The organism is Deinococcus frigens DSM 12807 (assembly GCF_000701425.1).
GTDB classification, from domain to species: Bacteria; Deinococcota; Deinococci; order Deinococcales; family Deinococcaceae; genus Deinococcus; species Deinococcus frigens.
The window spans coordinates 1-42,083 of the sequence record NZ_JNIW01000032.1; the positions used below are offsets into that span (position 1 = coordinate 1).

Annotated in this window: 36 protein-coding genes and 3 pseudogenes; 21 read left to right on the top strand and 18 right to left on the bottom strand. The window is 65.7% G+C overall.

What is annotated here, in order from left to right:
* Both Q322_RS0111910 and obgE read right to left on the bottom strand, forming a co-directional pair.
* Nucleotides 1-259: pseudogene (locus Q322_RS0111910) on the bottom strand (transposase); the annotation flags it as partial.
* Between the two features lie 101 nt (nucleotides 260-360).
* Nucleotides 361-1,701, bottom strand: coding sequence for a GTPase ObgE (gene obgE / locus Q322_RS0111915; protein WP_029478138.1), 1,341 nt, complete (start codon nucleotides 1,699-1,701; stop codon nucleotides 361-363).
* Between the two features lie 419 nt (nucleotides 1,702-2,120).
* On the opposite strand from obgE, the gene uvrA reads away from it, so the two are divergent.
* The 5 genes from uvrA to Q322_RS0111940 all read left to right on the top strand — a co-directional run bounded on the left by uvrA (nucleotide 2,121) and on the right by Q322_RS0111940 (nucleotide 8,040).
* Complete coding sequence (uvrA, locus tag Q322_RS0111920; RefSeq protein ID WP_029478139.1) at nucleotides 2,121-5,162, top strand: excinuclease ABC subunit UvrA; 3,042 nt, start codon at nucleotides 2,121-2,123, stop codon at nucleotides 5,160-5,162.
* Nucleotides 5,159-5,941 (top strand): hypothetical protein, encoded by a 783-nt coding sequence (locus tag Q322_RS0111925; protein WP_156953025.1) that lies wholly within the window; start codon nucleotides 5,159-5,161, stop codon nucleotides 5,939-5,941. Before uvrA ends, Q322_RS0111925 begins: the two co-directional genes overlap by 4 nt.
* Nucleotides 5,942-6,007: 66 nt before the next feature.
* Complete coding sequence (locus tag Q322_RS0111930) at nucleotides 6,008-6,721, top strand: DsbA family protein (RefSeq protein WP_029478141.1); 714 nt, start codon at nucleotides 6,008-6,010, stop codon at nucleotides 6,719-6,721.
* Nucleotides 6,722-6,731: 10 nt separating this feature from the next.
* Nucleotides 6,732-7,169 carry a disulfide bond formation protein B gene (locus Q322_RS0111935; RefSeq protein WP_029478142.1) on the top strand — a complete coding sequence of 146 codons (438 nt, stop codon included), beginning with the start codon at nucleotides 6,732-6,734 and terminating at the stop codon, nucleotides 7,167-7,169.
* A 67-nt stretch (nucleotides 7,170-7,236) separates the two neighbouring features.
* Nucleotides 7,237-8,040 carry a GNAT family N-acetyltransferase gene (locus Q322_RS0111940; RefSeq protein WP_029478143.1) on the top strand — a complete coding sequence of 268 codons (804 nt, stop codon included), beginning with the start codon at nucleotides 7,237-7,239 and terminating at the stop codon, nucleotides 8,038-8,040.
* Between the two features lie 66 nt (nucleotides 8,041-8,106).
* On the opposite strand, the gene Q322_RS0111945 is transcribed toward Q322_RS0111940, so the two are convergent.
* Nucleotides 8,107-9,978 (bottom strand): HRDC domain-containing protein, encoded by a 1,872-nt coding sequence (locus tag Q322_RS0111945; RefSeq protein WP_029478144.1) that lies wholly within the window; start codon nucleotides 9,976-9,978, stop codon nucleotides 8,107-8,109.
* A gap of 88 nt (nucleotides 9,979-10,066) precedes the next feature.
* On the opposite strand from Q322_RS0111945, the gene Q322_RS0111950 reads away from it, so the two are divergent.
* The 3 genes from Q322_RS0111950 to metG all read left to right on the top strand — a co-directional run bounded on the left by Q322_RS0111950 (nucleotide 10,067) and on the right by metG (nucleotide 14,875).
* On the top strand, nucleotides 10,067-11,029 hold the full coding sequence (locus Q322_RS0111950; protein WP_029478145.1) for a hypothetical protein: 963 nt from the start codon (nucleotides 10,067-10,069) through the stop codon (nucleotides 11,027-11,029).
* 89 nt (nucleotides 11,030-11,118) lie between these two features.
* Nucleotides 11,119-12,330, top strand: coding sequence for a vWA domain-containing protein (locus Q322_RS0111955; RefSeq protein ID WP_029478146.1), 1,212 nt, complete (start codon nucleotides 11,119-11,121; stop codon nucleotides 12,328-12,330).
* A gap of 544 nt (nucleotides 12,331-12,874) precedes the next feature.
* A complete protein-coding gene (metG, locus tag Q322_RS0111960) occupies nucleotides 12,875-14,875 on the top strand; it encodes a methionine--tRNA ligase (RefSeq protein ID WP_029478147.1) in 2,001 nt (666 codons plus the stop codon).
* A 70-nt stretch (nucleotides 14,876-14,945) separates the two neighbouring features.
* Here the strand turns inward: metG and Q322_RS0111965 are convergent, their stop codons facing one another.
* The gene (locus Q322_RS0111965; protein ID WP_029478148.1) at nucleotides 14,946-15,437 is read right to left on the bottom strand and encodes a hypothetical protein; all 492 of its coding nucleotides are present in this window, start codon (nucleotides 15,435-15,437) and stop codon (nucleotides 14,946-14,948) included.
* A gap of 358 nt (nucleotides 15,438-15,795) precedes the next feature.
* Here Q322_RS0111965 and rapZ point away from each other — a divergent pair, with 358 nt between their 5' ends.
* From rapZ to Q322_RS0111980, 3 genes are all read left to right on the top strand, one after another.
* On the top strand, nucleotides 15,796-16,635 hold the full coding sequence (gene rapZ / locus Q322_RS0111970; RefSeq protein WP_029478149.1) for an RNase adapter RapZ: 840 nt from the start codon (nucleotides 15,796-15,798) through the stop codon (nucleotides 16,633-16,635).
* A 45-nt stretch (nucleotides 16,636-16,680) separates the two neighbouring features.
* Nucleotides 16,681-18,063, top strand: coding sequence for a gluconeogenesis factor YvcK family protein (locus tag Q322_RS0111975; RefSeq protein WP_245593238.1), 1,383 nt, complete (start codon nucleotides 16,681-16,683; stop codon nucleotides 18,061-18,063).
* 79 nt (nucleotides 18,064-18,142) lie between these two features.
* Entirely contained in the window at nucleotides 18,143-19,432 is a 1,290-nt protein-coding gene (locus Q322_RS0111980; RefSeq protein WP_029478151.1) for a glutamate-5-semialdehyde dehydrogenase, read from the top strand.
* On the opposite strand, the gene Q322_RS23380 is transcribed toward Q322_RS0111980, so the two are convergent.
* The 6 genes from Q322_RS23380 to lipB form a co-directional block, all read right to left on the bottom strand.
* Nucleotides 19,422-19,835: a hypothetical protein gene (locus Q322_RS23380; RefSeq protein ID WP_156953026.1), complete on the bottom strand. Its 414-nt coding sequence runs from the start codon at nucleotides 19,833-19,835 to the stop codon at nucleotides 19,422-19,424. The genes Q322_RS0111980 and Q322_RS23380 overlap by 11 nt on opposite strands.
* Before the next feature lie 42 nt (nucleotides 19,836-19,877).
* The gene (gene dxs, locus Q322_RS0111985; protein ID WP_211248898.1) at nucleotides 19,878-21,761 is read right to left on the bottom strand and encodes a 1-deoxy-D-xylulose-5-phosphate synthase; all 1,884 of its coding nucleotides are present in this window, start codon (nucleotides 21,759-21,761) and stop codon (nucleotides 19,878-19,880) included.
* Between the two features lie 29 nt (nucleotides 21,762-21,790).
* Nucleotides 21,791-22,492: a hypothetical protein gene (locus tag Q322_RS0111990; RefSeq protein WP_245593240.1), complete on the bottom strand. Its 702-nt coding sequence runs from the start codon at nucleotides 22,490-22,492 to the stop codon at nucleotides 21,791-21,793.
* A gap of 144 nt (nucleotides 22,493-22,636) precedes the next feature.
* A complete protein-coding gene (locus Q322_RS0111995) occupies nucleotides 22,637-23,323 on the bottom strand; it encodes a hypothetical protein (RefSeq protein WP_029478154.1) in 687 nt (228 codons plus the stop codon).
* Between the two features lie 66 nt (nucleotides 23,324-23,389).
* Complete coding sequence (lipA, locus tag Q322_RS0112000; RefSeq protein WP_029478155.1) at nucleotides 23,390-24,379, bottom strand: lipoyl synthase; 990 nt, start codon at nucleotides 24,377-24,379, stop codon at nucleotides 23,390-23,392.
* A 4-nt stretch (nucleotides 24,380-24,383) separates the two neighbouring features.
* Complete coding sequence (lipB, locus tag Q322_RS0112005) at nucleotides 24,384-25,100, bottom strand: lipoyl(octanoyl) transferase LipB (RefSeq protein WP_029478156.1); 717 nt, start codon at nucleotides 25,098-25,100, stop codon at nucleotides 24,384-24,386.
* A 408-nt stretch (nucleotides 25,101-25,508) separates the two neighbouring features.
* Between lipB and Q322_RS0112010 the strand changes: the two genes are divergently transcribed.
* From Q322_RS0112010 to Q322_RS0112025, 4 genes and pseudogenes are all read left to right on the top strand, one after another.
* Nucleotides 25,509-25,877: a phage holin family protein gene (locus tag Q322_RS0112010; protein ID WP_029478157.1), complete on the top strand. Its 369-nt coding sequence runs from the start codon at nucleotides 25,509-25,511 to the stop codon at nucleotides 25,875-25,877.
* Between the two features lie 61 nt (nucleotides 25,878-25,938).
* Nucleotides 25,939-26,772, top strand: a complete 834-nt coding sequence (gene panC / locus Q322_RS0112015; RefSeq protein ID WP_281173648.1) for a pantoate--beta-alanine ligase — start codon at nucleotides 25,939-25,941, stop codon at nucleotides 26,770-26,772.
* Nucleotides 26,769-27,845: pseudogene (locus Q322_RS20960) on the top strand (type IV pilus twitching motility protein PilT). The gene panC and the pseudogene Q322_RS20960 overlap by 4 nt, the downstream one beginning before the upstream one ends.
* A 232-nt stretch (nucleotides 27,846-28,077) precedes the next feature.
* A complete protein-coding gene (locus Q322_RS0112025) occupies nucleotides 28,078-29,334 on the top strand; it encodes an ABC transporter ATP-binding protein (protein WP_084147963.1) in 1,257 nt (418 codons plus the stop codon).
* 82 nt (nucleotides 29,335-29,416) lie between these two features.
* Here Q322_RS0112025 and Q322_RS0112030 read toward each other — a convergent pair whose 3' ends face one another.
* The 3 genes from Q322_RS0112030 to Q322_RS0112040 are packed head-to-tail and all read right to left on the bottom strand — an operon-like array spanning nucleotide 29,417 to nucleotide 31,597.
* Nucleotides 29,417-30,205, bottom strand: a complete 789-nt coding sequence (locus tag Q322_RS0112030) for an ABC transporter permease subunit (RefSeq protein WP_029478160.1) — start codon at nucleotides 30,203-30,205, stop codon at nucleotides 29,417-29,419.
* Entirely contained in the window at nucleotides 30,195-31,106 is a 912-nt protein-coding gene (locus tag Q322_RS0112035; RefSeq protein WP_029478161.1) for an ABC transporter ATP-binding protein, read from the bottom strand. The genes Q322_RS0112030 and Q322_RS0112035 overlap by 11 nt, the downstream gene beginning before the upstream one ends.
* The gene (locus Q322_RS0112040; RefSeq protein WP_162176612.1) at nucleotides 31,103-31,597 is read right to left on the bottom strand and encodes a GbsR/MarR family transcriptional regulator; all 495 of its coding nucleotides are present in this window, start codon (nucleotides 31,595-31,597) and stop codon (nucleotides 31,103-31,105) included. The genes Q322_RS0112035 and Q322_RS0112040 overlap by 4 nt, the downstream gene beginning before the upstream one ends.
* 337 nt (nucleotides 31,598-31,934) lie before the next feature.
* Between Q322_RS0112040 and typA the strand changes: the two genes are divergently transcribed.
* A complete protein-coding gene (gene typA, locus Q322_RS0112045) occupies nucleotides 31,935-33,716 on the top strand; it encodes a translational GTPase TypA (RefSeq protein ID WP_029478163.1) in 1,782 nt (593 codons plus the stop codon).
* Nucleotides 33,717-33,808: 92 nt separating this feature from the next.
* Here the strand turns inward: typA and Q322_RS20965 are convergent, their stop codons facing one another.
* From Q322_RS20965 to Q322_RS0112065, 4 genes are all read right to left on the bottom strand, one after another.
* Complete coding sequence (locus tag Q322_RS20965) at nucleotides 33,809-34,369, bottom strand: hypothetical protein (protein WP_034418480.1); 561 nt, start codon at nucleotides 34,367-34,369, stop codon at nucleotides 33,809-33,811.
* 108 nt (nucleotides 34,370-34,477) lie between these two features.
* On the bottom strand, nucleotides 34,478-35,527 hold the full coding sequence (locus Q322_RS0112055) for a prohibitin family protein (RefSeq protein ID WP_245593242.1): 1,050 nt from the start codon (nucleotides 35,525-35,527) through the stop codon (nucleotides 34,478-34,480).
* Nucleotides 35,528-35,691: 164 nt separating this feature from the next.
* On the bottom strand, nucleotides 35,692-36,366 hold the full coding sequence (locus Q322_RS0112060; protein WP_029478166.1) for an outer membrane lipoprotein carrier protein LolA: 675 nt from the start codon (nucleotides 36,364-36,366) through the stop codon (nucleotides 35,692-35,694).
* 74 nt (nucleotides 36,367-36,440) lie between these two features.
* Entirely contained in the window at nucleotides 36,441-37,433 is a 993-nt protein-coding gene (locus tag Q322_RS0112065) for a hypothetical protein (protein ID WP_051668491.1), read from the bottom strand.
* A gap of 55 nt (nucleotides 37,434-37,488) precedes the next feature.
* Here Q322_RS0112065 and Q322_RS0112070 point away from each other — a divergent pair, with 55 nt between their 5' ends.
* The 5 genes from Q322_RS0112070 (at nucleotide 37,489) to aroA (ending at nucleotide 41,886) form a co-directional block, all read left to right on the top strand.
* Complete coding sequence (locus tag Q322_RS0112070) at nucleotides 37,489-37,983, top strand: LEA/WHy family protein (protein ID WP_029478168.1); 495 nt, start codon at nucleotides 37,489-37,491, stop codon at nucleotides 37,981-37,983.
* Between the two features lie 213 nt (nucleotides 37,984-38,196).
* Nucleotides 38,197-39,372 carry an amidase gene (locus Q322_RS0112075; protein ID WP_029478169.1) on the top strand — a complete coding sequence of 392 codons (1,176 nt, stop codon included), beginning with the start codon at nucleotides 38,197-38,199 and terminating at the stop codon, nucleotides 39,370-39,372.
* Nucleotides 39,369-39,791 (top strand): hypothetical protein, encoded by a 423-nt coding sequence (locus tag Q322_RS0112080; RefSeq protein WP_029478170.1) that lies wholly within the window; start codon nucleotides 39,369-39,371, stop codon nucleotides 39,789-39,791. The genes Q322_RS0112075 and Q322_RS0112080 overlap by 4 nt, the downstream gene beginning before the upstream one ends.
* The gene (locus Q322_RS0112085) at nucleotides 39,788-40,354 is read left to right on the top strand and encodes a DUF1572 family protein (RefSeq protein WP_029478171.1); all 567 of its coding nucleotides are present in this window, start codon (nucleotides 39,788-39,790) and stop codon (nucleotides 40,352-40,354) included. Before Q322_RS0112080 ends, Q322_RS0112085 begins: the two co-directional genes overlap by 4 nt.
* A 206-nt stretch (nucleotides 40,355-40,560) precedes the next feature.
* Nucleotides 40,561-41,886 (top strand): 3-phosphoshikimate 1-carboxyvinyltransferase, encoded by a 1,326-nt coding sequence (aroA, locus tag Q322_RS0112090; RefSeq protein WP_029478172.1) that lies wholly within the window; start codon nucleotides 40,561-40,563, stop codon nucleotides 41,884-41,886.
* A gap of 13 nt (nucleotides 41,887-41,899) precedes the next feature.
* Here the strand turns inward: aroA and Q322_RS24130 are convergent.
* Nucleotides 41,900-42,083: pseudogene (locus Q322_RS24130) on the bottom strand (IS701-like element ISPlag1 family transposase); the annotation flags it as partial.

Here is a 42,083-nt window from a genome sequence, read left to right on the forward strand (position 1 = left end):
CGTAAATGCTGGTGGGGTCTATGGTTGGATTCTCCAGCCACCGACGAACTCGGCGTTCGGTGCTCTGGGCGAACGTGGCACGGGAGTGAATGTAAGGGAGCCAGGCGGGGATGGAACTACGCTGGGAGAGCAGCAGGCCCGTGACCATCCAAGCCAGCGTGTGGGCGTTGCGGACGTCATTCCACAACCCACGCTGGAGGTGGGCGAAGACGGCTTGATAAAGTCGGGGCGCGTCCCCGGTGGCATTTTCGGTTGTCACAGGTAGAAAGTGTCCCCTACCGGGGACGCTTTCTCATACTTTGTGTCAGGCCGTCAGGAGAAGGGACTGAACCGCGTACTTTGCCCCGTCCCCTTTGATCGTCAGTTTTTCTCGGCCTCGTCGTCGAAATACTCGAAGCGGAAGCTGCCGATTTCCACGGTGTCGCCCTCGCGCGCCCCGGCCCGCCGCAGGGCGTTGTACAGCCCCTGGCGTTTAAACACCCCGCCCAGATACTCGGCGGCGTCTTCCATGTAGCGCGAGAAGCGCGAGATGCGTTCCTCAAAACCGCCCCCGTGGATCTCCCAGACACGTTCGTTCTCGCCGGTGGTGACGATGCCCACGCCCCTGGCCGGGGGGTCCTCGCGGAAAGTCACGCTCAGGGCTTCCTCGCGGACCTCGTCGGATTCGATTTCCAGAGCGTTTTGCTGCGCCCACATTTCCCGGTCCGGCATCATCTGGAACAGCGTCTCGCGCAGGCTGCCTAGGCCGTTGCCCTCCCTGGCGCTCACGCGCAGCACGGGCAGGCCGAACTCGGCCAGCTCGCCTTCCACCATCACGCCCAGGTCCTCATCCACCAGTTCCACCTTGTTCAGCGCGATCAAGGCGATATTGTCCAGCAAGGTGGGGTCATAGGCGCGCAGCTCGGCCTGCAAGGCGCGCAGTTCCTCTACCGGGTCACGGGTCACGTCCAGCACGTACACCAGCACGCGCGTGCGGCTGATGTGGCGCAGGAACTCCAGCCCCAGCCCCTTGCCCAGCGACGCTCCCTCGATGATGCCGGGAATATCGGCCAGCGTGAAGCGCTCGTCCAGCGGGTTGCCGTGTTCGTCCACGCGGTCCACCACGCCCAGAATGGGGGAGAGGGTGGTGAACGGATACTCGGCAATCGCCGGATTGGCCCGCGAGAGCGCGGCCAGCAGGCTGCTCTTGCCCGCGTTGGGATAGCCCACTAGCCCCACGTCGGCGATCAGGCGCAGTTCCAGGCGCACCCGGCGCTTTTGCCCCGGCGTGCCCAGCTCCGCAAAGCGGGGGGCCTGCCGCGTGCTGCTGGCAAAGGTGCTGTTGCCGCGTCCGCCGTAGCCCCCGCGCGCCACCACCTTTTCCTGGCCCACGCGCACCAGATCGGCGATGACCTTGCCGCTGTCCTCGTCGAAGGCGGTGGTCCCCACCGGAACGTCGATATAGATGTCCTCGCCGTCGCCGCCCTGCCGCAGTCGGCCCTCGCCGTACGCGCCGTTCGGCCCCTTGAACTTGCGGCGGCCCAGCAGGCGTTCCAGCGATTCCACGCCCTCGATGGCCCGCAGGATGATGCTGCCCCCGCGCCCGCCGTGGCCGCCGTCCGGCCCGCCCTTTTCCATGTATTTGGCGCGGTGGAAACTCATGCTTCCGTCGCCGCCATTCCCCGCATTCACTTCAATATTCAGTACATCCCGAAACGCCACAGTCCCACTCCTTTCCGCGTCGCAGACAGGAATCACCCCGTCCGCGCGCCCATCCACCGCCCTCAGCGCCCTCCGGCCCGCCATGAACGCGGGCGCGGCGCTGGGGCCGCAACATCCGGGCAGCTTATCAGGGTGCGGAGGTGGGGAAGGGGTGAGGCCGTTGCTGTTCTGGTTCTGCTGGGTAGCTCCCACGACTTGACCCCTCCTGCGAAGCTGTGCCAGTTCACCCCAACCGCCATTCACGACATCCAGGGTCCCTTTCCCGCCCTATCCCCATCCCGCCCCGACCTGCTAGAATATCCCGTTTCAGAGCGGAGAGCCTGGTATCTCTTACGCATCCGACAGAATCCTCAGCGGCCCGATTGTGCGTGTTGGCCGCGCCTTTTGACAAAATCTAAGAAAAGAAGGGAGCATTCCTCTTGCAAAATAATCTAGTGGTGCGCGGCGCGAAGGAACATAATCTCAAGGACATCACCGTGGAGCTGCCGCGCGATCAATTTATCGTGATTACGGGCGTGTCGGGCAGCGGCAAGAGTACGCTGGCCTTCGACACCATCTACGCCGAGGGCCAGCGCCGCTACGTGGAAAGCCTGTCGGCCTACGCGCGGCAGTTCCTGGGCCTGATGGAAAAGCCGGACGTGGAGAGCATCACCGGCCTGTCGCCCGCCATCTCCATCGATCAGCGCACCACCAGCCACAACCCGCGCAGCACGGTGGGCACCGTGACTGAGATCCACGATTACCTGCGCCTGCTCTACGCCCGCGTCGGCACGCCGTACTGCCCCGTCTGCGGGCGCAAGATCGAGAAACAGAGTCCCAGTGAGATCACAGACCGCCTGATTACCGAGTTTGCCGACAAGCGCGCCATTCTGCTTGCTCCGGTGGTGCGGGGGCGCAAGGGCGAGTACCGCAAACTGTTCGGCGACCTGCGCCGCGAGGGCTACGCCCGTGTGCGCGTGGACGGCACCCTGTACGAACTGGACGAGGCCGAGAAGCTGAAGCTGGAAAAGTTTGAGAAGCACGACGTGGATGTGGTGATTGACCGCGTGACGTTGCGCGAGGCCGACCGCAGCCGCATTGCCGAGAGCGTGGAACTCGGCCTGCGCCGGGGCGAGAGCCTGCTGCGCGTCCTGCTGCCCGACGGGGGCGAGGGCGGCGAGGCCCACGAGGAGCTGTACTCCGAGAAGTTCGCCTGCCCCGAACACGGCAGCGTACTGGAGGAGCTGGAGCCGCGCTCGTTTTCGTTTAACTCCCCCTACGGCGCGTGCGGCGACTGTGCGGGTCTGGGCAGCAAGAACGAATTTTCGCCGGACCGCGTGATTGACGACAAGCTCAGCATTGCCGAGGGCGCGATTCTGCCCTGGAGCAAGAAGGGAACGGGCGGCGGCATCTACTACTGGGACAAGTTGCAGGCGCTGGCCGAACATCTGGACTTCAGCCTCAAGACGCCGTGGCGCGAGCTGTCTGCCGTGGCGCAGAAGGCCGTCCTGCACGGTCCCGGCCAGCCCTTTGAAGTGGTCTACAAGCGGGGCGGCAAGGAAACCATGCGCTTCATGACCGAGTTCGAGGGCGTCCTGCCCAATCTGGAACGCCGCTATGCCGACACCGAATCGGATTTCATGCGCGAGAAGCTGGAAGAACTGATGGAAATGCGCCCGTGCCCGACCTGCGGCGGCACGCGCTACAAGCCCGAGATTCTGGCGGTGCGCGTGGGCGGCCTAAACATCGCGCAGGTGGGGGGCATGAGCGTGCTGGAGGCGGACGCCCTCTTCGGCAGTTTGCAGGACGGCCACCTGAATCACGACGCCATCGCACCTTTCCTGAAGGGCCATCTGGGCGGCACGGCCCGCGCCCATGCGCCCCGCCACTACGAATATGTGCAGAACGCCTTTGGCGCGGCGGTGTCCGGTCCCGTCCTCAAGGCCATCCGCACCCGCCTGAAGTTCATGGTGGATGTGGGGCTGGATTACCTGTCGTTAGACCGCACCGCCAACACGCTGTCCGGCGGCGAGGCGCAACGCATCCGTCTTGCTACTCAGGTGGGTTCGGGTCTGACGGGTGTGCTGTACGTGCTGGACGAACCCAGCATCGGGTTGCATCCCAAGGACAACGGGCGCTTGATCGGCACCCTCAAGAACCTGCGCGATCTGGGCAACACCCTGCTGGTAGTGGAACACGACGAGGACACCATGCTGGAGGCCGATTACCTGGTGGACATGGGGCCGGGGGCGGGCGTCCACGGCGGCGAGGTGGTGGCCGTCGGCACGCCGCAGGAGGTCAAGGCGAATAAGCACAGCCTGACCGGAAAATACCTGCGCGGCGAACTGAAGATCGACGTACCGACTTCTCGCAGACGCGGCAACGGCAAGAAGTTGAAGATCTTCGGCGCGCGCGAACATAATCTTCAGGACGTGGATGCCGAGATTCCGCTGGGCATCATGACCGTGGTGACTGGCCCCAGCGGCAGCGGCAAGAGCACCCTGATTCACGACATCCTGCACGCCACGCTGGCCCGCGAGTTGAATGGCGCGAAGACCACCCCCGGCAAATATGACCGGATAGAGGGCATGGACCATCTGGACAAGGTCATCGAAATTGACCAGTCCCCGATTGGCCGTACGCCGCGCAGCAATCCGGCCACCTACACCGGCGTCTTCACCGAGATCCGCGATCTGTTCACCCGCACCAACGAGGCGCGTCGGCGCGGTTATCTGGCCGGGCGCTTCTCGTTTAACGTCAAGGGCGGGCGCTGCGAACACTGCAAGGGCGACGGCGTGATGAAGATCGAGATGAATTTCCTGCCCGACATCTACGTGCCGTGCGAGGTCTGCAAGGGCGCGCGTTACAACCGCGAAACGCTGGAGGTCAAGTACAACCACAAGACCATCAGCGACGTGCTGGACATGACCGTGGAGGACGCCCACAGCTTCTTCGAGGCGATTCCTACCATCGAGCGCAGGATGCAGTTGCTGCTGGACGTGGGCCTGGGCTACATGCGGATCGGGCAGCCCAGCACCACGCTGTCGGGGGGCGAGGCGCAGCGCATCAAGCTGGCCTCCGAACTGAGCAAGCGGGCGACGGGTAAGACCATCTACATCCTGGACGAACCCACCACGGGGCTGCATTTTGAGGACGTCCGCAAGCTGATGGAAGTGCTGGACCGGCTGGTCGAGGGCGGCAACACGCTGGTGATCATTGAACACAATCTGGACGTGATGAAGCGCGCCGATCACCTCATCGATCTGGGGCCGGAGGGCGGCGTGCGCGGTGGCACCATCGTCGCCACCGGAACGCCGGAGGAGCTGGCGGCGCACCCCACCAGTTACACCGGCGAGTACCTGAGCCGGGTGCCGGGGATCGTGCCCGTCAGAACAGCGCCCGCAAAAGCTGTGAAGGAGGAACGCGAACTGGTCCTGTCGGCCCCCGCCCGCAAGCCCCGTGCTAAGAAGGGGGCAGCATGACCACACCGCCCGCGCCCGAGCAATCTGACCCGCACCCCGCGACCGAAGCCCAGGGCGAGTCACCGCCCGCCTCTGAAGTGACGTCTTCGGCGGCGGCAGATGCGGAGCAGACTGTGGTAGCGCGGCCCGACGTGAGTAGTACGGTTGATCTGTCGAAATCTTTAGCAGAGGACGGTGACCCGGATGTGGGCCGCCCGTCCCCCGCCCGCGCCGCGCCGCCGCTGATCCCGCTGCCCAGCCGGGCCGAGGAGGAGCGCCCCCACCGCGCGCGCTTCCTGACCTTTCTGCGCCTGCTGGGTGGCTGGGCGGTGCTGGGCGCGCTGGCCTACACCATGTGGACCCCCGGCGAGTGGCAGAACAGCCTGCTGCTGTGGGTGGCGCTGGTGATCGTGGCCGACGAGTTCGGCGGGTGGTTCGGCTACCTGGCGCTGCTGCTGGGCGGGCTGGGCTACCTCAGTCCCACACCGCCTCCGGCGCAGTGGCTGATCATCCTGCCGCTGGTGGGCGGCGCGCTGATGGCGCTGCTGCTGGTCAAGCACTCCGGGGGCGTGCTGGTGCTGCCGTTTGCCGGGCTGCTGTTTGCGGGAACGCTCCTGGCGGTGGCCCGCTTTGGCCCCAAGTTCGATCCCACCCTGAAGCTGCCGTCCGACGATACCTTCCTGCGCTCGGCCCTGATCGCCATGATCGCTGGCCTGGGTTTCAGTCTGGTGCGGCAACTCGCCGGGCTGTGGCTGCGGCGGCGGGCGCAGCAGGCTGAAGCGCCCGCCCTTCCGGCCTGATAGACCGCCGTTCCCAGGACCAGCGCCCGGTTACGCCTCACGTCCGGGCGCTAAACTCCGGGCCATATGACCAGACTTCAGGGCAACAACTCCAACCAGATTATTCTGGTGATCGGCACATTGATCGCCGTCGCGCTGATCGCGCTGGCCCTCTTTGCTGTGCGTGACAAACCGGCGGCGGGCGCGGGCAAGGGCCTGAGCGCCGACTTCAAGCTGGACGGTCTGCCCTACGCGGGCCAGGCCGACGCCCCCGTGAACGTGGTAGTCGTCGAGGATTTTAAATGCCCGGCGTGCAAGCAGTTCGAGGCCAGCGTCGAGCCGGAACTCAAGACCAAATATGTGGATAGCGGCAAGGCCAAGATGTACACCCTGGTCTGGCCGTTCCTGGCCGAACTCGCCAAGCTGCCCACTGATGACAGCAAGCTGGCCGCGCAGGCGGCGCTGTGCGTCTATGACGAGGGTGGCAACGCCGCCTTCGGCGCGTACAAGAGCATCCTCTTCCGCGCTCAGGGCGACGAGTCCACCGTCTGGGCCACCAAGACCCGCCTCAAGGATCTGGCGAGCAATGTGGAGGGCATCGATCAGGCCAAATTTGCTGGCTGCCTGGACTCCGACGCCACCGCCGCCCGCGTGGACGCCAGCGAGAAGCAGGCGTCGGACGCAGGGGTGAATTCCACGCCCACCGTGTTCGTCAACGGCAAACAGGTGGTCAACGAGGCTGGGCAGGGCAGCGCTCTGGCCGCCGATGTGGGCCGGGCCATCGAAGCCGCGCAGCAATGACCCCCACCCCATGACCCGCGACAACCGTCTGTATCTGGCCTGGCTGGTGGCGCTGGCCGCCACGCTGGGCAGCCTGTACTTCAGCGAGGTCCAGGGCTTCCGCCCCTGCGTGCTGTGCTGGTATCAGCGCATCGCCATGTACCCGCTGGCCGTGATTCTGGGCGTCGCCGCGCTGGGCAGTGACCTGAAGATTCGCCGCTATGTGCTGCCGCTGGCGGCGGCAGGCTGGGTGATCGCCCTGATCCAGAACCTGGAAGACTGGAATGTAATTCCCACCCTGCGGGCGTGCAGCGCCCTGGTGGACCCCACCGTGGTGCCGTGCAACACCCCCTGGCCCATCTGGGGCGCGGGCGCGCTGTCGGGCCTGAATCCCATTCTGACCATCCCAGTGCTGAGCATGATCGCCTTCACGCTGATCATCGCGCTGCTGAGCTGGCGCAGAAGCTGAATTTTAAACCGTCATCTCCCAAGCCACTGGAAGCGTTTTTCCCAGTGGCTCTTTTCAGAGGTCACGCATGAACACCTTTACCATCCAGCCCGCCACCGCCGAAACGCTGCCCGATCTCGTTGCCCTGGTTACTGACCGGGAGGACGCGGCCAGACGCCTGAACTTCCTGCGCGAACGCCTCGCCGGGGGGCAGTTCAAGCTGGAGAACACCCTGATCCTCCGCTCGGAGCGTGGCGTAGAGGGCCATACGCTGATCAATGCACTGGCCCAGATTCCAATCTTTCCGCACCTGCGGTCCGATGTGCCGGAAGAGGCGGTCATGGCGCTGGCCCGCGCGGTCCGTGAGCAGGCTGCGCCCGGACAGAGCCTCCTCCTGGACAGCAATCTCGCCTCGCTTCGTGCTGCTCCCTTCGAGGCCGCCGGATGGGTGCTGGACAGTCGGCATGTCGTCTATGAAACGGACCTGCGCGCTCGTTCGTACCCGCTGGACCCGCAGGCACAGAGCGTTGATGCGAACCGGCCCGATATTCGTGAACTGCTGGAACAGCTCGGTCAGCCGCACCTCGAACCCTCGGAGGACTGGACCTTGATCGCCCTGGCCGGGGCGGACGGTTCACCTGCCGCCCTGGGCGCGACTGGCCCCGGCGGACGCCCGGATACCGCCAGTATCAACCTGATCGGCGTGCTGCCCCAATCTCGTGGCCAGGGCCTGGGGACCCACCTGCACGCGCACCTGCTGGCGCTGGCGGCTCGAAAATTCGCGCGCCACGATGGAGGGACGGAAGCCGAGAACTCAGCCATGCGCCGCGTTTTCGACAAGCACGGCTCCCGACTGATGGCGACACAGATGTATTTCAAAGCGCGGGATTGAGCCTGAACCGCTGACCGCAAAAAGCCCTCTCCACGGGGAAGAGGGCTGGGCGGGGCAAGCTTTAACTCAGCCCCGCACCACCTCCAGAATCTTGTCGCCGTACTTCTTCATGCGCTCCGGCCCCATGCCCTTGACGGCCTGCAAGTCCGCGTCGGTGTACGGCACGCGGCGGGCGATCTCGGCCAGGGTGGCGTTGCTGGCAATGATGAAGCGGCTGATTTCCTGCCGCTTGGCCTCGGCGTTGCGCCACTCGCGCAGGCGGGCGTAGACGGCGGCCTGCTCGTCACTCAGGTTGGCGGCGGGGTCTTCCTTGGCGGCGGGCAGATCGGGGGGCAGGATGATCGGCGCTGCGTCGGGGGCCTCCCGCGCCTCCTGGCGGGGCTGGCGCTGCCGTCCGCTGCCGCGCCGGGGGGGCTGTGTCTGCTGGGCCGGGGCCAGGGCTTCGGACGCGGCGGCTTCCTGAGCCGAATCGGCTGTGTCGGGCGTCCTGTCCGGCGCGTCGTGGTCCTCCGGCGCGGGTGTGCGCTCGGGCTGGTGGCGCACGTCCGGCACCCCGGCGTCCAGCGGCGTGGCGTCTGGGCCGGAGCTGACCGGCGTGGGCAGGCGCACGGGTGGGCGCTCCAGGTCGCTGTAGACGATCTCCGGCTCCCAGCTTTCCTCAGGTTGTGACGGCGGTGATTCCGGGGCAGCCGGGGCAGAGGCGGCGGGGGCCTCGAAGGTGAAGCGTTCGGGGGCGCTGGCTTCGGTGGAAGCAGACTGCATTTGAATGGATTGGGCCGGACTGGACTGGCCTGGATTGAGCTGAGCCGGACTGGGCTGAGCCGGACTGGGCTGAGCTGGATTGGGCTGAGCTGGATTGGGCTGAGCTGGATTGGGCTGGGCGAGGTTGGGCTGGGCTGAACCTGACTCGGCCCGGCTGGCCTCACTCGGATTGGGCCTGCTGGGCCGCTCGCCCCGCTCTGGACGGTTGCCCTGGCGGAAATCCTGCCGAGAGTCGCCCCGCCCCTCCTGACGTGGTCTGGAATCGCGCCGTCCATCCCGCTCGCGGCGGCTGTCATTGCGGCCCTGGCGCGACTCGCCGTCCTCGCGGGCTTGTTCTGGCGGCAGCGAGGACGGACTGGCCCGTGGCCTCTCCTCGCGTTCGCCCTGTTCTGACGCTCCGTACAGCAAGGCCAGCACTGTGTCCACGTCCTCCAGACCGGGGGTCAGGATGACCCCGGCGGGCACGCTGCGGGCGGCGGCCTGCACGCCTCCGGCGGGCTGGGCGGTGTCGGGGGCGGCGTCTGGGGCCAGCAGCAGGGCGGTGGGGCCAGCGCCCTGTGCCGCGCCTCCCAGCCGGTCTGCGAGGGTAGACACGGTGCGCGCCGCGCGGGCCAGCCGCAGCGGCAGGGTGGACACGTCGCGCAGGGCCAGGGCCACGCTCAGTTCGCCGGGGGGATCGGTCACGGGGTCCGGGGCCACGTCCGCGCCGAACAGCACGGCCAGCGACACGTCACCGTGGCCAGTCAGGGTAGCCCCGTCGCGGTACACGATCAATTCTGCGCCCGCGCTCAGCCAGCCGCCGCCGGGGGCCAGGGTGGCGTCGGCGATCACCGGCACCCCGGCCCTCCGGGCGCGTTCGATGTCCCCGGCTTCCGGCTCCAGCAGCCACACGCCCTTCGCCCCGCGCCAGTCGCCGTCCAGCGGCGCGGCGGCCAGTCCGGCCACGGCCAGGAAGTCACGGTTCAGGCGCAGCCGCGAATCCACCCGCAACGTTCCCTGGCCCAGGTGGGCGGCCAGTTGCCGGGCCAGCGCCGCCTCGCCGGGCAGCAGCAGACCCCAGTCCGCGCCCTCCAGCGCTGCCAGGGCAGAGGAAAGGCGGGCGTGCGGGTCGCCGCGTTCGGCGTGCAGGCGGACCAGCCGGGCATCGGGGCGGGATGAAGATGGAGAAGTGGTCATGCGCCCTATTGTGCCGCACGCGTGGCCCAGGGGCTGCGGGAAGGCAGATGTGGTGATGTTCAGACGGCGCAGCCCGTACCCTGGAAGCATGAAGCCCCTCCTGCTGTTCGCCGCGCTGCTGTTTTCCGCCGCCTCTGCTCAGGTAAGGAGTCTGTCCACCCCGGTCCCGGTCCTGACCCTCAGCGCTCCGGTGGGAACGTCTCTGGAACTGGTCACCACCACCACCAGCCGGACCACGTTTTCCAACGTGCGGGTCACGGCGCTGCCTGGTTCGGATAGGTCGGCGGACGAGCTGGCCGAGATCAGGAAAGCCGTCACGGCGGGCATAGGACCCGGAGCGAGGACCACGGCAAGCGGGAAACTGTTATGCCGCGTCACGGGCCGGGCCGCAGACGGCAGCGTGACCCTGCTGACCAGCACGATCCAGAGCGAGCCGGGTGAAATGCCCATCTCACTGGAAATCACGCAGACGGTGGCCCGTGACGGCAGGATCAGCGGCCTGAAGTTCGGGAGCGACAATGAGATCTTGAACGCCGCCCTTGCCAGGTACACAGCGGACCGGCTTGAACAACTGGCCGATCAGAACGGGTACAACTTTTCCGGAGTCTATGGGCAACCGCTGACGCCTGGTCAGGCCTATTCCCAGAATCACAAGATGACCATCAGCGGCGTTCTGTCGGGTCTGTTCAGCGCCTTTGCCAGTCAGGCCGAACTCCCGGAGCTGTTCAGCAAGGTCCAGGCCAGCCCGCTGAGTGCCACCACCATCACCACTTATGGCGGTCTCAATGCCCAGGGTCTGCACGCCTTCAGCCAAAACAGCAAGCTCAGCCCGTGGACCGTCGAGACTGGCGGCGTCGGCGAAATGTCCAGCTTTAGCATCGACCTGACTGGAGCACGGGTGAGAGGCACCCACACCTACCGCGCCGACGGCCTGCCTGGCCCGTCCACCCAGCACACCCATCTGGTCATGAACCTGGCCATTGAAACGGAAGGCGTGCAGGTCAAAGTAACCATGACCGCTAATCAGACCACAATTGCCAAATTGCCCTAACTGGCCGTCCCTCCGGCCCCATCTACCGCGCCCCGTCTTACAAACGCTGTGCCCCACACGCGCCATGCTGAACGCACGGAGGTCACGACATGGCGCGCATCACGCGGTACAGCAAGTTTGAAGGTGAACTCGATCAACTCGATTCCAGCGAGCTGATGCAGATGATCCAGGAAGCCTTGCTGGGGCAGGGCATGAACGATCCCTACGACCCGGACCCCAACGCGCGCCCCAGCATGGACGACCTGTTCGACGCCATTCTGGAAGCCTTGGCCGAGCGCAACATGATTCCCGAAGAACAACTGATGGAAGCCATGCAGTCGGCAGACATCCATGACACGGCGCTGGGCGAGCAGATCAAGAACCTGATGGATAAATTGCAGCAGGACGGCTTTATCCGCAAGGAATTCGATGACCCGGATGGCCAGGGCGGCGCGGGCCAGGGCGGCGAGGCCACCTTCCAACTGACCGACAAGAGCATCGACTTTTTAGGTTACAAGTCTCTGCGTGACCTGATGGGCGGCCTGGGCCGCAGCAGCGCAGGCGCGCACGACACCCGCGAGTACGCCAGCGGTGTGGAGATGTCCGGCGAACTCAAGAACTACGAGTTCGGCGACACCCTGAATCTGGACACCACCGCCACCCTGGGCAACGTGCTGAGCAAGGGCCTGGAAAACATGGAGGAGTCGGACCTGGTGATCCGCCAGGCCGAGTACAACTCCTCGGCGGCCACCATTGTGCTGCTGGACTGCTCTCACTCCATGATCCTGTACGGCGAGGACCGCTTTACCCCGGCCAAGCAGGTGGCGCTGGCGCTGGCCCACCTGATCCGCACGCAGTACCCCAGCGACACCGTGAAATTCGTGCTGTTTCACGACAGTGCCGAGGAAGTCCCCGTAAGCAAGCTGGCGCAGGCGCAGATCGGGCCGTACCACACCAACACGGCGGGCGGCTTGAGGCTGGCCCAGCAACTGCTGAAGCGCGAGAACAAGGACATGAAGCAGATCGTGATGATCACCGACGGCAAGCCCAGCGCCCTGACGCTGCCGGACGGACGCATCTACAAGAACGCCTACGGTCTGGACCCCTACGTGCTGGGCGCAACCCTGCGCGAGGTGGCCGCCTGCCGCAGAAGCGGCATTCAGGTCAACACCTTTATGCTGGCCCGCGATCCCGAACTGGTGGGCTTTGTGCGCCGCGTCAGTGAAATGACGCGCGGCAAGGCGTACTTCACCACGCCGCAGAACATCGGCCAGTACGTGCTGATGGACTTCGTGACCAACAAGACGAAACTGGTGAACTAAAGCATTTGTCAAAAGAGTTGTTCGCTTTCGACCGAATGGGCGGGCAAGCGTCCTCATGGACGTCTGTTCATGACGACCGTCTGTTCTGCCCAAGACAGTGAGTCGATTTCACCGAGCGTTTTGGAGAGTGGAAGCATCAGAAGTCCTTTTTGCTGACGCTGTCATTCAGATCAATGCTTTGGGCGGTGGGAGGAAAAGGCGGCGTCCGTAGTGATGCGGGCCGAAGGGCCATCTGGAGGAACGGCGAACAATCGTGAACGGTGCTTCTCGGGATCGGCTGACGGCTCTGCTCCCCGCCTCCGTGCCGTTCCCCCTCTCCCGTTCCCGGCGCGCTAAACTCTACCCATGATCATCAGCCTTTCCCAGACCGTGATGATGCGAATGCCCCCGCGCCCCTGAGCGTTCCGGGGCTTCAGGCGGGGTGCGACTCTTCGACGAGACGCACCCCGCTCGCCATTTTTTCCGTATTCTGTGCAGGTTGTCCGCCCCGCCTCTCATCAGGGCGCTGCACCTCCAGGTGCCGGGTGGAAAGGAAGGGAATACCATGAGCGACAGCAAGCAGAGCAACGAATTTTTTATCACCACCGCCATCGACTACGCCAACGGCGAGCCGCACATCGGGCACGTTTACGAGAAGATTCTGGGCGACGCCATCGCGCGCTATCAGCGGCTGGCGGGGCGTGACGTGACTTTTGTGATGGGCACCGACGAACACGGCGAGAAGATCAGCAAGGCCGCCGCCAAGGCCGGGGTCACGCCGCAGGAACTGGTGGACGATCTGAGTGACCGCGCCTTCCGGGGCCTGTGGGACCGGCTGGACATCAGCTACGACGCCTTTATCCGCACCACGTCCCAGCGCCACAAGAAGTTCGTGCAGGGCGTCTTGCAGCGCGTCTACGACGCCGGTGACATCTACTTCGCCGAGTACGAGGGCCTGTACTCGGTGGGCGCGGAACGCTACGTGACCGACAAGGAACTGGTGGAGGGCGCGGACGGCGTGCGCCGCTACCCCGGTGACCGCGACGCGCCCGAACTGCGCCGCGAGGCCAATTACTTCTTCAAGATGGAAAAGTATCAGGACTGGTTGCTGGACACCCTGAGGGCCAATCCGACGCTGATCCAGCCCGCCGGATACCGCAACGAGGTGCTGGAAATGCTCTCGGAGCCGATAGGTCCCCTGAGCATCAGCCGCCCGAAAAGCCGGGTGCCGTGGGGCATCGAGCTGCCGTGGGACGCCGATCACGTTACCTATGTGTGGTTCGACGCCCTGCTGTCGTACCTGACGCCCTTCGTGGCGAGCGGACGTGGGGCCGAGACGGTCAGCGGGCTGGCGTGGCACGTGATTGGCAAGGACATCCTCAAGCCGCACGCGGTTTTCTGGCCCACCATGCTGCGGGCGGCGGGACTGCCGCTGTACCGCAAGCTGGTGGTGCATAGCCACATCCTGGCCGAGGACGGGCGCAAGATGGGCAAGTCGCTGGGCAACGCGATTGACCCGCAGCAACTGGTCAACGATTTCCCGGTGGACGCCATCCGCTACACCCTGCTGCGCGAGGCGTCGCTGGGCGCAGACAGCCCCTACGGCGAGGGCATTCTGGTGTCGCGCCTGAACAGCGATCTGGCCAACGATCTGGGCAACCTGCTGTCGCGCACCGTGAGCATGATCCACAAGTACCGGGGCGGCGTGCTGCCCGCCGCACACGAGCCGAACGAACGCGAGCGCGAGATTGAGGCGGCGGCGCTGGCCCTGCCGGGTCAGATTCTGGGGCTGGTGGATGACCTCAAGATCAATATGGCCATCGAGGCCGCCATGAACTTCGTGCGGGATCTGAACCGCTACATCGCCGAGAGTGCGCCGTGGAATCTGGCGAAGTCTGAGGACACCGCCCGCCGTCTGGACACCGTGCTGTACACCGCTGCCGAGGGGCTGCGCGTGGCCTCGGTGTGTCTGGAGGCCGTGATTCCCAGCAAGGCCCGCGAGCTGCGCGCCCAACTGGGGCTGGGCGGACAGACCTACGCCCTGGCCGGAGCCTGGGGACTGATCCCGGCGGGCACCCGCGTGCCAGGCGGGCCGATCCTGTTTCCTAAGCCGGAGCAGGAGGCAGGCAAGGAAAAGCCGGGCAAGCCCCAGCAGCCTATCCAGAAGGAGAAGAAAGTCGTGAGTGCCGTTGCCGAGCCTGCCGCGCCCGTCGCCAGCGCCACCCCTGCCGAAACAGAGGCCCTGATTTCCATCGACGACTTCGCCCGCATCGACCTGCGGGTGGCGGAAGTGATCGCCTGCGAGGCGGTGGCGAAGGCCGACAAGCTGCTCAAGCTGACCGTCAAACTGGGCCAGGAAACGCGCACGGTGGTCAGCGGCATCCGCAAGTGGTACGAGCCGGAGGCATTGGTGGGCCGCAAGGTGATTCTGGTGGCGAACCTGAGGCCCGCCAAACTGCGCGGCATCGAGTCCCAGGGCATGATCCTGGCCGCCGAGGACGACGCGGGCAACCTGGATCTGGTGGGCCTGACGCAAGACCTGCCGAGCGGGACGAAGGTGCGCTGAGGCTTTCAAACAAAGAAGCCGCTGGAAGTCTGTTAAAGGACTTCCGGCGGCTTTCGTTTTGGGTGGACGCTTATGGAATCAGGTAGGTGATTTCCAGGCGGGGCTTGTCGGTGGCGTTGTCGCTCGCATAGATGTGAACGAGGTCGGCACTGCCGTCTCCGTTGGTCTGCCTGGCGAAGCGCAGACGGTACTGCGTGCGGGTGCGGTTGGCGCTGAGATCGGCCTTCACGGCGCTCAACATCGACTTGGAGTAGTTGCCGATGGTGGCAGTGGTGATGAAATTGCCCTGCGCACTCAGAACCGGCGCATCGAAGTCGCTGGCGCTCAGGACGGCCCCGTAGATCACGTGATCCACAAGCAGGTAGCTGCTCCCCACATTTAGACTGGAGTAGGGCGTCCCCAGCACCAAGCGTTGACGGGCCGTCAGGGTTGCCGACAGGACATTGCTGCTGGTCAGGGCCGCCAGGAGACTGCTCAGATCGAAGCTCAGGAAGCTGCGGTAGACGGCGTTGGGAACATCGGTGCTGTCGCCGACATAGATGTTGCTATCGGTGGTGTTCACGTTCCCGTCCGAACGGACGCGGCCATCGAGCGCCGCCGTGCTGTTGATGGTGGTGGTCAGTTGCCGGTAGGTCTTGAAGGCGTTGGTGGTCGGAGGCAGGGTGTTGTGCCGCCGCCTCCACAGGCAGCGAGGCTCAGGGCAGTGGTCAGTAGCAGGGCAACATTCAGTGGTTTCATGGTCTTCTCCTTGGCGCAGGGAGCGGCCCGCCAGCTGCTGGCGGATGGCCTGTTCCCTCGCTTGAGAACACCTTAAAAAACACATCGTGACCGCACCATGATCAGTGGTGGTCAGGACCAGTTGGCACCATGATCGGCAGGACTCATGGCCGAAGTTCCCGGCAACCCTATACACTGACCGTATGCCGTTCATCGTGGTTTCGGGATTGTCGGGCAGTGGCAAGAGTACGGTGTTGCGAACATTGGAGGACGCGGGGTTCTTTACCACCGACAACTTGCCGCCGGAACTCTGGGGGTCCATGCACGATCTGGCGACGGCGCGCGGCCTGACCCGGGTGGCCATCAGCACCGACGCGCGCACCCGCGATTTCCTGGAGGCGCTGGAGTCCAGTTACCTGCGCCTGTCGCGCCGCCGCGAGGACCTGCGGGTGCTGTTCCTGGAGGCCACGGCAGAAGTGCTGCTCCAGCGCTACAACCTGACCCGCCGCGAACATCCGCTGGGGGACACCCTGCTGGTGGACTTTGCCCGCGAGCGGGAGCTGCTCGCGCCGCTGCGCTCGATTGCCGACACGGTGATCGACACCACTGACCTGAGTGCCAAGGAACTGGCCGAGCGGGTGCTGCGGCTGTACCGTCTGGAACACGATTTTCATCTGCGGCTGGTATCGTTTGGGTTCAAGCATGCGCCGCCGCGCGATGTGGATCTGGTGCTGGACGTGCGCTCGCTGCCCAATCCCTATTACGACCCGGCCCTGCGTCCCCGGACTGGTCTGGAAAAAGATGTGGCAGACTACGTGTTCCAGAACGAGGATGCCGAGGGGTTTTACGGCGAGCTGCGCGGCTTCGTGCGGACCGCCGCCGAGCGGGCGCGGGCGGGCGGGCGGCACGGCTACACCGTGGGCATCGGCTGCACCGGCGGCCAGCACCGTGCCGTGGCCGTGACGGACCGACTGGCCGGCGACCTGAAGGACCTGAACGTGGAGGTGGCCTACCACCGTGATATGAAACTGGAGGCGAGTTGAGGTGAGGGGGCCAGTTACTACCTCAGCGGCCCGTAGGCGGCGGCCATGAGCGATCCGCCCCTGCTGGACGACCATCCCCTGGCCTCGTCAGGCCGGGCCAGTGCGGTGCGGCGGCGGGCGGTCCGGGGCGGGCAATACGCCAGCCGCCGCGCCCGCGTGTGGCTCGCGCCGGGCATGGGCGTCAAGCGCTGGCTGGCGCTGTTCATGGTCTGCACCTTCGTCGGCGCGGTGGGTTTCTTGCACTTCACCTGGACCGGGCCGCTGCATTTCGTCGCCACCCGCTGGATTCTGTCCCTAAATGCCCTGGCCAGTCCGGGGGTTCTCCCGCTGCATGTCACTGGCATGGCGGTCATGGCGCTGGCGCTGATCGGCGCGTTTTTCAGCATCGCCATGCTCAACCGCTCGATCCTGCGCGGCACCGGCACCGTGCCCGGCACGGCCCTGGACCTGATCTACGAGCGGCGCACTCTGTCGCGCGGTTCCCGGATCGTGGCGGTGGGCGGCGGCACGGGTCTGTCCAACCTGCTGACCGGCCTGCGGCCCCACAGCGCCCACACCACGGCCATCGTGACCGTCTCGGATGACGGCGGCAGCAGCGGGCGGCTGCGCGAGTCGCTGGATATGATCGCCCCTGGCGACCTGACCGACTGCTACGCGGCCCTCAGCGACAGCCCGGTGATGGCCCGGCTGCTGCTGCACCGCTTCACGCGCGGCGACGGCATTGCGGGCCACACCTTTGGCAATCTGATGCTCGCCACCCTCAGCGAGGAGGAGGGCGGGCTGGCCAGGGCCATGAAGGATATTCACGACGTTCTGCGGATTCGCGGTCAGGTCTTCCCGGCGACCACCGCGCCCGCCACCCTGGTGGCCCACCTGAGCGACGGACGGGTGATTCGCGGCGAGAGCAAATTTGCGCCCTCGGTGGGCAGCGCCCGCATCCTGAGCGTGACGCTGGACCCCCCGGACCTGCCCGCGCTCCCCCCGGTGTTGGACGCCATCCGCGACGCCGAGCAGATCGTGCTGGGGCCGGGCAGCCTGTTCACCAGCATCATTCCGGCGCTGCTGGTGCCGCAGATTGCCCACGCCGTGCGCGAGTCGGCGGCCCCATTGATCTATGTGGCCAGCCTGATGACCGAACCCGGCGAGACCGACGGCCTGGGCCTGGAGGGCCATGTGCGCGCCATCACCCGCCACCTGGGCCGCACCCCCGACTGCGTGCTGGTCAACAATGCCACGCTGCCGCCCGAAGTCGTCGAGCATTACGCGGCAGCGGGCGCGCACCTGCTGAATCTGGACGGGGTCAGCCGGAACCTGAGCGGATCTGCCGTGATCCTGCCGCTGCTGCAACCCGGTCAGGCCCGCCACGATCCAGTGGCGCTGGCCGGGGCACTGCTGACCCAGACCCCGCGCCGCCGCCTCCAGAATTAGCCCTCAGCACTGGTTGACCCCTGCACCCGTCTACCCACCGCCCCGCTTCGCCTGCCCGCTGCCTGGTACGCTGTTGCCCATGGCGGCGCGGCAAGACACGGCAACCAACATCCGCGAGATGGGCCTGCGGGCCAGGGCGGCGGGCCGGACGCTGCGCTCGCTGCCTACCGGGCGCAAAGTGGCGGCCCTGGAGGCCATCGCCGCCGCGCTGCGCGCACGCCAGAACGACATCCTGCGCGCCAATGCCCGGGACGTGCTGGCCGCGCAGGAAGCCGGTCTGCCCGGGCACATGATCGACCGGCTGCGCCTGGACGCCGCCGCGCTGGACGCCATTGCCGCCGATGTGGAGGCCGTCTCGCGCCTGCCCGATCCGGTGGGGGAGACCACGCCGCCGCAGCCGCAGCCCAGCGGCATTCAGGTCTCGCGGCGGCGCGTGCCGCTGGGCGTGCTGGGCGTTATTTACGAGTCTCGCCCGAACGTGACGGTGGACGTGGCGGCGCTGGCCCTGATGAGCGGCAACGCAGTCATCCTGCGCGGCGGCAAGGAAACCGTCCACAGCAACGCGGCGCTGGAAATAGCGGTGCGCGCCGCCCTGACAGCCCAGAATCTGCCTGCCGACGCCGTGCAGGTCATCCGCGACCCGGCCCGTGAGCGCATGCGTGAGCTGCTGCGGCTGGACGATCTGGTGGACGCCATCATCCCGCGCGGTGGGGCCGGACTGCACCGCTACTGCGTGGAAAATGCCACCGTCCCCGTGATCGTGGGCGGTATCGGCGTGGTGCACATCTATCTGGACGCCAGCTTCACCCGTGACCCGGCAGACGTGAGACTGGCCGCCGAGATCGTCGTGAACGCCAAGGTCCAGAAGCCCAGCGCCTGCAATGCGCTGGATACCTTGCTGATGGACCGGGAAGCCCTGCCCGCCCTGCCCGACATCGTCCGCGCCCTGATCGAGAACGGGGTGGATGTGCGTGCCGACGCCGAGGCGCAGGCCGTCTTGGACAACGCGGGCCTGTCCTGCACGCCCGCTGCCAGCGCTGATTACGGCACCGAGTTCCTGGCCCTGACCGCCAGCCTCAAGGTCGTCTCCGGTCTGGAGGAAGCGCTGGATTTCATCGCCGCTCACGGCAACCACACCGACGTGATCCTCACTCGCAATGACGCGCAGGCCGAGCGCTTTATTCAGGACGTGGACAGCGCCGCCGTGATCGTCAACGCCAGCCCCCGGTTCAACGACGGTGGGCAACTGGGCCTGGGCGCGGAAGTCGCCATCAGCACGCAGAAGCTGCACGCGCGGGGGCCGATGGGCTTGAGGGAGCTGACCACCACGAAATGGGTGGTGGTGGGCGAAGGGCAGATCAGGGGCTAGATTGCCAATGATTCACAGAGAATGTGGACCACGGATGACCACAGAAGGTGAGTTGCCGCCCATCACTGAAATCTAGAGATATATGGGGCGCGCCGTCAGAGACATCCCAGGCCCAATGCGTCAAGCGCTGCCCGCGAAGCTGTAGTTCCTCCCCAATATTGTGAATTTCAACAGTGAAGCCATGTTCGGGAGCGCCCCAGGCGGTAGGTGGGCTATCAACTCGATCCCAGTAGAGATGTGGGCCATCGTTAAAAGTCCTCCACCATTGCTGGTTGCAGCAGAGGTATACGAGCAGACTTGAATACTCAATTGAGTCGTTTTGCCTGATTGTTTCCAGCACGAGATGCTCAACGACGAACTCATCGAGAATGGGGGGCGTGCCGATCAGAAAATATTCAGCCATCTGTTGAACCCTTGTGGACTTGTGCAAAAGGAACTTCGCCCACTACACTCCCAGCGGCACATCCACCCCAAGCTCGGCCAGCACCGTGCGAATCGCCTGTGCGTCGATCCCAGCGCGGGCGTGAACGCTCTCGGTAGTGGCGTGGTCCTGAAATTCGTCGGGAATGCCCAGGGTTCGCACGGGGACGCGCAGGCCCATGCCGTTCAGGGCCTCCAGCACCGCGCTGCCGAAGCCGCCCATCAGTGTGTTGTCCTCCACGGTGACGATGGTACGGGCGCTGGAGGCCAGCTCACGCAGCATGGTCAGGTCCAGCGGCTTGACGAAGCGGGCGTTGACCACACCGACACCGGGCAATTCCGCCGCCGCCGCCTGCGCATATTCCAGCGCCTTGCCGCCTGCCAGAATCACCACATCCGAGCCGTCCCGGACGCGCTCCCACGTTCCCCATTCCAGGTCGGGCCAGGTTCCTTCGGGCACCTTGACCGTGTTGCCGCGCGGATACCGGATGGCGAAGGGGCCGTCGTGCTCCTGCGCGTATTTCAGCATGCCGCGCAGTTCGGCGGCGTCTTTCGGCAGGCCGATCCGCACGTTCGGAATGCTGCGCAGATAGCTCAGGTCAAAGACGCCGTTGTGCGTCGCGCCGTCAGCGCCCACGATTCCGGCGCGGTCAATGGCGAAGGTGACATTCAGGTTCTCGATGGCGACGTCGTGTAGCACCTGATCGTAGGCGCGTTGCAGGAAGGTGGAATAGATGGCCACGATGGGCCGTAGGCCCTGCAAGGCCATTCCGGCGGCGGTGGTCACGGCCACGTCCTCGGCGATGCCCACGTCCAGGTAGCGGTGCGGGTGCGCCTTACTGTAGCCCACCAGGCCGCTGCCCTCGCGCATGGCCGGCGTGATCACGAAGGTTCGCGGGTCGCGCTTGGCCAGTTCGGTCACGGCGTCGCCGAACGCCGCGCTCCACGAATACGCGTTGCTGGCTATGAAATCCCCCGTTTCGGGATCGAACTTGCCGGGGCCGTGCCAGTAGATCGGGTCCGCCTCGGCGTAGCTCAGGCCCTTGCCCTTGCGGGTGACCACATGCAGGATCGTGGGGCCGTCCAGATCGACCAGGCGTTCCATCAACCAGACCAGTTCCTGGACGTTATGGCCGTCCACCGGGCCGACGTAACGCACGCCCATTGTGGCGAATGGATTGACACTGGCCGGATCGAAGAAGTGGCGGGTTGAACTCTTGGCCCGGCTCATGAAATCGGCCAGGGGTTTACTCAGGGACTGGACGGCCTTTTTGCCCGCGCCCTCGCCTTCCTGAAACCACTTCTGCACTTGCAGGCCGCGCATGAATTTGTTGATCGCGCCCACGTTCTCGGAAATGCTCATCTCGTTGTCGTTGAGAACGATCAGCATCTTGCGGCGCAGGTCACCGATGGTGTTCAGGGCGGCCAGCGCCATGCCGCCGGTCAGGGAGCCATCGCCAATCACGGCGGCCACCTTGTAATCCTGACCCAGCGCGTCGCGCGCCATCGCCATGCCCAGCGCGTTGGCCAGGGAGGTGCTGGCGTGGCCCACGGTAATGGCGTCGTGTTCGGACTCGCTGACCCTGGTAAAGCCGCTCAGGCCGCCCTCCTTTTTCACGGTGGCCATCTGCTCGCGCCGCCCGGTCAGCATCTTGTGGGCGTACGCCTGGTGGCCCACGTCGAAGAGAATCCGGTCACGTGGGCTGTTCAGCACGTAGTGAAGCGCCACGATCAGGTCCGTGGCCCCCAGCGAGGACGCCAGGTGCAACCCGCCCACCGAGCAGACCCGCACGATCTCGTCGCGCAGTTCCTGGGTCAGTTCGGGCAATTGATCGCGCGAGAGCTTCTTGAGATCGTCGGGACCGTGAATCCGGTCCAGCAGCGGCGTGCCCTTGCGTTCGAGGTCCATCATCTCATCTGCCTTATTGACTTCGGTCATCAGCGGCCTCCCTTGAAATTGCGTCCCACCAGGAGCAGCCCTTCGGGTGTGCGGACCTCGCCCACATACGGCGTGAACCACAGTTGTTGTGTGGCCGGAAACAGGCCGCCCACCGTGTCGCTGACCTGGCGGGTGACCACCCAGACCTCGAATTTCCCGGCAGGGGTGTCCTGCTGCCGCCTTTCCTGCACGGTGTAGCTGTAATTCAGCGTGCCCTGTGCCTGCGCCTTGCCGTCGTCCCCGCTGATGACGATGGTGCTGACGCCCTGCCAGTTCAGCCCCACTTTCCAGGCGCTTTCCGCCGGGTATTCCAGCCACGGCGGGTCCAGGCGCACGTTGACGCCGGGTTTGCGGAGGCCCAGCAGGTTCACGCCGTTCGCCGAGAAGGTCCGAAACCAGGTCTGGTCCGCGCCGCGTCCGGTCAGTTGCAGCGCCTGCACGGTCTGTCCGGCGGAGATGCTCGGCCCCAGCGCCCGCAACACGTAGGGCACGGCTGAAGTCGGCTCGCCTTCCGGCAGATAGGACCAGGCCAGCCCGGCTTCACTGGGATAGAACGACACCGCATTGACCGGCGTGCTGGTCTGCACCGTGAGACCGGGGCCGCTCGTTTTGGGCGTGCAAGCACCGAGGCCCAGCAAGAGGGCCGGGATCAGGGCGAGAAAGGGGGTGGGGCGCATCATCCCCAGAGTAACGTCATGCATCGCATGCATTCTGTCAGCTAAGCGGAAGTCAGGCGTCCTGCTTTGGATGGAGTCAGGGCAGGAAAGCCATGTGGAACGGCGCTGAGGACCAGTTTCTAAGGGTGGATTTATGGATGTATGCGAGGGTGGGGCCACTTCAAATCTTCAGCGCTTAAAAAGCTTCTCCAGAAGAGCGAGGCGCTGAGACAGGAGCGGCATGTCTAGATGTAAAGTCTCGTCATCCAGAGACAGTAGATAGGCGGTCAGCGAGAAGATATTGACCTCTTCAAAATTGGCGTCAGAGGTCTGCACGGTAAACCACGGCCCGCTGCCGCCAAGAGGCTGAAGCATCCACCAGAAACAGGCCAATGGCTGAATGTGGGCAGATTCGTAGCCTGGAGGGGGCTGCATAGGTGTCAGCACCTTGCCTACTTTTAAATTCTTCTCGCCTTTGCTTATGTCCATAAAGGTCTGTTTTTCGGCGTCCCAAACCTCCGTCCATTTCCTCAGCCCGCCTGCCGGCAGCGCTTCAGCGTCCGCATCTGACTTCAGCTTCAGATCTCCAATGGCATTCCCCGCCCACATCTTGATCTCGGTCTGGTACAGCGTGCCGTTGCCGCCGTCGATCCAGGCGTCCAGTCGGTTGCCCTTCATCTTGCCTGTGGTGACTTTCATTGCAACGCAGCGGGCCTGTGCGCCGTCCCGGTTCAAATAGTGCAGGATCAAGGCTACGGCCAGCGGCTCGCCAACCAGACCCGTGATGGCGGTGTGATGGCCGTGCGCTTCCGGCAGTCCCGCATTGAAAAAGTTCAGCAGGTTCAAGCGATTGACGCGCAAGGGTTCGGAAGTCATAGCCAAGAATAAGGGGCCGCAGGCACTCCGCCCCGGCCCCCTCGTCCTTCCCATCCCGCTCAGATCTCAGATCAGGCTGAGCTGGTCCCCGTCCGCAATATGCCCGAGATGCTCAGGCAGGCCGCGCGGGTGGTCCATCACGATCTGCTCGGCCTTGTAGCTGCTGCGGACCAGCGGCCCCGACACGATTTCCAGGAAGCCCAGCTTCATGCCTTCCTCGCGGATTTCATTGAACTCGGCGGGCGACACGTAACGCTCGACGGCCAGGTGGTGCATGGTGGGACGCAGGTATTGCCCGAAGGTCAGCACGTCCACACCCGCCGCGCGGCAGTCGGTCATGGTCTGCGTGATTTCCTCCCGCGTTTCGCCCAGCCCCAGCATAATGCTGGTCTTGGTGATCACGTCCGGGCGGGCGCGCTTAGCGTGGGCCAGCACGGCGAGGGTCTGGTCATAGTCGGCGCGGATGTCGCGGACAGGATGGGTCAGGCGGCGCACTGTCTCGATGTTCTGGGCGTAGGTGTCCACGCCGCTGTCCAGGACCAGATCGACGCAGTGGGTGTTGCCGCTGAAATCGGGGGTCAGGGCTTCCACGCGGGTTTCAGGATTCAGCTTTTTAATGGCCGCCACCGTCTTGGCAAAGTGGTACGCCCCGCCGTCGGGCAGATCGTCGCGGTCCACCGAGGTCAGCACCACGTACTTCAGGCCCATCAGTTGCACGCTCTCGGCCACGCCCTGCGGCTCATCCAGATCGAGCTTGCCCATCGGGTTGCCGGTGTCCACAGCGCAGAAGCGGCAGCCGCGGGTGCAGATATGCCCCATCAGCATGAAGGTGGCCGTGCCGCGTGACCAGCACTCGCCGATGTTGGGGCACATCGCTTCCTCGCAGACCGTGTGCAGGCGGTGTTCCTTGACGATCTTGCGGACCTCGCCGAAGACCTGCCCGGTGGGGATGGTCACCTTCAGCCAGTCGGGCTTCTTCTCGCGCACGGGCACGCTGTCCCTGCGGTAGATGCCGTTCTTGACGAATTTGGCCTGCTTTTCATTGCTCTGGGTCATGAGGTCAGCTCCCCGCCCCGGCGAGTTCCGGCAGCGTCCAGTCGTAGGGTTCAAAGGTGGTGCAAAAGGCTTCAGACAATGCCTGATACGCAGTGTTCAGATCGGGAGCCTGGCCCAGACCGCGCAGCTCGAACTCGCGCGCCACGCTGGTCATCTGTGTGCCCGTCAATCCGCACGGCACGATCAACTCAAAATGCTGGAGGTTGGTGGTGATGTTCAGCGCCAGCCCGTGCAGCGCCACATTCTTCTGCACTGCCACGCCGAACGAGGCGATTTTCTGGTCATACATCAGGCCGTTGACCTCGCGTGGGTCCACGTAGACGCCCGCGTAGCCGGGGTTGGGGCGGGCGTCGGGCAGCCCCAGAGCGTTCAGAGCCGCGATGGTCGCCGCCTCTAACAGCCGCAGGAAGTCCTGCACGCGCCGGCCCACCGGGAAAATGGCGTAGGCCACCAGTTGGCCGGGGCCGTGGTAGGTCACGTCGCCGCCGCGCTCCACCTCCAGCACCTCAATGTCCTGAGCGGCCAGATACTCACGCGTCACGATGATATTTCCGCCCTCGCGCGCCTTGCGGCCCAGCGTCAGCACGGGCGGGTGTTCCACGAGCAGCAGCACGGGTTTGCCCCCGGCCACCACCCGCGCGTGGTGGTCCTTCTGCAAGGCCCAGGCGTCGCGATACGGCACGCGGCCCAGGTGGATGATGTCGAATGCGGCGGCCTTCATACCCGGAATTGTACGCCTGCCTGCCCGTGAATGACCGTGTCCTGCGCCGAATTGCAGGTGAAATTGACCAGCCCCGGTGGTCAATTCACGCCGTCAGGCTGGTTGTGCAGCCCCGTGGCGAGTCCGGGAAGAGCGTCTGGGCCAGCAGGACGTGAAATCGGAAACATGCCCAAACTGGCCCGGCCCTCCAGCCGTTACCGGCAGGGCCTCGTCTGGACGGTACGTGGGGCTGATAGGAACTTTGATCAAGTCGTTTGCAGGCACCGTCTTATCCGGGCGGACGTGAGAACCAGCAGATCGCACTCCAGATATGAAGTCTTCACACGTAAAGCCCGCCGCGCGCCGTCTGCCGCGTACCAACGCGCCGTCTCTGCCCACAACACCACCTGAACCCCTTATCCTGCCCGTATGGGATTTCTTCTCCGGCTTCTGGTCAACGCGCTGGCGCTCTATCTGCTGACGCGGGTGTATTCGGGCGTGTTTTTCGCGGGCGGTGCGGGGGTGAGCAGCGTGCTGATCGCCGCGCTGGTGATGGGTATCGTGAACGCGCTGATTCGCCCGGTGCTGCTGCTGCTCTCGCTGCCGCTGACCCTGCTGACCCTGGGGCTGTTTACGCTGGTGGTCAACGGCGTGGTGCTGGCGCTGGTGGCGGCCATCACGGCGCTGGACGTGGCGGGCTTCGGCGCGGCCATCGTGGGGGCGCTGATCCTGACCGTCATTGCCTGGCTGCTGGACGCGCTGGTGGGCGTGCTGGGGCTGGATGGAAAACGTGACTGAGACGGCCACGCCAGCCCAGTATCAACGGGTGCGGCCACGGGTGGTCAGCTCCCCGGATGACCTGCGCGCCGCGCTGGCCGGGCGGGGCCGGGTGGGTCTGGTCCCCACCATGGGCTACCTGCACGACGGCCACGCCACTTTAATGCGCCGCGCCCGCGAGGTCTGCGACGTGCTGGTGGTCAGCATCTTTGTCAATCCGCTGCAATTCGGCCCTGCCGAGGACCTGGCCGCCTACCCCCGCGATCTGGAACGCGATCTGGGCGTGGTGGAGGGGGCCGGGGTGGACGTGGTGTTCATGCCGGACGTGGGGATCACGTACCCGCCTGCTTTCGATACCCGCGTGGTGGTCTCGGGCGTCAGCGAGGGGCTGGACGGCGAGTCGCGGCCCGGCCACTTTACTGGCGTGGCGACGGTGGTGCTGAAACTGCTGAATCTGGTGCGCCCGGACGTGGCCTTCTTCGGCGAGAAGGACTGGCAGCAACTGATGGTGCTGCGCCAGATGGTCCGTGACCTGAACGTGCCGGTGGACGTGGTGGGCCTGCCGACCGTACGCGCGCCCTCGGGCTTGGCCCTGAGCAGCCGCAACAGTTACCTGGATTCGGCGCAGCAGGTGCGGGCCGCCGTGCTGTCGCGCGCCCTGCTGGCCGTGCAGGCCACCTACGCCAGTGGCGAGCGGCAGGCTGCAAAGCTGCGCCAGGCCGGACTGGACGTGCTGGCCCAGGATCCGGAGGTCACGCTGGACTACCTGAGCATCGTGGGCCGTGACATGCGGGAAAGAGCAGTTGTGGACAATGGCCCCATGACCCGTGTTCTCCTGGCTGCCCACCTGTTCGGTGTCCGGTTGATCGACAACATGCCGCTGGTGACAGAGAAGCACGGGGCGAACCCTGCATGAGCCTTGACGAGCTGCTGCGCGAGATGGTGGACCGCCGGACCTCCGACATCCACCTGCAAGCGGGCAGCCCGCCGATGGGCCGGGTGGACGGCCACCTGATTCCCTTCGGCACGCAGGCGCTGATGCCGCCCAATACCGAGCTGCTGGCGCGGGCGCTGATGTCTTCCGAGCAGTGGGACGACTTTTCCCACCGCAACGAGCTGGACCTGGCCTACGGCGTTTCCGGGCTGGGGCGCTTCCGCTGCAATATCTTGCGGCAGCGCGGCTCGGTGGGCATCGTGATGCGGGTGATCAGCGACGCCATTCCGGGCTTCGAGTCGCTGGGACTGCCTGCCGCAATCCTGCAAAGCCTGGCCGCCTTTCCGCGCGGATTGATCCTGGTCACCGGCCCCACCGGCAGCGGCAAAACCAGCACCCTGGCCAGCCTGATTGACCACATCAACCGGACCTTTGCCTATAACGTCATCACCGTTGAAGACCCCATCGAGGTCCTGCACAGGAACAAGAAAAGTATCGTGGTGCAGCGCGAGATCGGCAGCGACACCCGCGATTTTCGCACCGCCCTGAAATACGCCATGCGCCAGGACCCCGACGTGATCATGATCGGCGAGATGCGCGACAAAGAAACCGTCGAGGCCGCGCTGTCAGCCGCGTAGACCGGGCATCTGGTCCTCAGCACCCTGCATACCCAGGACGCGGTCCGCACCGTCAACCGCATCATTGATTTCTTCGCCCCCTTCGAGCGCGATCAGATCCGGGTGCAACTGGCCGAGACGCTGGTGGGCATCGTCAGCCAGCGCCTGCTGCGGCGTTCGGACGGCGTGGGGCGCGTGCTGGCGCTGGAAATCATGCTGAACACGCCGCTGATCCAGGGCTACATCAAAGATGAGGACAAGACCCCGCTGATCAAGGACGCCCTGATGGAAGACGACATCCGGGGCATGCACACCTTCGATCAGCACCTGGCGCAGCTTTACCGCCACAACATGATCAGCATCGACGAGGCCACGGACGCCGCTACCAGCCCCCACGAATTGAAACTGATGGTGACCCGCAGCGGCTACGCTTACTGACGCCTCCCAGTCGCCCAGAACCCGGGTCACGCCTCTCCACAGGCGCGCCTCAGCCCGCCGGGTTTCTGCCGTCTGGCTCACCCCCTGTGGTACACTCTGAGCGTCAGATTGGCATAAGCGTAAGCAACGGGTTTCTCGTCCACGTACCCCGGTTGTCCGAACCGTATCGGCGCGTCATTGGCGTGTCCTGTACCCATTCGCGGACAAGAGTAGGGGCAAAGGCAGGCATAGCATGGCAGAAGTCATCCTGGAACACATCGAGAAGATGTACGGCAGCAAGCAGCACGCGGTGAAGGACTTTAACCTTCACATCGAGGACCGCGAGTTCATGGTCTTCGTTGGGCCGTCCGGCTGCGGCAAGTCCACCACCCTGCGCATGATCGCGGGCCTGGAAGACATCAGCGACGGCATCCTGAAAATTGGCGACCGCGTGGTCAACGACGTGCCCCCCAAGGATCGCGACATCGCGATGGTCTTTCAGAACTACGCGCTGTACCCGCACATGAATGTCTACGAGAACATGGCCTTTGGTCTGAAGCTCCGCAAGACGCCCAAGGACGAGATCGAGCGCCGGGTACGCGACGCCGCCAAGATCCTCCAGATCGAGCACCTGCTGGGGCGCAAGCCCAAGGAACTCTCGGGCGGTCAGCGCCAGCGCGTGGCGATGGGCCGCGCCATCGTGCGCGAACCCGCCGTATTTTTAATGGACGAGCCGCTGTCCAACCTAGACGCCAAGCTGCGCGTGGAAATGCGCTCGCAGATCAACCAGCTCCACCGCCGCCTGGGCGCAACCATCGTCTACGTGACCCACGATCAGGTGGAAGCCATGACGCTGGGCAACCGCATCGTGGTCATGCGCGACGGCCTGATCATGCAGGTCGACACCCCCATGAACCTCTACGACTTCCCGCAGAACAAGTTTGTGGCGGGCTTTATCGGCAGTCCCAGCATGAACCTGATCAGTGGCCGCGTGCAGAACGGTCAGTTCATGGTCGGCAATGATCCTGTGGCCGCGATGGGCAAGCTGGCGCAGAGCCTCAAGCAGTACGAGGGCAAGGAAGTCCTGATGGGCATCCGCCCAGAGCATATCGGGCTGATCGGGTTGACCGAGACTCCGGTGGGGACCAACCTGATCCACGGCAAAGTGGTGGTGGTCGAGCCGCTGGGCGCACAGACCGATTTGATCATCGAGATCGCCGGGCAGGACGTGACCGTTAAGGTGGAAGGTCAGGCGCTGGTGCAACCCGGCGACGACATCGAACTGGTGATCGACCAGACCCGTCTGCACGCCTTTGATACGGCCACCGAGGACGCCATCGACCGGGGCACGGCCATCGGCAAGCGCGGACAGGCCGATACCCCGGATCTGGGATACGAGTACCCCGGCGTCGTCAAGAAGGGCAACCAGGGCATGGCGCAGGGAACGGCGCAGCCGCAGGAGCAAGACGGCATGCTGACCAAAGAGCGCATCGTCATCAGCACCGACTGATTCAAACCAGTTGATCCAGTTAATACAGTTAATAGAGGGGGGCCGGAGGCGTGATCGCTGTCTGGCCCTCTCCTTTGCCGCCTCAGCCCCGCACGTCCCGGTTGCCAAGTAGGGGCGCGGCGATCCAGACCAGGGCCGCCCCCAGCACCAGGCTGATCAGCGGCGGCGTCAGGCTGATGGCGTTTTCTAATGGCAGATCGCTCAGCGCATATTTCCAGGGGTTGAGCCACGCCAGGTCATTTAACACCGGGATCTGCGAGGCCACGCTCTGCACCACCACCAGCCCGGTGCCCAGGCCAGCGCCGACTCCAACGGCCAGACCAGAGCGGCCCGTCGCCGCGCCGATGGCCAGCGCCAGCGCCCCGAACAGCCACGCGCCCAGGGTGTGCAGGACCACTGCGCCCAGCAGCCGTCCGGCGGGCAGGGGGGCCTGAAAGACCTGCCCGGCCAGCCAGATGCTCAGGAACAGCACGGCCCCCAGCACCATCAGCATGGAGAGCAGCGCCGCCGCGCGGCCCAGCAGCAGGGCCACACGCGGCAGCGGTTGAGCCAGCGGAAATTCCAGCCAGCCGCGTTCCTCCTGACCCGCGATCAGCGACGCGCCTTGCAGGGCGGCGAAGATCGTCAGCAAAATGGGCATCATGCTCAGCAGCTTGCCGCCCACGTACCCGGCGGGCGTACCCAGGTTGTCCCCGGCCAGCGCCCGCAGCGATTCGGGCAGGCTCTGCATCAGGTCATTGATGGCGGTGTTGCCTTTCAGGAGTGGAAAAAAGGCCAGCAGCATCACCGTGTACAGCGCAATGCCCACCGCCCACCACAGCAGGCTGCGCCGGGAATCATTCATGGTCTGCATCCACGTTTCAAGCCACATGTGCTTCCTCCTTTCGCGGTGATTCGCTGCGGTACTCGTCCATAAAGGCGTCCTCCAGCGTGGACGGCGTGAGGCTGAAACTGGACAACGATTCGCCCGCCAGCGCCCGGATCAACGCGTCAGGGCCGCCGCGCCACAGGCCCCGGAAGTCCAGCCCGTCGGCCACGCCCTGCGTCATGCCGTCTAGAGCAGCAAGATCGACGCGCGGGGGCCGGGCAAAACGCAGCGTCACCTGCTGCGGAAGGCTGGCCTTCAGCGCCCCCACCCCTTCCACCCGGATCAGCTCGCCGCGCCGGATGATGCCTACCCGCCCGGCCACGCGCTCGACCTCGCTCAGAACGTGGCTGGACAGGAAGACGGTGCGGCCCTCGCTGGCGGCCTCGCGCAGCAGCTCCAGCACGGTTTCCTGCACCAGCGGGTCCAGGCCGTCGGTGGGTTCGTCCAGCACCAGCAGTTCGGGGCGGTGCATCAGCGCCAGGGTCAGGCCCACCTTCTGGCGGTTGCCCTTGCTCAGCGTGCCCAGGCGGGCGTCCAGTTTCAGCTCCAGCCGCCGGGCCACCTCCAGGCCATAGGTGTCGCTGGCCCCGCCGCGCAGCCTGCAACTGCGGCTCATCAGCTCGCGGGCCGAATGGTCCCGGCCCAGGTGGACCTCGCCGGGCAGGTAACCCACCCGACGGTGGACCTCCACCCGTTCCTTCCACACATCATGCCCCAGCACGCGTCCACTGCCCCCGCTGGGCCGCAAAAAACCCATCAGCGTGCGGATGGCGGTGGTCTTGCCCGCCCCGTTCGGGCCGATAAAGCCGAAGACCTCGCCTGTGGGCACGCTCAGATTCAGCGGGGCCAGGCCCACGCCGGGGGCATACAGCTTGCTGAGGCCAGTGGTTTCGATGGCGTTCATGATTCCTCCCTGTTGAGCTGATGCCACTCCTCCAGCACGGCGGGGAACAGACGCAGCCAGTGGCCGTAGAACCGCTGCATCTCGCGCAGGGGTGCCGGGTCAGCCCCTGGCGGCAGCGCCCGCTGGCCCTCGGCGGCCAGATCGTGCAGGGTCTGCAATTTGCGGTTGCCCTGTTTGGTCAGGGTGGCCCAGGCGTTGGGCCGCACCCGGAAGCGGTCTGCCCGTTCGCCAGGATTGGGAACACGTTCGGCCAGGCCCATCAGCGTCAGGTACTTGATCGCCCCGCTCATGCTGGCGCGGCTGGACTGAAGAGAGGCGGCCAGTTCGGCTGGCGTCAGGCCACTCGACGGAGCCACCAGCAGCGCGCCCAGCACGCGCCCCGCCGCACGCGGCATACCCACCATCTCGAACAGCAGGCCCGCCCGTTCCATGAACTGCTCGCTCTCGGCGCTGGTGGTCAAACTGGCGGCGGCTGGCGGCGTGTCGGCCATGCTTGAATTGTACGACTTTTTAATCATTTGTAAAATCTGCGAAAACGCCAGGTGCAGCTCTTCTTTCGCCCCGGCTTCTGCCACGGCCAACGTGACCTGAGCCTGACATGGCCGGGGCATGAATCTGCTAAAATCTTCGTTTGGGTGTCCCGCCCGCTCCTGGCCAGCAGAACTGACGCGGGAGTAGAGGCGGGCTTTTTGAGGTCGGTCCTGGCTCCCCAGCGCGTTTTCCCGTTATGTGGAGCGGACCGGCAGCACCACGCAAACTACAGAACTGTCCTCCCACCTTGTCGGGCGTCTCCCGGCAGGCAGCGCTGGGCAGAAGAGAGGCAAAAATATGGAATACCGGAATATCGCCATCATCGCGCACGTTGACCACGGCAAGACCACGCTGGTGGACGCGCTGCTGCGGCAGACCCTGAAGCTCGGCCACGGCGAGGAGATCGCCGAGCGGGCCATGGACAGCAACGACCTGGAAAAGGAACGCGGCATCACCATTCTCGCCAAGAACACGGCGGTGGAATACAACGGCGTCAAGATCAATATCGTGGATACCCCCGGCCACGCGGACTTCGGCGGCGAGGTCGAGCGCGTGCTGGGCATGGTCAACGGTTGCCTGGTGCTGGTGGACGCGGCAGAAGGCCCGATGCCCCAGACCCGTTTCGTGCTGCGCAAGGCCATCGAGCTGGGCCTCAAGCCCATCGTGGTCATCAATAAGATCGACCGCATCGACGCCCGGCCCGAAGAAGTGGTCAACCTGACCTTTGACCTGATGGCCGAACTGGGCGCGAACGACGATCAGCTCGATTTTCCGATTCTGTACGCCATCGCCCGTGAGGGCAAGGCGTTCAAGGACCTGGACAGCCCCCAGGAGGACATGCACGAGCTGTTCGAGATGGTCCTTGAACACATTCCCGCGCCGCCCACCGATCTGGAGGCCCCCTTCCAGATGCTGGTAACCAACCTGGATTACTCCGAGTACCTGGGCCGCATCGTGCTGGGGCGGGTGCAGCGCGGCACGGTCAAGAAGGGCGAATTTGTGCAACTGATGCACAAGGACGGCACCATGACCAAGAGCCGGGTGGTGCAGCCGTTCACCCACATGGGCCTGCGCCGGATCGAGGCCGACGAGGTCAGCGCGGGCGACATCGTGGCGCTGGCTGGGATCGAGGACGCGCAGATCGGCGAAACGGTGGCCGATCTGGCCGATCCCGAGGCCTTGCCGATCATCACCGTGGACGAGCCGACGGTCAGCATGACCTTTCAGCCGAATACCTCGCCGTTTGCGGGCAAGGACGGCAAGTACGTCACCTCACGCCACCTGAATGACCGCCTGAAGCGCGAAGTGATGACCAACGTGTCGCTGAAAGTGGAGGAAGTGCGCCCCGACGAATTTATCGTGTCGGGACGCGGCGAGCTGCACCTGAGCATCCTGCTGGAAACCATGCGCCGCGAGGGCTATGAGGTTCAGGTGGGCAGCCCGCAGGTGATCATCCGCGAGATTGACGGCGTCAAGCATGAGCCGGTGGAACACCTGGTCATCGACGTGCCGGAGCATCATGCCAGCACTGTGATCGGCGTGCTGGGCGGGCGCAAGGGCCAGATGGTCAACATGGAGCCGCAGGGCACCCGCAGCCGCGTGGAATTCAAGATTCCGTCGCGCGCGCTGTTCGGCTTCCGCACCCAGTTCCTGTCGATGACGCAGGGCGAGGGCATTATGAGCCACGTGTTCGACGGCTACGCGCCGTGGGCCGGGGACATCAAGATTCGCCAGAACGGCTCGCTGGTCAGCATGGAAGACGGCCCGGCCTTCGCGTACTCGATCTGGAAGCTGCAAGACCGGGGAGCCTTCTTTATCGATGCGGGCGCGGAGGTGTATGTGGGCATGATCGTGGGTGAGAACGCCCGCGAGCAGGACATGAACGTCAACGTCTGCAAGAACAAGAAGCTGACCAACGTGCGTTCCAGCGGCGCAGACGACGCCCTGACCCTGACCCCGCCCCGCAAGATGAGCCTGGAAGACGCCCTGGAGTACATTGGCGGCGACGAGCTGGTGGAACTGACGCCGCACAGCATCCGCCTGCGCAAGAAAGTTCTGAACCCCAGCATGCGCAAGTAAACCGCAGCAGACTCAGAAACAAAGCCCCCGTTTCTATTACAGAGCGGGGGCTTTTGCCGTCGGCTGTGGTCGTGATGCGCTTGAATTTCCTCTCAGCTCTCGCGAGACCCCGGCTTCAGGCTCAGTTCCGATTCCGCCGCGCCGAAGCGTTCGCGCAGGAAATGGCCCTGGCTGAGCAGGCGGTCTGCGGTGGCGTGGTCATGTCGCAGCGCCTCGCGCACGCCGTCTTCCAGCAGGCCGAGTTGCTCGCTCAGCAGGGTTTCGGGTGGCTGGCCCTGGCTTTCCAGCGTGCGCCGCGCGCCGTCCGTCAGGTTCAGGTAGGCGCGCAGGGTATCGGGCAGGTACGCCTCGCGGGTCTGTGACAGCAGGTAGGCGGTGCGGGTGTCGCCGTCCACGCCGTCCTTGCGGGCGTCGGTGACCATGCACAGCAACTTCCACGCCTGCGTGCGGGCGGGTTCGGGCAGGCGCAGGGCCAGGGATTCCGGGGCGTCGGCCTGCGGGCGAGGCAAGGCATTCTGGGCGGCGGCGGGGAGGGGCTGGGCGGCCTGCCCGGCGGACGCCTCCAGGGCTTTGCGGGCCGTTTTGCCCGCATTGTCCACATAGGTAATAGCCGCAATGCCGCCGAAGATGACGATCAGGATGAAGACCGCCATAAACACTAGCCGGCCACCCTGACGGCCTGTCCCTCAAACGTCGGTCCAAGCGTCATCTGACTCATCCCGAGCAGTCTAACGCCCACGGCTGCCATGTGCTTGAAGTTCTCAGTTGCCGGGGGTGGCCGGGGCCGCAGTCTGCGGGGCCTTGGGCAGCGTCTGCGTCCCAAAGGACTTCAGGTCCAGCAAGAAATTCGCGTCGCTGGGCAGCATCACGGTCTGGATGCCGGGGGCCAGGCGCTCGGCCACCGTGAGCTGGATCAGTTGCGGGTTTTCCTTGAGGGCGCGGCCACGCAGGGACAGTGCCTCGGCCTCGCCCTTGGCCGTTTCGATGGCGGCCTTGGCTTTGCCCTGCGCCTGCACCACGTCGCGCTGGGCGCTGATCTCGGCCTGTTGCAGGCGGTTTTTTTCCACGGCCACCTGCTGTTCTGCGGTCTGCTTTTGCTCGATGGCCTGGGCCACGCTCTCTGGAATCTTCAGCTCGCGCAGCAAGATGGCGTCCAGGGTCAGATTATTGCGCGTGAACGCCTTGTTCAGCTCGTTGGTGATGCTGGCTTCCAGTTGGGTGCGCTGATTGCTGATCAGGTCGGCGGCCCCAAATTGCCCGATGGAATCGCGCACCTTGCTGCGGACCTGCGGACGCAACACCGTGTTGATGTAGTTGCGTCCCAGCTCCTTGTGCAAGATGGCCGCCTTGGCGCGGTCAATGCGGAACTGCACGGTCACGTCTGCCGTGATGTCTAGGCCCTCCTTGCTGCGGGCGCGGATGGACCCCTCGTCGCTCTGGGCGGTTTCGCGCGCCAGCGTCACTTCCTGAAGGCGGGCGTCGTACAGCGTCACCTGATCCACGAAGGGCATCACGAAATGCAGCCCGGCCTCCAGCGGACTGGGCTTGACGCCGCTCAGGGCGCTGAACACCACGCCCACGAAGCCCGCCGGAATGACCCGCACGCTCTGCGAGACGATCAGCCCGGCCACCAGCACGCCGCCGATGATCCAGCCCAGCCGGGGCGAGATGCGAATCTGGGGCACCTGCGGGGGGCCGCTGGGGTTGTTCACCGGATTGGGGCGCAGGGGCGAGAAGCCACGGTCGTTGTCGTTGCCAGGATTGGTCATGCTGCTGGATACGCGGTCTGCGCGGGGAAGGTTGCGTGTCATACGGACTCCGATTGGAAGGTGTTTGAAACACCTGGAAATCCGAGGGGAGCGAGCAGGAAACAAACGGAATCCGTATCAGCCAGATTGAGAGCGGGCTTCTTGCGCCAGGAACCACGAAAAGGGGAGAGGCACGCACGCGCACCCCTCCCCCGGTCTGAACGCCCTTACTGCCGGACGATCTCGGCGTCCTTCGGCAACTGCTTGAGGCCAGTCACGCTGAGGCCCGAGTTGACCTTGTAGTTGCCCACATTCAGGTCGGCCAGCGATTTGCCCGCGCTGCTCACGATCTGAATGCGGGTGGGCCGCCAGCCCGCCTCGGTGATGAACACGCGCGTCTTATCGGTGGTGTTGCCCTTCTTGGGGGTGGCCTCCAACTGGTACAGACGCTTGCCCGCCGTCCCCGTGGTGGACAGCAGTTTCACGTCGTACTGCGACAGCAGCGAGGCCACGCTACTGAGCTGCGTGAAGTCCAGCCCGCCGAAGCCCGCGCCGTCGGCGGCCTTTTTGGTGGACGTGACCGTGACCTGGTTGGTCAGGAACAGGTACTGGCGAATCTCGTTCTTGTCGGCCACCACGATATTGTCGGCCAGCGCATCGGGGGCGTTGAATTGCAGCCGGGCAATGTTCTGCGCCGGGATGCTTTTCACCGTGAAATCGATCTTCTGTGGGCTGGATTCCAGCGAGGCGTTGCCGCTCAGGCGAAAGGAAATGTCCCTGGCGGCTTTCTGTGCGGCGTCCACTTTGGAGATGATGTCCTGGGCGGTCTGGGCACTGGCCGAGGGGATCAATAGCACGCCGCAGAGGGCGAGGATGGACGTCAGTTTCGGAGGATTGCTCATGCCACGCAGTATCGCGTCCGCTCTCGTGAGAAGGAGGCGCGGCGGCTGACGCGGGGTTTACGCGGGGCGCGGGGTCAGGGCTGCGTGCTTTCTCCCAGCGGCAGAGTGTAGGTCAGCCGCGCGCCGTAGCCCGTTGTGCCGTCCACGCTGCGCCCGCCGCTGACGTTCAGGCCCACCTCGCCGCCCCCCAGGGGCCGGGTGGCCGCCAGACCTGCGCGCAGCGGCGTGGTGGTGGTGCGCCACGGCTCGTAGGCCGCGTACAGCCGCACGCTGCTGCCGGGGCCGAGCAGTTCACCCGCGTCCACGCTGCCGGTGATGCCGAAGGCCTTTGGTCCCACCAACGCGTCCAGTCCCAGATTCAGCCCCGACTCGGCGGCGTAGGAGACGCCTCCAGTCACGCCCAGCACATTCTGTCCGGCCCGCACGCCCGCGCGCCAGGTCAGCGTGCCGACGGGTTCGGTCTCGGGTTCGTCGCCGGGCTGCGCGCCCTCTTCGGGCGGCAGGGTCCGGGTCAACTCCCGGCGGCCCTCCACACCGACAGTTCCCATGTTCTGGCCGCCGAACTCGCCCCCGGCCACGGCGATCAGGGTGCGGCTGACGCGGTAGCGGGCGCGGAGGTCTGCCGCGACGCCTCGCTCCCGGCTGTCGGTGGCGTCAAAATTCCAGAGGGCCAGCGGGTCAATACGCCCGGCAGAGGTGCTGAAACCTGCGGCCCACAGGTTCAGCGCCACCGGCCCCACGCTGCCACCCAGGCGCGACGACATCCGCACGCCCCCGGTCAACGCCACCGCCGCGTCCACGCGGGCCGTGACCACGCCCAGCGGCGGCAGGGCCAGACTGCGCCCGTAGCCCACCTCGGCGGCGCGGGTGGACAGGCCCGCCGAGACGCGCCCGCCCAGCGCCGGGAAATCCGAGACGCCCACGCGCGCCCAGCCGCCGCCCTGCGCCCCGCCGTGGTAGGACACGCCGAAATCCAGAGCCGTCGCGCCCACCGTGCCTGTCAGCGCCGTGCCCGTCAGCGCCGTTCCCCACAGAACCAGTGCCAGTGCCGTCCATCTCTTCGTCATGGCGGCAGGGTAGCAGCATCAGCTTTTCTGGGTGCGTGCCCTGTAGGCTGGAGCCATGCGCCCACTGATCCCCGCCGCCCTCGTCGCCTGTGGTCTGGCCGCCTGCGCCCCCGCACCCCAGGTCTTGCAGGTGCCCACCATCGAGGTCCAGAGCGTGCGCCTGACCCGCCTTTCGCTGCCGGGTGGCCTGGGCGGGCCGCCCGTGGCAGACCTGAAACTGAAGCTGCGCGTGACCAATCCCAACGCCGTGCCCCTCAAAATGAGCAACATCGAGGCCACGCTGGTGATCGACGGCGCGCAGGTGGGCCTGGCCGAATTTCCGCGCGTGAATGTCCCGGCGCGCGGCTCCTCAGATCAGGACGCGGACGTGAGCATTCCTGTCACCCTGTCCACCGCCGCCTCGTTCCTGAAGGTGGCGCGCGGCCAGCAGGTCACCTACCGCCTGGACGGCACCTTCACCGCCGATTTCGGCCCGCTGGGTCCGAAGAACTTTGGCCCCTTCACGCTGAGTCAGGGACAGTGGAAGCAGAATCCGATTCTTCCGTTCTGAGCGGGAAGGTGCAGGGTGGCCCGTGATGGGACCGGGGAAACTCGACGAATTCCTTCTCTGGTCTGCCCGGTGGCTCCCTTATGCCGATGGTCTGCGACGCCTCCTGTTCGCAGAGAACGAAAGGCCGTCTTCAGGCACTCCCAGCCAGCGTGCAAGCTTCCCTTTGGTTCAGCTCGATTCATCCATGTGACGCCGACGCCGTACCCTGTTCCTATGCCCTCCTCTTCAGCTTTCCCCGATCCACAGCGCGCCTGGGCCTACCGTCCTGCCGAACCTCTGGCAGGCGCACCAGGCGGGCCGCTGTCCCACCTGACTTTCAGCGTCAAGGACCTGTACGGCGTGCCCGGCTGGCCGCTGACCGCCAGCACCCGCGCGCCGCTGCCGGGGGTGGAGGAGAGCGTGCTGGTGCGCCGCCTGCTGGAACTGGGCGCGTCCGCCGTGGGCAAGACCCACCTGCACGAAATTGCGCTGGGCATCACGGGCATGAACGGCTACGGCAGCACCACGCATCCGCAGGACCCGGCGCGCGTTCCTGGCGGCAGCAGCAGCGGCGCGGCGGTCAGCGTGGCGCTGGATCAGGTGGATTTTGCGCTGGGAACGGACACCGGCGGCAGCATCCGGGTCCCGGCGGCGTGGTGCGGCGTGGCGGGGTACAAGCCCAGCAGGGGTCACCTGGACTGGAGTACGCGTGGTGTACTGCCGCTGTCGTGGACCTGTGACCACACCGGCCCGCTGGCGCGTGACCTGGCCACCACCGCGCGGGTGCACGCGGCGCTGACCGGGCGGCAGATCGTCCCGCAGGACTGGAACGGCGTGCGCGTGGGCCTGTGGCTGCCGAACGGCTGGACCGACGACGCGGTGCGGGAGGCGACGCTGGCCCTCGCCGCCGATCTGGAACGGCGCGGCGCAACCGTTTCGCCCGTCCATCTGCCGGACATGCTGGATGCCTACTCACCCATCGTCCTGAGCGAGGCCGCCACCGTTCATGCGGAGGCGTTGCGCCTGCCTGACCCCGGCTTTCAACCGTTCACGCTCTCGGCCTTGCGCCAGGGTGCGGCGCTGACACAAGGAGAAATTCAGCGCGCCTTTGACCGCCGCGCCGAGTATGCCTGGCTGCTCGGTGGGCTGTTCACCGCCTTCGATGTCATTCTCGCCCCCGCCGTCCCCACCCCGCCTCCGCTGATCGGCCAGGACGAGGTGACGGTGGGAGAGGGCACCCTGCCCCTGCGCCGCGCCGTGTTGCGCCTGACCGCGCCGTTTAGCCTGCTGGGGGTGCCTACCGTGTCGCTGCCCACCGCCACGCCCTACGTCGGCGTGCAGCTCGTCGGGCGGCCCGGCGAGGATGACCGCCTGCTGGGCCTGGGCCTGGCCTGGGAGGCGGGGGCTTGAAACGGCTCCTCCCCATCGCCTTGCTGCTGGTCGCCTGCGCGCCCGCCGTCCGGCCCCAGCCGGTGCAGGTCTGGGAGGGTTCGGCGCGGGTCCTGCTGAGCGTGCAACAGTACCGCTTGACCTTCACGGTCAGTCCGGTAAGCCACGCCCTGAGCGGCACGTTTGTAAACCTCAGCAGCGAAGACCGCTTCGAGGCCACCGGAACGCTGCTGCCCGGCGTGGACGGCGCGGAACTGAGCGCGCAGGTCACGCCGGGCAGCGCCCCCCGCCTGAACGCGGGCATCCTGGGCTTCGGCATCAGCGGTGTGTCGCTCAAGGCCGACGCCTTCCTGAGTGGGCAGGTCAGGGGTGATCTGTTCACGGGCAGCCTGCGCGTCAGCGGCCTGCGCTCCCCGCTGACGCTGCGGCGCGTCCAGTGACCTCCGTGAGCGCCGCAGAGCTGTACCTGTCAGATGTGCGCGGGCGGATGCGCGGCGTCCGGGCGCTGGGAGAGGCCGCTCTGACCCAACTCCGGGAAGATGAGTGGCACATGCCGCTGGCCCCGGATGGCAATTCCGCCGCCGTGCTGGCGCAGCATCTGGCGGGCAACATGCACTCGCGCTGGGGGGCGCTGCGCGGCGGCTACGCGGCGGGAAGCGAGGGCGAGAGCGCCGCCCGCAACCGTGACGCGGAGTTCGAGGAGGGAACGCTGGACGGGGCCGACCTGCGGTCACTCTGGGACGACGGGTGGCAGGTTTTTCTGGACGCCGTGGATCACCTTGCGCCAGGCGATCTGACCCGCCCCATGACTATCCGGGGCGAGGTCCACACTGTGCTGGAGGCCCTTCAGCGGCAGGTGGCTCACTACAGCGGGCATGTCTATCAGCTCGTCCTGCTGGTCAAAACTCTGCGTGGCCCGGCGTGGCAGACTCTCAGCATCGCACGCGGCGGCTCGGCGCAATACAACGCGGCCATGCTCTCCGGATCAGGTGGGCGGGGCTAAGACAAATCTGGTTGCCGCTTGTCTTTCTGAAAAGACGTCCTGACTTTCGGCGTGCGCGGCGCGTTCACGGCTCCCTCCAGCGTCGCCACGACTTGCGCGACTTCCAGGGTGAAGATGTGGGCAGGCCACCGCGCACCCCACCGCGCCTGCCCTCCCTCCAGACAGCCGCCCCGCCCCCGCCCCTGCCCGGCGCTAGCCTGGCAACCATGACCCACGACGGCCTGCCCGAAACCTTCGACGTTCTCGTTCATCCTGCCCAATCTTTGAACGGCGCGCTGCGCGCCCAGCCCAGCAAAAACTACACCACCCGCTTTCTGCTGGCAGCCGCGCTGGCGGAGGGCGAGACCCGGGTGGTGGGCATTGCGGGCAGTGAGGACGCCGGGGCCATGCTGCGCTGCCTGGAGGACTGGGGCGCGGGGGTCTTGCTGGTTGGAGACGACGCCGTGATCCGGGGTTTCGGCGCGGCTCCGCGTGCGGGCGTGACCCTCAACCCCGGCAACGCGGGCGCGGTGGCCCGTTTCCTGATGGGCGTGGCGGCCCTGACTACGGGGACCACCTTGGTCACTGATTATTCCGATTCGCTGGGCAAACGGCCCCAGGGGGATTTACTCGACGCCCTGGAACGCCTGGGCGCACGCGTGGGCAGCACTGGTGGACGCCTGCCGCTGACCATCAGCGGACCTGTTCAGGGCGGCGTGGTGGAGGTCAGCGCCGAGAAGTCCAGCCAGTACGCCAGCTCGCTGATCTTCCTGGGGCCGCTGCTGCCCCTGGGCCTGGACCTGCGCCTGACCGGCCAGATCAAGAGCCATGCCCCGCTGCGGCAGACGCTCGATACGCTGAGCGCGTTTGGCGTGCGGTTCAGTGCCAGCGAGGACCTGACCCGAATTTCCATCCCCGGCGGGCAGAAGTATGGGGCCGGGCGCGTCTCGGTCCCCGGAGACTATCCCGGCTCGGCGGCCATGCTGGTGGCGGCGGCGCTGCTGCCCGGTCAGGTCCGCCTCTACAATCTGCGCGAGAACGATCTTCAGGGCGAGCGCGAGGCCGTGGCCGTGTTGCGCGAGATGGGCGCGGACATCGTGCGCGAGGGAGACACGCTGCTGGTGCGCGGCGGCCAGCCCCTGCACGCCGTGACGCGCGACGGCGACGGCTTCACCGACGCGGTGCAGGCATTGACCGCCGCTGCCGCGCTGGCCGAAGGACAGACCACCTGGCAGAACGTCTCGACCCTGCGCCTCAAGGAATGTGACCGCATCAGCGACACTCGGCGCGAGCTGGAGCGCCTGAGCATCCGTGCGACGGAGACGGCGGACAGCCTGAGCATCAGCGGCACCGGGCACATTGCCGGGGGTCTCACTGCCGACGGCCACGGCGATCACCGCATGATCATGCTGCTGACGCTGCTGGGGCTGCGGGCCGACGCGCCCATCCGCATCACCGGCGCGCACCACATCCGCAAGAGCTATCCGCTGTTCTTCCGCCACCTGGAAGGGCTGGGCGCGCGCTTCGAATATCTGCCCAGCGATACCCATTAGAGCATCTTAGGGCTTACGCGAAACTCAGAGATGGGTTTTTGAGCTGCTGGCGCATGTAGTCATCAAGAAGACCGAATTTTAGCGCGTATATCGTTTTCTTCGCCTCTTTGGCCTGCTGGTTCAATCGAATCCAGACCAGCATGGCAGTGCCGATGTGATTGCGTTGAGATCGCCCCAGACGGCATTGACAGTCTTCG

Bases quoted from the DNA above. Each gene is read 5' to 3' on its own strand.
- Q322_RS0111925 (WP_156953025.1), top strand. From the start codon at position 5,159: ATGACCACACCGCCCGCGCCCGAGCAATCTGACCCGCACCCCGCGACC.
- aroA (WP_029478172.1), top strand. From the start codon at position 40,561: ATGACCCACGACGGCCTGCCCGAAACCTTCGACGTTCTCGTTCATCCT.
- Q322_RS0111935 (WP_029478142.1), top strand. From the start codon at position 6,732: ATGACCCGCGACAACCGTCTGTATCTGGCCTGGCTGGTGGCGCTGGCC.
- Q322_RS0112070 (WP_029478168.1), top strand. From the start codon at position 37,489: ATGCGCCCACTGATCCCCGCCGCCCTCGTCGCCTGTGGTCTGGCCGCC.
- Q322_RS0112035 (WP_029478161.1), bottom strand. From the start codon at position 31,106: ATGAACGCCATCGAAACCACTGGCCTCAGCAAGCTGTATGCCCCCGGC.
- Q322_RS0111975 (WP_245593238.1), top strand. From the start codon at position 16,681: ATGAGCGATCCGCCCCTGCTGGACGACCATCCCCTGGCCTCGTCAGGC.
- Q322_RS20965 (WP_034418480.1), bottom strand. From the start codon at position 34,369: ATGGCGGTCTTCATCCTGATCGTCATCTTCGGCGGCATTGCGGCTATT.
- Q322_RS0112055 (WP_245593242.1), bottom strand. From the start codon at position 35,527: ATGACACGCAACCTTCCCCGCGCAGACCGCGTATCCAGCAGCATGACC.
- Q322_RS23380 (WP_156953026.1), bottom strand. From the start codon at position 19,835: ATGGCTGAATATTTTCTGATCGGCACGCCCCCCATTCTCGATGAGTTC.
- rapZ (WP_029478149.1), top strand. From the start codon at position 15,796: ATGCCGTTCATCGTGGTTTCGGGATTGTCGGGCAGTGGCAAGAGTACG.
- metG (WP_029478147.1), top strand. From the start codon at position 12,875: ATGAGCGACAGCAAGCAGAGCAACGAATTTTTTATCACCACCGCCATC.
- Q322_RS0111950 (WP_029478145.1), top strand. From the start codon at position 10,067: ATGAAGCCCCTCCTGCTGTTCGCCGCGCTGCTGTTTTCCGCCGCCTCT.
- Q322_RS0111990 (WP_245593240.1), bottom strand. From the start codon at position 22,492: ATGCATGACGTTACTCTGGGGATGATGCGCCCCACCCCCTTTCTCGCC.
- Q322_RS0112040 (WP_162176612.1), bottom strand. From the start codon at position 31,597: ATGGCCGACACGCCGCCAGCCGCCGCCAGTTTGACCACCAGCGCCGAG.
- Q322_RS0112060 (WP_029478166.1), bottom strand. From the start codon at position 36,366: ATGAGCAATCCTCCGAAACTGACGTCCATCCTCGCCCTCTGCGGCGTG.
- Q322_RS0111940 (WP_029478143.1), top strand. From the start codon at position 7,237: ATGAACACCTTTACCATCCAGCCCGCCACCGCCGAAACGCTGCCCGAT.
- Q322_RS0111955 (WP_029478146.1), top strand. From the start codon at position 11,119: ATGGCGCGCATCACGCGGTACAGCAAGTTTGAAGGTGAACTCGATCAA.
- Q322_RS0112030 (WP_029478160.1), bottom strand. From the start codon at position 30,205: ATGTGGCTTGAAACGTGGATGCAGACCATGAATGATTCCCGGCGCAGC.
- lipB (WP_029478156.1), bottom strand. From the start codon at position 25,100: ATGAAGGCCGCCGCATTCGACATCATCCACCTGGGCCGCGTGCCGTAT.
- Q322_RS0112075 (WP_029478169.1), top strand. From the start codon at position 38,197: ATGCCCTCCTCTTCAGCTTTCCCCGATCCACAGCGCGCCTGGGCCTAC.
- Q322_RS0112010 (WP_029478157.1), top strand. From the start codon at position 25,509: ATGGGATTTCTTCTCCGGCTTCTGGTCAACGCGCTGGCGCTCTATCTG.
- Q322_RS0112025 (WP_084147963.1), top strand. From the start codon at position 28,078: ATGGCAGAAGTCATCCTGGAACACATCGAGAAGATGTACGGCAGCAAG.
- Q322_RS0111980 (WP_029478151.1), top strand. From the start codon at position 18,143: ATGGCGGCGCGGCAAGACACGGCAACCAACATCCGCGAGATGGGCCTG.
- typA (WP_029478163.1), top strand. From the start codon at position 31,935: ATGGAATACCGGAATATCGCCATCATCGCGCACGTTGACCACGGCAAG.
- dxs (WP_211248898.1), bottom strand. From the start codon at position 21,761: ATGGACCTCGAACGCAAGGGCACGCCGCTGCTGGACCGGATTCACGGT.
- Q322_RS0111945 (WP_029478144.1), bottom strand. From the start codon at position 9,978: ATGACCACTTCTCCATCTTCATCCCGCCCCGATGCCCGGCTGGTCCGC.
- Q322_RS0112065 (WP_051668491.1), bottom strand. From the start codon at position 37,433: ATGACGAAGAGATGGACGGCACTGGCACTGGTTCTGTGGGGAACGGCG.
- Q322_RS0111930 (WP_029478141.1), top strand. From the start codon at position 6,008: ATGACCAGACTTCAGGGCAACAACTCCAACCAGATTATTCTGGTGATC.
- lipA (WP_029478155.1), bottom strand. From the start codon at position 24,379: ATGACCCAGAGCAATGAAAAGCAGGCCAAATTCGTCAAGAACGGCATC.
- Q322_RS0111995 (WP_029478154.1), bottom strand. From the start codon at position 23,323: ATGACTTCCGAACCCTTGCGCGTCAATCGCTTGAACCTGCTGAACTTT.